The sequence below is a fragment of the uncultured Mesonia sp. genome (assembly GCA_947499595.1).
GTDB classification, from domain to species: Bacteria; Bacteroidota; Bacteroidia; order Flavobacteriales; family Flavobacteriaceae; genus Mesonia; species Mesonia sediminis.
In genome coordinates this window covers 1-57,671 of the sequence record CANMOY010000004.1, presented here as the reverse complement: position 1 = coordinate 57,671, position 57,671 = coordinate 1, and the positions used below count along the sequence as shown (strand labels likewise).

At 35.3% G+C, this 57,671-nt stretch carries 53 protein-coding genes (1 of these 53 running past the window's edge); 42 read left to right on the top strand and 11 right to left on the bottom strand.

What is annotated here, in order from left to right; translation table 11 throughout:
• From ACH2AZ_RS05955 to ACH2AZ_RS05930, 6 genes are all read left to right on the top strand, one after another.
• Nucleotides 1-806 carry the 3' portion of a S1C family serine protease gene (locus tag ACH2AZ_RS05955; protein WP_379046043.1) on the top strand. 598 nt of this gene lie to the left of the window's left edge, so the window shows 806 of its 1,404 coding nt (coding positions 599-1,404); its start codon lies off the left edge, out of view; it ends in the stop codon at nucleotides 804-806.
• A 132-nt stretch (nucleotides 807-938) separates the two neighbouring features.
• Nucleotides 939-2,387, top strand: a complete 1,449-nt coding sequence (locus ACH2AZ_RS05950; RefSeq protein WP_394907083.1) for a glyceraldehyde-3-phosphate dehydrogenase — start codon at nucleotides 939-941, stop codon at nucleotides 2,385-2,387.
• 129 nt (nucleotides 2,388-2,516) lie between these two features.
• Nucleotides 2,517-3,107: a hypothetical protein gene (locus ACH2AZ_RS05945; protein WP_394907082.1), complete on the top strand. Its 591-nt coding sequence runs from the start codon at nucleotides 2,517-2,519 to the stop codon at nucleotides 3,105-3,107.
• Between the two features lie 9 nt (nucleotides 3,108-3,116).
• The gene (gene trmD, locus ACH2AZ_RS05940) at nucleotides 3,117-3,797 is read left to right on the top strand and encodes a tRNA (guanosine(37)-N1)-methyltransferase TrmD (RefSeq protein ID WP_394907081.1); all 681 of its coding nucleotides are present in this window, start codon (nucleotides 3,117-3,119) and stop codon (nucleotides 3,795-3,797) included.
• Nucleotides 3,798-3,901: 104 nt separating this feature from the next.
• Nucleotides 3,902-4,261, top strand: coding sequence for a 50S ribosomal protein L19 (gene rplS / locus ACH2AZ_RS05935; RefSeq protein WP_147862801.1), 360 nt, complete (start codon nucleotides 3,902-3,904; stop codon nucleotides 4,259-4,261).
• Between the two features lie 178 nt (nucleotides 4,262-4,439).
• Nucleotides 4,440-6,662, top strand: coding sequence for an NADP-dependent isocitrate dehydrogenase (locus tag ACH2AZ_RS05930; RefSeq protein WP_379046055.1), 2,223 nt, complete (start codon nucleotides 4,440-4,442; stop codon nucleotides 6,660-6,662).
• 171 nt (nucleotides 6,663-6,833) lie between these two features.
• Here the strand turns inward: ACH2AZ_RS05930 and ACH2AZ_RS05925 are convergent, their stop codons facing one another.
• Nucleotides 6,834-7,088 carry a type B 50S ribosomal protein L31 gene (locus ACH2AZ_RS05925; protein WP_147862803.1) on the bottom strand — a complete coding sequence of 85 codons (255 nt, stop codon included), beginning with the start codon at nucleotides 7,086-7,088 and terminating at the stop codon, nucleotides 6,834-6,836.
• Nucleotides 7,089-7,257: 169 nt separating this feature from the next.
• On the opposite strand from ACH2AZ_RS05925, the gene ACH2AZ_RS05920 reads away from it, so the two are divergent.
• The 7 genes from ACH2AZ_RS05920 to ACH2AZ_RS05890 are packed head-to-tail and all read left to right on the top strand — an operon-like array spanning nucleotide 7,258 to nucleotide 13,898.
• A complete protein-coding gene (locus ACH2AZ_RS05920) occupies nucleotides 7,258-7,779 on the top strand; it encodes a DUF4199 domain-containing protein (RefSeq protein WP_394907080.1) in 522 nt (173 codons plus the stop codon).
• 18 nt (nucleotides 7,780-7,797) lie between these two features.
• A complete protein-coding gene (locus ACH2AZ_RS05915) occupies nucleotides 7,798-8,751 on the top strand; it encodes a glycosyltransferase family 2 protein (RefSeq protein ID WP_394907079.1) in 954 nt (317 codons plus the stop codon).
• A gap of 56 nt (nucleotides 8,752-8,807) precedes the next feature.
• Nucleotides 8,808-10,529, top strand: a complete 1,722-nt coding sequence (locus ACH2AZ_RS05910; RefSeq protein ID WP_394907078.1) for a phospho-sugar mutase — start codon at nucleotides 8,808-8,810, stop codon at nucleotides 10,527-10,529.
• Between the two features lie 8 nt (nucleotides 10,530-10,537).
• Nucleotides 10,538-12,364, top strand: a complete 1,827-nt coding sequence (locus tag ACH2AZ_RS05905; RefSeq protein WP_394907077.1) for an ABC transporter ATP-binding protein — start codon at nucleotides 10,538-10,540, stop codon at nucleotides 12,362-12,364.
• Between the two features lie 3 nt (nucleotides 12,365-12,367).
• A complete protein-coding gene (locus ACH2AZ_RS05900; protein WP_379046071.1) occupies nucleotides 12,368-12,937 on the top strand; it encodes an RNA polymerase sigma factor in 570 nt (189 codons plus the stop codon).
• A 14-nt stretch (nucleotides 12,938-12,951) separates the two neighbouring features.
• Nucleotides 12,952-13,470 (top strand): hypothetical protein, encoded by a 519-nt coding sequence (locus tag ACH2AZ_RS05895; RefSeq protein ID WP_379046074.1) that lies wholly within the window; start codon nucleotides 12,952-12,954, stop codon nucleotides 13,468-13,470.
• Nucleotides 13,467-13,898 carry a hypothetical protein gene (locus ACH2AZ_RS05890; protein WP_379046077.1) on the top strand — a complete coding sequence of 144 codons (432 nt, stop codon included), beginning with the start codon at nucleotides 13,467-13,469 and terminating at the stop codon, nucleotides 13,896-13,898. Before ACH2AZ_RS05895 ends, ACH2AZ_RS05890 begins: the two co-directional genes overlap by 4 nt.
• 4 nt (nucleotides 13,899-13,902) lie before the next feature.
• Here the strand turns inward: ACH2AZ_RS05890 and ACH2AZ_RS05885 are convergent, their stop codons facing one another.
• Nucleotides 13,903-14,967 carry a WD40/YVTN/BNR-like repeat-containing protein gene (locus ACH2AZ_RS05885; protein ID WP_394907076.1) on the bottom strand — a complete coding sequence of 355 codons (1,065 nt, stop codon included), beginning with the start codon at nucleotides 14,965-14,967 and terminating at the stop codon, nucleotides 13,903-13,905.
• 75 nt (nucleotides 14,968-15,042) lie between these two features.
• Between ACH2AZ_RS05885 and ACH2AZ_RS05880 the strand changes: the two genes are divergently transcribed.
• Both ACH2AZ_RS05880 and ACH2AZ_RS05875 read left to right on the top strand, forming a co-directional pair.
• Entirely contained in the window at nucleotides 15,043-16,254 is a 1,212-nt protein-coding gene (locus ACH2AZ_RS05880) for an RsmB/NOP family class I SAM-dependent RNA methyltransferase (protein WP_379046083.1), read from the top strand.
• A 2-nt stretch (nucleotides 16,255-16,256) separates the two neighbouring features.
• A complete protein-coding gene (locus ACH2AZ_RS05875; RefSeq protein ID WP_394907075.1) occupies nucleotides 16,257-18,137 on the top strand; it encodes an endonuclease in 1,881 nt (626 codons plus the stop codon).
• 60 nt (nucleotides 18,138-18,197) lie between these two features.
• Here the strand turns inward: ACH2AZ_RS05875 and ACH2AZ_RS05870 are convergent, their stop codons facing one another.
• Nucleotides 18,198-18,920, bottom strand: coding sequence for a hypothetical protein (locus ACH2AZ_RS05870; RefSeq protein WP_394907074.1), 723 nt, complete (start codon nucleotides 18,918-18,920; stop codon nucleotides 18,198-18,200).
• A 133-nt stretch (nucleotides 18,921-19,053) separates the two neighbouring features.
• On the opposite strand from ACH2AZ_RS05870, the gene purL reads away from it, so the two are divergent.
• The 9 genes from purL to ACH2AZ_RS05825 all read left to right on the top strand — a co-directional run bounded on the left by purL (nucleotide 19,054) and on the right by ACH2AZ_RS05825 (nucleotide 34,876).
• Nucleotides 19,054-22,713: a phosphoribosylformylglycinamidine synthase gene (purL, locus tag ACH2AZ_RS05865; RefSeq protein ID WP_394907073.1), complete on the top strand. Its 3,660-nt coding sequence runs from the start codon at nucleotides 19,054-19,056 to the stop codon at nucleotides 22,711-22,713.
• A 185-nt stretch (nucleotides 22,714-22,898) separates the two neighbouring features.
• Nucleotides 22,899-24,284 (top strand): glycosyltransferase, encoded by a 1,386-nt coding sequence (locus ACH2AZ_RS05860; RefSeq protein WP_394907072.1) that lies wholly within the window; start codon nucleotides 22,899-22,901, stop codon nucleotides 24,282-24,284.
• A 197-nt stretch (nucleotides 24,285-24,481) separates the two neighbouring features.
• Nucleotides 24,482-26,257 carry an AMP-dependent synthetase/ligase gene (locus ACH2AZ_RS05855; protein ID WP_394907071.1) on the top strand — a complete coding sequence of 592 codons (1,776 nt, stop codon included), beginning with the start codon at nucleotides 24,482-24,484 and terminating at the stop codon, nucleotides 26,255-26,257.
• Between the two features lie 389 nt (nucleotides 26,258-26,646).
• Entirely contained in the window at nucleotides 26,647-27,099 is a 453-nt protein-coding gene (locus tag ACH2AZ_RS05850) for a MarR family winged helix-turn-helix transcriptional regulator (RefSeq protein ID WP_394907070.1), read from the top strand.
• Between the two features lie 2 nt (nucleotides 27,100-27,101).
• Nucleotides 27,102-29,507 (top strand): 3-hydroxyacyl-CoA dehydrogenase NAD-binding domain-containing protein, encoded by a 2,406-nt coding sequence (locus ACH2AZ_RS05845; RefSeq protein WP_394907266.1) that lies wholly within the window; start codon nucleotides 27,102-27,104, stop codon nucleotides 29,505-29,507.
• A gap of 78 nt (nucleotides 29,508-29,585) precedes the next feature.
• Nucleotides 29,586-30,776, top strand: a complete 1,191-nt coding sequence (locus ACH2AZ_RS05840) for an acetyl-CoA C-acyltransferase (RefSeq protein ID WP_394907069.1) — start codon at nucleotides 29,586-29,588, stop codon at nucleotides 30,774-30,776.
• Between the two features lie 26 nt (nucleotides 30,777-30,802).
• Complete coding sequence (locus tag ACH2AZ_RS05835) at nucleotides 30,803-32,608, top strand: acyl-CoA dehydrogenase family protein (protein WP_394907068.1); 1,806 nt, start codon at nucleotides 30,803-30,805, stop codon at nucleotides 32,606-32,608.
• Nucleotides 32,609-32,734: 126 nt separating this feature from the next.
• A complete protein-coding gene (locus ACH2AZ_RS05830) occupies nucleotides 32,735-34,468 on the top strand; it encodes a mechanosensitive ion channel family protein (protein WP_394907067.1) in 1,734 nt (577 codons plus the stop codon).
• Nucleotides 34,469-34,585: 117 nt separating this feature from the next.
• Nucleotides 34,586-34,876 carry a YtxH domain-containing protein gene (locus ACH2AZ_RS05825; protein ID WP_394907066.1) on the top strand — a complete coding sequence of 97 codons (291 nt, stop codon included), beginning with the start codon at nucleotides 34,586-34,588 and terminating at the stop codon, nucleotides 34,874-34,876.
• Between the two features lie 45 nt (nucleotides 34,877-34,921).
• Here ACH2AZ_RS05825 and ACH2AZ_RS05820 read toward each other — a convergent pair whose 3' ends face one another.
• The gene (locus ACH2AZ_RS05820) at nucleotides 34,922-35,881 is read right to left on the bottom strand and encodes an App1 family protein (protein WP_394907065.1); all 960 of its coding nucleotides are present in this window, start codon (nucleotides 35,879-35,881) and stop codon (nucleotides 34,922-34,924) included.
• Between the two features lie 69 nt (nucleotides 35,882-35,950).
• Here ACH2AZ_RS05820 and ACH2AZ_RS05815 point away from each other — a divergent pair, with 69 nt between their 5' ends.
• From ACH2AZ_RS05815 to ACH2AZ_RS05795, 5 genes are all read left to right on the top strand, one after another.
• Entirely contained in the window at nucleotides 35,951-36,811 is an 861-nt protein-coding gene (locus ACH2AZ_RS05815) for a diacylglycerol/lipid kinase family protein (RefSeq protein ID WP_394907064.1), read from the top strand.
• 78 nt (nucleotides 36,812-36,889) lie between these two features.
• On the top strand, nucleotides 36,890-37,705 hold the full coding sequence (locus tag ACH2AZ_RS05810) for a hypothetical protein (protein ID WP_394907063.1): 816 nt from the start codon (nucleotides 36,890-36,892) through the stop codon (nucleotides 37,703-37,705).
• Between the two features lie 93 nt (nucleotides 37,706-37,798).
• A complete protein-coding gene (locus ACH2AZ_RS05805) occupies nucleotides 37,799-38,986 on the top strand; it encodes an LETM1-related biofilm-associated protein (RefSeq protein WP_394907062.1) in 1,188 nt (395 codons plus the stop codon).
• Between the two features lie 19 nt (nucleotides 38,987-39,005).
• Complete coding sequence (locus ACH2AZ_RS05800; protein WP_394907061.1) at nucleotides 39,006-39,596, top strand: hypothetical protein; 591 nt, start codon at nucleotides 39,006-39,008, stop codon at nucleotides 39,594-39,596.
• 3 nt (nucleotides 39,597-39,599) lie between these two features.
• A complete protein-coding gene (locus tag ACH2AZ_RS05795; protein WP_394907060.1) occupies nucleotides 39,600-40,007 on the top strand; it encodes a hypothetical protein in 408 nt (135 codons plus the stop codon).
• Nucleotides 40,008-40,016: 9 nt separating this feature from the next.
• On the opposite strand, the gene ACH2AZ_RS05790 is transcribed toward ACH2AZ_RS05795, so the two are convergent.
• The gene (locus tag ACH2AZ_RS05790) at nucleotides 40,017-41,297 is read right to left on the bottom strand and encodes an NAD(P)/FAD-dependent oxidoreductase (protein ID WP_394907059.1); all 1,281 of its coding nucleotides are present in this window, start codon (nucleotides 41,295-41,297) and stop codon (nucleotides 40,017-40,019) included.
• 122 nt (nucleotides 41,298-41,419) lie between these two features.
• Here ACH2AZ_RS05790 and ACH2AZ_RS05785 point away from each other — a divergent pair, with 122 nt between their 5' ends.
• Together ACH2AZ_RS05785 and ACH2AZ_RS05780 are read left to right on the top strand one after the other, a co-directional pair.
• Complete coding sequence (locus tag ACH2AZ_RS05785; RefSeq protein ID WP_394907058.1) at nucleotides 41,420-41,914, top strand: RNA polymerase sigma factor; 495 nt, start codon at nucleotides 41,420-41,422, stop codon at nucleotides 41,912-41,914.
• Between the two features lies 1 nt (nucleotide 41,915).
• Nucleotides 41,916-42,536, top strand: coding sequence for a hypothetical protein (locus ACH2AZ_RS05780; protein WP_394907057.1), 621 nt, complete (start codon nucleotides 41,916-41,918; stop codon nucleotides 42,534-42,536).
• A gap of 124 nt (nucleotides 42,537-42,660) precedes the next feature.
• On the opposite strand, the gene ACH2AZ_RS05775 is transcribed toward ACH2AZ_RS05780, so the two are convergent.
• A complete protein-coding gene (locus ACH2AZ_RS05775; RefSeq protein ID WP_394907056.1) occupies nucleotides 42,661-43,476 on the bottom strand; it encodes a lysophospholipid acyltransferase family protein in 816 nt (271 codons plus the stop codon).
• Between the two features lie 46 nt (nucleotides 43,477-43,522).
• Nucleotides 43,523-44,164: an NUDIX hydrolase gene (locus ACH2AZ_RS05770; protein WP_394907055.1), complete on the bottom strand. Its 642-nt coding sequence runs from the start codon at nucleotides 44,162-44,164 to the stop codon at nucleotides 43,523-43,525.
• Here ACH2AZ_RS05770 and ACH2AZ_RS05765 point away from each other — a divergent pair.
• Nucleotides 44,158-44,901: a peptidylprolyl isomerase gene (locus ACH2AZ_RS05765; RefSeq protein WP_394907054.1), complete on the top strand. Its 744-nt coding sequence runs from the start codon at nucleotides 44,158-44,160 to the stop codon at nucleotides 44,899-44,901. The genes ACH2AZ_RS05770 and ACH2AZ_RS05765 overlap by 7 nt on opposite strands.
• Here the strand turns inward: ACH2AZ_RS05765 and ACH2AZ_RS05760 are convergent.
• Together ACH2AZ_RS05760 and ACH2AZ_RS05755 are read right to left on the bottom strand one after the other, a co-directional pair.
• Complete coding sequence (locus ACH2AZ_RS05760) at nucleotides 44,898-45,518, bottom strand: trimeric intracellular cation channel family protein (protein ID WP_394907053.1); 621 nt, start codon at nucleotides 45,516-45,518, stop codon at nucleotides 44,898-44,900. The genes ACH2AZ_RS05765 and ACH2AZ_RS05760 overlap by 4 nt on opposite strands.
• A gap of 1 nt (nucleotide 45,519) precedes the next feature.
• The gene (locus ACH2AZ_RS05755) at nucleotides 45,520-46,233 is read right to left on the bottom strand and encodes an RDD family protein (RefSeq protein WP_394907052.1); all 714 of its coding nucleotides are present in this window, start codon (nucleotides 46,231-46,233) and stop codon (nucleotides 45,520-45,522) included.
• A 32-nt stretch (nucleotides 46,234-46,265) separates the two neighbouring features.
• Between ACH2AZ_RS05755 and ACH2AZ_RS05750 the strand changes: the two genes are divergently transcribed.
• The 7 genes from ACH2AZ_RS05750 (at nucleotide 46,266) to ACH2AZ_RS05720 (ending at nucleotide 53,487) form a co-directional block, all read left to right on the top strand.
• Nucleotides 46,266-47,252 carry a stage II sporulation protein M gene (locus ACH2AZ_RS05750; protein ID WP_394907051.1) on the top strand — a complete coding sequence of 329 codons (987 nt, stop codon included), beginning with the start codon at nucleotides 46,266-46,268 and terminating at the stop codon, nucleotides 47,250-47,252.
• Nucleotides 47,224-48,111: a hypothetical protein gene (locus ACH2AZ_RS05745; RefSeq protein WP_394907050.1), complete on the top strand. Its 888-nt coding sequence runs from the start codon at nucleotides 47,224-47,226 to the stop codon at nucleotides 48,109-48,111. Before ACH2AZ_RS05750 ends, ACH2AZ_RS05745 begins: the two co-directional genes overlap by 29 nt.
• A gap of 9 nt (nucleotides 48,112-48,120) precedes the next feature.
• On the top strand, nucleotides 48,121-48,924 hold the full coding sequence (locus tag ACH2AZ_RS05740; RefSeq protein ID WP_394907049.1) for a DUF4129 domain-containing protein: 804 nt from the start codon (nucleotides 48,121-48,123) through the stop codon (nucleotides 48,922-48,924).
• A complete protein-coding gene (locus tag ACH2AZ_RS05735; RefSeq protein ID WP_394907048.1) occupies nucleotides 48,914-50,140 on the top strand; it encodes a DUF4350 domain-containing protein in 1,227 nt (408 codons plus the stop codon). The genes ACH2AZ_RS05740 and ACH2AZ_RS05735 overlap by 11 nt, the downstream gene beginning before the upstream one ends.
• A complete protein-coding gene (locus ACH2AZ_RS05730) occupies nucleotides 50,112-51,113 on the top strand; it encodes an AAA family ATPase (protein WP_394907047.1) in 1,002 nt (333 codons plus the stop codon). The genes ACH2AZ_RS05735 and ACH2AZ_RS05730 overlap by 29 nt, the downstream gene beginning before the upstream one ends.
• A 135-nt stretch (nucleotides 51,114-51,248) precedes the next feature.
• Nucleotides 51,249-52,448, top strand: coding sequence for a DUF58 domain-containing protein (locus ACH2AZ_RS05725; protein WP_394907046.1), 1,200 nt, complete (start codon nucleotides 51,249-51,251; stop codon nucleotides 52,446-52,448).
• A 97-nt stretch (nucleotides 52,449-52,545) separates the two neighbouring features.
• On the top strand, nucleotides 52,546-53,487 hold the full coding sequence (locus ACH2AZ_RS05720) for a LysR substrate-binding domain-containing protein (protein WP_394907045.1): 942 nt from the start codon (nucleotides 52,546-52,548) through the stop codon (nucleotides 53,485-53,487).
• Nucleotides 53,488-53,538: 51 nt separating this feature from the next.
• Here ACH2AZ_RS05720 and ACH2AZ_RS05715 read toward each other — a convergent pair whose 3' ends face one another.
• The gene (locus tag ACH2AZ_RS05715) at nucleotides 53,539-53,733 is read right to left on the bottom strand and encodes a hypothetical protein (protein WP_147862844.1); all 195 of its coding nucleotides are present in this window, start codon (nucleotides 53,731-53,733) and stop codon (nucleotides 53,539-53,541) included.
• Between the two features lie 109 nt (nucleotides 53,734-53,842).
• Nucleotides 53,843-54,325: a DUF4442 domain-containing protein gene (locus tag ACH2AZ_RS05710; RefSeq protein WP_394907044.1), complete on the bottom strand. Its 483-nt coding sequence runs from the start codon at nucleotides 54,323-54,325 to the stop codon at nucleotides 53,843-53,845.
• 120 nt (nucleotides 54,326-54,445) lie between these two features.
• On the opposite strand from ACH2AZ_RS05710, the gene ACH2AZ_RS05705 reads away from it, so the two are divergent.
• From ACH2AZ_RS05705 to ACH2AZ_RS05695, 3 genes are read left to right on the top strand one after another with little or no spacing between them, the layout of a single operon-like run.
• Complete coding sequence (locus ACH2AZ_RS05705) at nucleotides 54,446-54,787, top strand: PadR family transcriptional regulator (RefSeq protein WP_379046183.1); 342 nt, start codon at nucleotides 54,446-54,448, stop codon at nucleotides 54,785-54,787.
• Nucleotides 54,780-56,408, top strand: coding sequence for a PspC domain-containing protein (locus ACH2AZ_RS05700; protein WP_394907043.1), 1,629 nt, complete (start codon nucleotides 54,780-54,782; stop codon nucleotides 56,406-56,408). The genes ACH2AZ_RS05705 and ACH2AZ_RS05700 overlap by 8 nt, the downstream gene beginning before the upstream one ends.
• The gene (locus ACH2AZ_RS05695; RefSeq protein ID WP_394907042.1) at nucleotides 56,405-57,127 is read left to right on the top strand and encodes a head GIN domain-containing protein; all 723 of its coding nucleotides are present in this window, start codon (nucleotides 56,405-56,407) and stop codon (nucleotides 57,125-57,127) included. The genes ACH2AZ_RS05700 and ACH2AZ_RS05695 overlap by 4 nt, the downstream gene beginning before the upstream one ends.
• The last annotated feature ends 544 nt before the right edge of the window (nucleotides 57,128-57,671 follow it).

Here is a 57,671-nt window from a genome sequence, read left to right as displayed (position 1 = left end):
GAATTATAAGTGCAAAAGGGAGAAATTTGGGTGCCGAAACAGCCGGTTTACCTTCTTTTATTCAAACTGATGCTGCCATAAATCCAGGTAACAGCGGTGGCGCTTTAGTTAATATTAATGGCGAGCTCATTGGCATAAATACGGCCATCACTTCACAAACAGGCAGTTATATAGGGTATGGGTTTGCTGTACCAAGTAATAACGCAAGGAAAATTGTAGAAGACCTAATTGAATATGGAAATGTAAAACACGCCGTACTAGGCATACAAGCAGCCACTATCAACCCCAATATGGTAGAAGAAAATGAGCTTAAAATTTCGCAAGGGGTTTATGTAGCTGGTGTTTCTGATGGTGCAAAAGAAGCCGGTTTAAAAAAAGACGACTTAATTACCAATATTGATGGTTTAAGAGTCCGTAAACTAGAAGATCTCACTTCGTATGTTCAAACTAAAAGACCCAATGATGTGGTAAGCATTACTTTTATTAGAAATGGTAATGAAAAAACAACCGAAGTAAAGCTAACCGAGTTTGAACGATTACGCATCATCAAAGCAGGTATTGAGATTGGTAACGCCTCTAGTGAGTACCTCCAGTATTTTAAAGCAAAATACGGTGTTAAAATATTAGGCACACTCAACGACCGCATTAATATTCCCGATGACCAATTTATCATAACCAGAATAGACGATCAAAAGATTTCGAGCGTGAAGGATGCTAAAAGAATAATTCAAAACAAAGCCGAAAACGAAAAAACCAAAATAACTTTTAAAGACCGTCTTGGCCGAGAAGAAAGCTATTATTTTTAATCGGTGTTTATATTAAAAACATAAAATCCTCTTTTAGCTTTAAAAGAGGATTTTTGTTTATTATACATGCCATTACATTTAAATGTATATTTTTGCACAGACTTTTAATTTTCATAACACAACAAAACAAAAATGAGTCAGCAAACAACTTACGAGAAAGAACTTGCTTTCCAGGCCGATAGACGCAAGGCTACAGTAGAGTTCATAAAAGTATTAAATGATTTATGGTACGATAAATCGATAGAACTTGTTCTTTTTAAAAATCAATTATTAGATCAAAACGTTAGCGAAATTCTTTATTTGCACGAATACGCTGGAGAATTTGTTCAAAAACCAATTTCAATTTTTGACAGTGTAGAGATTGCTAAAGCGATAAAAGACTTAGACCTTCCCGCCTCAAAATTAGACATAGGCAAACTCACTTACGAGTTTCAATTAGACAAAAATGAAGCCAACAGCGCTACATCATTTGTATCAAAAAAACTTGCTAAAGCAAAAGAATTTGCTGGCTTTGAACCTAAAGACGTGGTGCTTTACGGATTTGGGCGTATTGGTAGGCTATTAGCTCGCGAACTAATGATGAAAACCGGTAAAGGTAGCCAACTGCGCTTGAGAGCCATTGTGGTAAGAGGAAAAATTGATAAAACCGTTCTTGAGAAAAGAGCCTCACTTTTAAAAAGCGATTCGGTTCATGGTGATTTTTCTGGTACAGTAAAAGTAGATGAAGCCAACCAAAGTTTGATTATAAACGGAACAACCGTTCATATTATAAGTGCCAACCAACCAGAAGATATTGATTATACCCAATACGGAATCAACAATGCTTTGGTTATTGATAACACAGGAGCATTTAGAGATAAAGAAGCTTTACAAAGACACTTGGTACCAAAAGGTGCAGACAAGGTGCTATTAACAGCTCCCGGCAAAGGAGTTCCTAATATTGTACATGGTGTAAATGAGTTGGAGCACAATCCAGATGAAATTGACATTTTCTCGGCCGCATCTTGTACTACTAACGCCATTACCCCAGTACTTAAAGCAATTGAAGACACTTTTGGTGTAGAACACGGACATTTAGAAACTATTCATGCTTATACCAACGATCAAAACTTGGTAGACAACATGCACAAAAAATACCGAAGAGGTCGAGCAGCTGCCTTGAACATGGTTATAACCGAAACAGGAGCCGGAAAAGCAGTGTCAAAAGCTCTACCTGCCTTAGAAGGTAAACTAACTTCTAATGCTATTCGTGTGCCAGTTCCTAATGGTTCATTAGCTATTTTAAACTTAGAAATAAACAAGGCCACTAGCTTAACAGAACTTAATGATGTTTTAAAGCAATATGCTTTAGAAGGTAATTTGGTAGAGCAAATAAAATATTCTATAGATAATGAGCTGGTATCGTCTGATATTATAGGATCATCGGCCCCCTCTATTTACGACAGTAACGCCACAATCGTAAATAAAGATGGAAAAAACATCATTCTATACATTTGGTATGATAATGAATACGGTTATAGTCACCAGGTAATCAGATTAGCAAAATACATCGCCAAAGTAAGACGTTTTACCTATTATTAATGGCAGCAGACTAAAATTAAGCAAACCCGTACTTCAGTACTGGTTTGCTTTTTTTGTTTAAAATAAATACAAATACCACTTTAATTACAATAATGCCGATTATAAATCGTTTTGGCAAGAAAAATTTTTATGAATAATATTCTTAAACTCTCGGTAACCTTTTTGCTATGTTTTTTCGCTTTAAGCGGAATACGAGCTCAAGATAGTGTTCAAAAAGAACCCACTATTAATGAACAGTTCAGCGAACTTATTGAAAACGCCAATAACTACCAAGAATATAAAGTTGTTAAACACGCTTTACTACTTCAGCTTCAAAAGAAAACAAAAGTAAAGATCGATGGGTTGAATAAAAACATACAACAACTTGAAGACAGTTTAAGTGCTAAGCAAAATAGAATTGAGAAGCTAAATCATTCTTTATCTTCTACCCAAGAAGATTTAGACTTGGTAAATAGTGAGAAAAATAACATACAATTTTTAGGCATATCAACCGATAAATCAACTTATCAAAGCATTATGTGGGGGGTTGTATTCGTACTACTAATTATCTTATTGTTTTTTATCTATAAATTCAAGAGCAGTAACGCAGCGACGAGAGAAGCCAAGGAAAATCTACAAGAATGCGAGGCTGAGTTTGATGATTATAAAAAAAGAGCTCTAGAAAAACAGCAGCGTCTAGGCAGACAACTGCAAGATGAAATCAACAGAAATAAAGCATAAGAAACGGCCATGCGCATAGACATCATCACGGTTGTACCGGATTTACTCAAGAGTCCCTTTGAGGCTTCCATTTTAAAACGAGCCATAGAAAAAGGTTTAGTTGCTGTCCATTTACATAATCTGCGCGATTACGTTAGTGACAATTACAAACAGATAGATGATTACCAATATGGTGGCGGCGCAGGAATGGTGATGATGATAGAACCCATTGATAAATGCATTAGTCATTTAAAATCACAACGCGACTATGATGAAGTGATTTATATGACACCCGATGGCAAAACATTAAATCAAGGCACAGCCAATCAGCTTTCGCTAAAAAAAAATATAATCATTTTATGTGGGCACTATAAAGGCGTAGACGAGCGCGTTCGTGAACATTTCATCACACGCGAGATCTCTATTGGTGATTATGTTCTCTCTGGTGGCGAATTAGGAGCAGCGGTATTATGCGACGCTGTGATACGCTTGATACCTGGAGTATTAGGAAACGAGACCTCTGCCCTAACCGATTCTTTTCAAGACAACTTATTGGCTCCACCCATCTATACGCGCCCTGCTGAATACAAAGGCTGGAAAGTACCCGAAATATTGACAACTGGTAATTTTCCTAAAATAGAAGCCTGGAGAGAAAAAAAAGCCTACGAACGCACCCAAGAACGCAGACCCGACCTATTAAAAGACCAATAAAAATTGGTTATTTAAAAAAATAAAATTATTTTTGCACGCAATTCTAAAACAACCTCTGGCGAAATACGTGTATGTTGATTAGAAAAATTTTAAACCATAAAAACATGGAATCTTTAATTAAATTTGTTCAAGACGAATTTGTAACCAAGAAAGACTTCCCAGAATTTAAAGCGGGAGATACAATCACGGTTTACTACGAAATCAAAGAGGGACAGAAAACCCGTACACAGTTCTTTAGAGGTGTGGTAATTCAGAAAAAAGGAACTGGAGCTTCACAAACTTTTACCATTAGAAAAATGAGTGGTACAGTAGGTGTTGAAAGAATTTTCCCTATCAACCTTCCTGCACTTCAAAAAATTGAAGTAAACAAAAGAGGTAAGGTACGTAGAGCTAGAATTTTCTACTTTAGAGAACTTACTGGTAAAAAAGCACGTATTAAAGAGCGTATGCACAAAGCTAAATAAGCCTTTTTTACATTACAAAACAAAGCCTTTTTTCTTGCGAAAAAAGGCTTTGTTTTTTGTAATTTTTCTAAACTTTTATCCTTTAAATTAGGCGTATAATTAACTATATTTGCTCCGATTTTAGTGCTGACTTTAAAAGAGTAGCGCAAATGCATTTAATAATTAAAAATAAACAGTTATGGCAGACCAACCCAAGATAATGTACACCAAAACAGACGAAGCTCCTTTTTTAGCTACGCATTCACTATTACCTATTATCGAAGCTTTCACCGCTTCCTCTGGTATAGATGTAGAAACCAAAGACATTTCTTTGGCCGCTAGAATTCTAGCTGTTTTTCCTGAAGTTTTAAAACAAGACCAGCGTGTACCCAATGCCTTGGCTGAATTAGGTGAATTGGCAAAAAAGCCAGAAGCAAATATTATTAAATTACCCAACATTAGTGCTTCGGTTCCTCAATTAAAAGCTGCCATAAAAGAGTTACAGGCAAAGGGCTATAACCTACCAAATTATCCCGATGAGCCACAAAATGAAAAAGAAAAGCAAATCAAAGCTACCTATGATAAAGTAAAAGGTAGTGCGGTAAACCCTGTGTTGCGCGAAGGAAACTCAGATCGTAGAGCACCACAAGCCGTTAAAAATTATGCCAAAAAGAACCCACACCGCATGGGAGAATGGTCAAAAGATTCTAAAACACGCGTAGCAAGTATGAGCTCGGGTGATTTTAGGAACTCAGAAAAATCGACTACCCTAAAACAAGCCGGTGAGGTTAGCATAGAATTACATCAAGATAATAACGAAGTTCTGGTATTAAAACCTCAAACCAAACTTCTAAAAGGTGAGGTTATTGATGCTTCTGTACTAAGCAAAAAAGCTTTAATTCAGTTTTTAAAAGAACAGGTAAAAACTGCAAAGGAAGATGGCGTATTGTTCTCCTTACACATGAAAGCTACCATGATGAAGGTATCAGACCCTATCATTTTTGGACACGCGGTAAAAGTGTTTTTTAGCGATGTATTCGAAGAGTTTGGAGAAGAGCTGGAAAAAGCAGGTGCCGACACAACCAGTGGTTTTGGTGATGTGATTAGAGCAATCAATACACTACCTGAAGAATTACAAAAGAAAATAAATGCCAAAATTGAGGAAACCTATGCCGAAGGTCCCGCCTTAGCCATGGTAGATTCAGATAAGGGCATTACCAACTTACACGTACCTAGTGATGTGATTATTGACGCTTCAATGCCAGCTATGATAAGAACTTCAGGTCAAATGTGGAATGCCGAAGGCAAAACACAAGATACTTTAGCCGTGATTCCAGATAGCAGTTACGCCGATTTATATGAAGCAACCATTCAATTTTCTAAAGAAAACGGAGCTTTTGACCCGACTACTATGGGTACCGTACCCAATGTTGGCTTAATGGCCCAAAAAGCAGAAGAGTATGGTTCTCACGATAAAACCTTCGAAATCCCAGCGAATGGAACGGTTAAAGTCGTAATGAACGGTGAAACTCTTTTGGCTCACGAAGTAGAAGAAGGTGATATCTGGAGAATGTGTCAAACCAAAGATGCTCCTATTAAAGATTGGGTAAAGCTTGCCGTTTCGCGTGCAAAAGACACCCAATGGCCAGCTGTTTTCTGGTTAGATAAAAATAGAGCCCACGATGCCGAATTAATCAAAAAAGTAGAAACTTACTTAAAAGATTATGACACCTCAGATATAGACATCCGTATAATGAATGTCGCTGAAGCTACTCAATTTACTTTAGAGCGCGTTAAAAGAGGTGAAAATACTATTTCGGTAACAGGAAATGTTTTACGAGACTATCTAACCGATTTGTTCCCTATTTTAGAATTAGGAACAAGCGCAAAAATGCTTTCAATTGTACCCTTGATGAATGGAGGCGGCTTATTTGAAACCGGTGCCGGCGGATCTGCTCCAAAACACGTACAACAATTCTTAGAAGAAGGCCATTTAAGATGGGATTCTTTAGGAGAGTTTTTAGCATTGTCGGTTTCTCTTGAACACCTTAGCAAAACCTTTAACAACAAAAAAGCATTGGTGTTATCAAAGGCGCTAGACGAAGCTACCGATAAATTTTTAGACAATAAAAAATCCCCTTCTCGTAAGGTAAATGAATTAGACAACAGAGGCTCACACTTCTATTTGGCTATGTATTGGGCAGAAGCTTTGGCAAATCAAAAAGAAGACGAAGCTCTACAAAAAGAATTTGGAAGAATTGCCAAAGAGTTAAAAGCTAACGAAACAGTTATTCTGCAAGAGCTTAACCATGCCCAAGGTAAACCAGTTGATATCAATGGCTACTATTTCCCAGACGTAAAGAGAACTTACGAAGAAATGAGACCTAGCAGCACTTTAAACAAAATTATCAATAAAGCTTAAGCTTATATTCCTTTAAAAGAAAGCCATTAGTGTAAAAACTAATGGCTTTTTTTTATTTTTAAATATGAAGCATCTCCCTACCCTTAAAAAAATTTAATTGCTTATTCTTAGGCATAAAAAAAAGCCAAATTCTAGTAGAATATGGCTCTTTAAATATGTGTCAAACAAAGTTTAGTTTTTCTTAAACTTCGCGTATTTGTTTTTGAACTTATCTATACGTCCAGCGGTATCAATTAATTTCTTCTTACCAGTATAAAATGGATGAGAAGTTCTAGAAATCTCTAATTTCACTAGCGGATACTCTGTACCGTCTACTTCAATAGTTTCTCTGGTTTTTACCGTCGACTTAGTAATAAAGACTTCTTCGTTAGACATATCTTTAAAAGCTACAAGTCTATAATTTTCGGGATGTATTCCTTGTTTCATCTTCTTAAACTTTAAATCTTATGATTTTTTCGAGGTGCAAATTTAAACAATTATCAGAATAAAACAATATTTTTCCAATAATTATTTTACAAATATAAACTTTTTATTCTAACCCTGTAACCTTTTCCTATATTTGTACACCTATAAAGAAATCAATCCTTTTTTTCCTATGCAAAATTCTACTAATCTTAAATCAGTTGCCAGCAATTATGGGCTTTATTTAGCTTTAGCCGTAGTACTCATCTTTAGTTTAGCTTATGCCCTTTCGGTTGAAATGTTTACCAAATGGTATTTAAGTCTAATTCTCTTTTTTGTCCTTGTGGGATTTGGAGTAGCCTCCACAAAGGCTTGTAAATCGGCTGCGACCGAAATATTTTCATTCAGAAAAGCTTTTACTGCCTACTTTATTTGCGTAATCATCGGCTTGGTAGCACAAAGCCTTACACAGTTTAGTATTTTTAACCTTATTGATCCCGAGGCAGGGGCTTATATCGTAGAATTTAGCAAAGAACAAGTGGCCGATACCATGGCAAAATTTGGTTCAACTCAAGAACAAATTGATTTGACAATAGCCGGTATGGAGCAAGAAAATCAATTCTCTTTAAAAAATCAAGCCATCGGCTTGGCTACCAATATTGTATTTTACTCGATCATCGGATTAATTGTTGCTCTTGTTTTTAGACAAAAATAACCCGACAACTTATAATTTATGCAGCTTTCTATTGTTATTCCTTTATTAAACGAAGAAAAATCAATACCCGAGCTTTATCAATGGCTGGTTAAGGTGCTCGAAGCTAACCAATTTAGCTTTGAGGTTATCTTTATCAACGATGGCAGTCAAGATCAATCAGGTAAAATATTAGATGCTTTAGGAAGTCAAGATTCTCGAGTACGGGTTATACATTTTCAAAAAAATTACGGGAAATCTCAAGCATTGCATGCCGGATTTTTAAAGACTAAAGGAGAAGTAGTAATTACTATGGATGCAGACTTGCAAGATAGCCCCGAGGAAATTCCAGAACTGTATTCTTTAATTAACCAAGAAGGTTATGATTTGGTATCGGGATGGAAAAAAAGGCGATATGACAATGTGCTTACCAAAAACATTCCCTCTAAATTATTCAATGCCGCAGCCAGAAAAATTAGCGGTTTAAGCTTACACGATTTTAATTGCGGACTTAAAGCTTATAAAAGCGAAGTGGTTAAAAATATTGAGGTTTACGGCGAAATGCATCGCTACATTCCGCTACTGGCCAAAAACCAAGGTTTCTCTCATATTGGTGAAAAGGTAGTTAAACACCAGGCGAGAAAGTACGGCTCTACCAAATTTGGCGCAGAACGTTTTATTTTTGGTTTTTTAGACCTTATAACCATTTGGTTTTTTTCAAAATTTGGTAAACGTCCTATGCATTTATTTGGCTCAATGGGTGTGCTTATGTTCCTTATCGGATTTATAACGGCCTTCATTATTGGAGCCGCTAAAATTTATAAACTATGGCATAATATTCCAGACATTTTGGTTACCCAAAACCCTTGGTTTTATATTGCTTTAAGCGTTATGATAATAGGTAGTTTGTTTTTCCTTGCCGGATTTTTAGGCGAACTCATTTTACGCACGCAAAAAAATCAAAAACGCTATAAAATCAGTAAAACTGTAAATTAAGGCCCTAGCCTATTTAATAATATTTACTTTTGTAAACACACTTAACAACAAGTTGAATGGATGCAATTAAACAAAAAGCACAAGTGTGGCTAAATAGCCCATTTGATCAAAATACAAAGCAACAAGTACAAGCTTTAATAAATGAAAACCCAGAAGAACTTAAAGACGCATTTTATAAAGATTTAGCCTTTGGTACAGGAGGTATGCGCGGTATTATGGGGCCAGGTACCAATCGGATAAATCGGTATACGCTGGGAAAAAACACCCAAGGAATAGCAGCCTATTTAAAAAAAACCTTCCCTAATGAGGCCTTAAAAGTTGCGATTGCCTATGACTGTCGGCACAACAGCCAAAGTCTAGCACAAACAGTTGCCGATGTTTTTTCGGGTAATGGTATTGAGGTTTATTTATTTGAAGATTTAAGACCTACACCCGAACTTTCTTTTACCGTAAAGCATTTAAAGTGCCATTGTGGTATTGTATTAACTGCAAGTCATAATCCGCCTGAATACAATGGCTATAAGGTATATTGGCAAGATGGCGGTCAACTGGTTCCCCCGCAGGATCAAGAAATTATCGCCGAAATTAATCAACTTACCTACGACCAGATTGTTTTTGAACCAAAGCCCGAATTGATTCAAAATATAGGTAAAAACCTTGATGAAGCCTACATCAATACGGTGCTAGAAAAAGTAACTTTTAATACCCCAACTAAAGCTAAAAAAGAATTAAGTATTGTTTTCACTAGTTTACACGGTACTTCAATTACCCTTATACCAGAAGTTTTAAAACGCGCAGGCTATGAAAATTTACATATTGTAGAGGCTCAAGCAACTCCCAATGGCGATTTCCCTACTGTAAAATCTCCCAATCCAGAGGAACCAGAGGCACTAGAGATGGCACTAGAATTGGCCGAGGAAGTTAATGCAGATATCGTAATTGGTACAGATCCAGATAGTGACCGCCTAGGAGTTGGAATTCGAGATAAGACAGGAAAAATGATCTTGTTAAACGGTAACCAAAGCATGGTGCTAATGACCAATTTTCTTTTAAAACAATACACTCAGCAACACGAGTTAATTGGAAATGAATTTATTGCCTCTACCATTGTTTCTACTCCGCTTATGCAGAAACTAGCTGAACATTACCAAGTGGAATGTAAAGTAGGTTTAACCGGATTCAAGTGGATTGCCAAAATGATTAAAGATTTCCCTGAACAGAAATTTATTGGTGGTGGCGAAGAGAGTTTTGGCTATATGGTAGGCGACTTTGTTCGAGATAAAGACGCGGTGAGCGCCACATTATTAATGTGTGAAATGGCTGCTCTGGCCAAGCATGAAAACAAAAGTATTTACGAGCAATTGATAAGTATCTATACAACGCACGGTTTGTATCAAGAACACTTGGTTTCGCTTGTTAAAAAAGGAATTACAGGTGCTCAAGAAATCAAACAAATGATGGAGGATTTGCGCGCCAATCCTCCAAAAGAAATTAACGGAGTCAATGTAATTCGCCTCGAAGACTATTCTACCTCATCAGCACTAGACCTAAGTCAAAATAAAAAGAGTATTTTAGACATTCCTAAAAGTAACGTTTTGATTTTCTATTTAGAAGACGGAACAAAAATTGCGGCTAGACCTAGCGGAACAGAACCAAAAATAAAGTTCTACATTAGCGTACAAACTCCTTTGGCCGATGCAGATAAATATAATCAGCAAAAAGAAATTTTGACGCAGAAAATAGCCCAAGCCCTAACCTATTTTAGACTTAACGATTAAGTATTGTAATGAATTATATTAAAAAGATTTTTCCCTTTGTGCTCCCCTATAAAAAATATGCTTTTTTAAATGTTATAAGCAATATTTTTTATGCGCTGTTTAGCACTCTTTCTATGATATCACTTATCCCTATGTTAAAAGTGATGTTCTCTAATGCAGAGCGGGTAACCAATGAGCCAGAGTATAAAGGTTTAATGCATATTTCAGATTATTTCGAGAATTATTCCAACTACTTCATAACCACCTACACTGCACAAAATGGTGGGGTGGCTACGTTAACGGTATTGGTTATTCTCATTATTAGCCTGTTTTTACTTAAAAATCTTTTTAATTATGCCGGTTTATATTTCATCGCCTTTTTGCGCAACGGCGTTTTACGGGATTTACAAAACAAACTTTACCATAAAATTGTAGCTATGCCCGTAGCTTTTTATAGCGAAAAAAGAAAAGGAGATACCATTGCAAGAATGACCTCAGATGTTGAAGAAGTGCAACGTAGCTTTTTATCTATGCTTGAATTGGTGGTAAAAGAGCCGTTAACCATTTTATTTACAATTATCGGTATGTTAGCGCTTAGCCCACAACTTACGCTATTTGTTTTTATCTTTATTCCTCTTTCAGGCTATATTATTTCGTTAATCGGAAAGCAATTAAAGAAAAAATCAGATGATGTACAACGTGAGCGTGGGCAAGTTTTATCTAATTTAGAAGAAACCCTTTCTGGACTAAAAATCATAAAAGCCTTTAATGCTGAGGAGCGATTTGGTAGCAAATTTGAAAATACCACCAACAGGCTATACAATTTTTCAAATAGTCTCATGCACAGACAAAATCTAGCCTCACCAACCAGTGAGTTTTTAGGTATTATTGTTATTGCCATTTTACTTTGGTATGGCGGAAAAATGGTGATTATAGATGGTAATTTAGACGGGGCAACCTTTATAACCTATATGGGGCTGGCATACAATATTTTAACTCCCGCCAAAGCCATTAGCAAAGCATCGTATGCGGTTAAAAGAGGTAATGCTGCTGCAGATCGGGTTTTGGAAATTATTGAAAATGATACAATTTTAAAAGATCAACCCAATAGTCTTAAAAAAGACAGTTTTGATCAAGGTATTCAAATCAACAACCTATCTTTTGGTTATGATAAAAAACAAGTACTCAAAAATTTTAATCTCGAGGTACAGAAAGGTAAAACAGTAGCCTTAGTGGGTCAATCTGGAAGTGGCAAAAGCACCATAGCCAATTTAATCACTCGTTTTTATGATATTGATCAAGGTGAAATTCTAGTTGATGGAGTGAATATTAAAAATATTCAAAAGAAGAGCTTACGCGGATTAATGGGAATGGTAACCCAAGACTCCATTTTATTTAATGATAGTATTTACAACAATATTACATTAGGCAAACCTGATGCCAGTGAAGAGGAAGTAATTGCCGCTTTAAAAATTGCCAATGCTTGGGAATTTGTTTCTGATCTACCAGAAGGCATTCATACCAATATTGGTGACGCTGGAGGTAAACTAAGCGGAGGCCAAAAACAACGACTTTCTATTGCTAGGGCAGTACTTAAAAATCCGCCAATAATGATTTTAGACGAAGCCACATCTGCCCTAGACACCGAGAGCGAACAGTTGGTACAAAAAGCCCTAGAAAATATGATGCTAAATCGCACCTCAATTGTAATTGCACACCGTCTTTCTACCATTCAAAATGCCGATTTAATTGTGGTTATGAAACAAGGCGAGATTGTAGAGCAAGGTAAACACCAAGATTTATTAGCTGCTCAAGGAGTTTATAAAAATTTAGTCGAAATGCAATCTTTTGAATAAGCCATGCTAACACCAGAGGAAAGCCATATTGTTAAAGCACTCAAAGCTTCTCGTGCAGAGGCTGAGCAAGCTTTTAAACAGTTGGTAGACCTTTATAAAGAACCGCTTTACTGGCACGTCCGGCATATGGTTAAGAATCATGATGATGCGCACGATGTCTTGCAGAATACTTTTGTAAAAGTATATCGATACATTCATAATTTTAAAGGTGATAGCAAACTTTATAGTTGGATGTATCGTATTGCCACTAATGAGGCCATTACTTTTTTAAACAAAAAAGCAAAACGCCTAAATATCTCCAGTCAAGAACTACAAGAAGAGCTTATAGAGAACTTAAAAGCTGATATTTACTTCGATGGTGATGAAATTCAATTGGAATTGCAAAAAGCGGTTAACAATTTACCTGAAAAGCAACAACAAGTATTTATTATGCATTACTTCGAAGGTTTAAAATACAAAGAAATCGCAGAAATATTAGAGGTAAGTGAAGGGGCTCTAAAGTCAAATTATCACCATGCCGTTCAAAAAATAAAAGAATTTTTAGCGCGCAATCAAACCTTTAATACACATTAAAGTCTAAAAACTAAATGGATACCTCAAAAAATAAACATAAGGCTGCTGGTTTCAAAGTTCCTAAAAATTACTTTGAAGATTTTCATGTTGCTTTTCCTGATAAATCTTTTACAGAGGAGCAAGAATTGCATGCATCCCTAAACTCAGGTGAAGCATATAAAACGCCAGGATACAAAACACCAGCCTTGTATTTTGAAAACCTCACTATAGATTTACCAGATACTCATAAGAAATCGGTAATTCTTCTTAGTGTGCGAAAGACTTTACCTTATGTTGCTGTGGCAGCTGCATTAGCTATAGTCTTTCTAGTCAATTCAAATTGGTTTTCAAGAGGAGATTATAGGTCGCAAATAGATCCGTTAGCCCTTGAATCCTATTTAGAAAAATCTTTATTTGAATCTGATTTTAATGAAGATTTAGAAACTATATATCCCGATGTAAATCGGTCAATAGAAAATATCAGTATTTCTGAACAAACAATTCTCAACTACGTTGATGAAAACCAAGAATTTTTAAGCTATTTAGAACCATGAAAAAACTCATTTTCTGTATTGTTTTCGTTATGTTTTCTGCCTCCTTGGTCTGGAGTCAAGATAATTCTGAAGAGAAAAAAATAGAATCGCTTAAAGTAGCCTTTATCACAGAAGAATTAAATTTAAACAGTCAAGAAGCTGAAAAGTTTTGGCCGATTTATCGTAAATATGAAGCCAAAAACGATAAACTTTATGACGAAAAATGGTGCGCCGTTAAAAATGGACTTGATTTAATCGATGAGATAGACGAAGCCACCGCTAGCGCTTTATTAGACGAATATATTGATTTAAAAATGCAAAGTGCACAATTAAAGGAAGATTTTGTCAATGAATTGAAAGGCGTAATACCATCCAAAAAGATTTTACATTTAAAAAAAGCCGAGCGAGATTTTCACCGTGATTTATTGAAAAAGTTAAAAAACAAATAATTCATTAATCCATCGATTCTTCTAGAAAAACAATTTTCTTTATTCCACCTTTTCCGGCGGCGTATGCGGTATACTCATTCAAAAATGATAGCGTGTAAAAGCCTTCATCGCTTAGTTGTTTCCACGTTTTACCGAAATCACTAGAATAAGCAATTCCTGTAAAACCTACCGCCACCATTTCTTGTCCGCCAGAGTTTGGAATAAACTTAATGCAACTTTTATATCCCGGTAAAGCCTGATTACTTATAACCTGCCAACTTTTACCTCCATCAAAAGTAATTGCTTTGTTATTATGCATTTGATTTGGTTGCGTATAATCCCCACCAACGATTACGCCTAAATCTTCATTGTAAAAATCTACGCTATAAATTCCCTGGGTGGCTTTTCCCGAGACTATAGGTGTGTCATAAGCCTTCCACGTTGCTCCCTTATCGTTGGTAAAATAAACCCTCGCCGCAGCCCCTCCGGTAACTACCCAAGCTTTATTTCCTTTAATATGAATATTGGTGTTGCTTGCTGCAAAACCAGCTTCGCCCGGTATATAAAAAGGCAATTCACTGCATTGAACAGGATTCCAAAAGTCACCCCCGTCTCGGGTAATTAAAAGCCGTAAGCAATTATCAACAGGATCTCCAAGGGCAAGCCCCTCTTGATCATTCCAAAAAGCTAATGCATTATAAAAAATTCCTGCTGTACTATCTTGGTGTACTAACCTACGCTTACCAAAAAAATTTACTTTATATAATAGAGCTGGGTTACCAGCACTTAAAATAAAATCGGCTTGACCGGTATGGGCAATGGCTCTAAATTCTGGCGGGTTACCATTAAATTCTACTCCTCCAATATATGCAATCGAATGGTCTGCCGTGTTTAAATATCCAAATTCTCCCTTATCACAACCATAAAAAATATGTTGATCATTCACATTCAATGCGCGAATACTAATATCGCGATCTAAAACCGATTCAATTTTCACCTTCGTATAAACATGTGGTCTCTGTTGATTTTGAGAAACTTTCACGCATGAAAAACATAATAATGCCATTAAACAGAGGGAGATATACTTCATAACTTGGTATTTATATTCAAATATAAGATTATTCCCTTATAAAATTATGTAACTTTGCAAGCTAAATTTCAATCTATGAGATTACACAGAAATCTTGTTTTTGCCGTAGTAGACACCCTGAATTTGGTATTTAATGAAGGCAAATATGCAGATAAAGAACTGGCTAACACATTAAAAAGAGATAAGCGTTGGGGATCAAGAGACCGCAGTTTTATAGCCGAAACCGTTTACGACATTGTACGCTGGAAAAGACTTTATGCCGCAATTGCAGAAGTTAAAGAACCTTACAGCAGGCCTAATTTATTTAGGTTATTCGCGGTATGGGCAACCTTAAAAGGAATCGCTTTACCTGACTGGAAGCAACTAGAAGACACCCCTACAAGACGAATCAAAGGTAAGTTCGACGAGCTCTCTCAAATTCGTGTTTATAGAGAGTCTATACCAGACTGGTTAGATCAAGTTGCGGTTCAAGAAATGGGCGAAGAAAAATGGTCTAAAGAAATTGCCTCGCTCAATAAAACTGCTCCAGTAGTTTTACGTACCAACAAGCTTAAGATAGATTCAAAAAACCTTCGCGACCTTCTATTTCAAGAAGAAATTGAAGCTCGAAGCATTCAAAATTACCCCGATGCCTTGGTGCTTGAAGAAAGAACCAATGTCTTCAAAACCCAAGCTTTTAAAAATGGTTTCTTTGAGGTGCAAGATGCTTCTTCGCAATTGGTGGCTCCATTTTTGCAAGTTGAACCTGGTATGCGCGTAGTTGACACTTGTGCGGGAGCTGGCGGAAAATCTCTACATTTAGCAGCACTAATGGAAAATAAAGGCCAGATTATTGCGCTAGATATTTACGGTAATAAATTAAAAGAATTAAAACGAAGAGCTAAACGAGCCGGTGCTCACAACATTGAGACCAGAACTATTGAAAACAATAAGGTTATCAAAAAACTGCACCAAAAAGCCGATCGTGTTTTGATTGATGCTCCTTGTAGTGGCTTAGGTGTACTAAGCCGGAATCCTGACACAAAATGGAAATTACAACCAGAGTTCCTAGATGAAATTAAATCCGTTCAACGCGAAATATTAAATAATTATTCAAAAATAGTGAAGTCAGGAGGAAAATTGGTCTATGCAACCTGCTCTATACTCCCTTCCGAAAATCAGCAACAAGTCGAATTTTTCTTGAATTCTGAGGCAGGAAAAGACTTTACTCTAGAGGACCAAAAAATAATTTTAAGTTACGAATCCGGTTATGACGGATTTTATATGGCACGTTTAATTAAAAAATAGAAATGAAAAAACTTTTACTTCTTAGCTTTTTAGCAATCGGATTTTTGGTAAACGCACAAGCGCCTGCAGGATATTACAGCAGTACCCAAGGCAAAACAGGCTTTGCACTAAAAACCGAATTAAGTCAAATTATTAGTAGCGGTCACAATACGCTAAGTTATGGTGCACTTTGGACGGCTTACCAAACTTCGGATGTAGACACTTACTATGAAAACGATGGCAGTGTTTTAGATATCTACTCAGAAAACCCAAGCAGCACAGACCCCTATAATTTCGTATTTGGGTCAGACCAATGCGGGAATTACAGCGGTGAAAGTTCTTGTTATAACAGAGAGCATTTATTCCCGAAGAGTTGGTTTAATGACCAATCGCCAATGTATACAGACATTCACCATATCTACCCTACTGATGGTTACGTAAACGGGCAACGAGGAAATTTCTCTTTCGGGGAAGTAAATAACGCGAGTTGGACGTCGCAAAACGGATCAAAAAAAGGAAATAATACCTACAACCATCCCAATGCATACAACGGCACTGTTTTTGAACCTATTGACGAGTTTAAGGGTGATGTTGCAAGAGTTTGGTTTTATATGGCTACCCGTTATGAGAGTCAAATTGCAGGATGGGAAAACAACACCTCCCAAAGTGATGTAGCTTTAAATGGAACCTCAACTCAAGTTTTTGAAGATTGGGTATTGGCTATGCTTTTAGAATGGCACAATAACGATCCTGTTTCTCAAAAAGAAATAGATCGCAACAATGCCGCTTTCAACTTTCAGGGAAACCGAAATCCGTATATCGATAACCCCGCCTGGGTAAATCAAATCTGGAATCCGAATCCAGACAATCAAGCCCCTACCGCACCAACAAATTTAGCGGCAAGCAATATTACTTCAAATAGTGTAATACTAAACTGGACCGCTGCTACAGATAATGTTGGGGTAACCAGTTACCAAATTGAAGAAAACAATCAAATTGTTCAAACTACAGCTAACACACAAGCTACCGTTACCAATTTGAATCCGCAAAGCACTTATAGTTTTATAGTTAAAGCATTAGATGCATACGGCAACGTTTCTGCCGCAAGTAATACTGTAAACGTTACCACACTAGATGCACCCGTAATCATCTTTAGCGAAGACTTTGAAGACTGCAACAATCTTAATTTTATAAGCGTTTCAGAACAGAGCGCTCAAGATTGGGAGTGCCTTTCTCAATACGGCGAAAATAATTCAGGAGCTTACCAAATGAATGCCTATGCAAATGGTCAGCAATACCCAAGTCTTGATTGGTTGATCACAAATAGTCCTATAGACTTTAGTAATTTAAGTCAGGCTCAACTTAGCTTTTTTACTGCAGCAACTTTTGGAAATACGCCTTTAAATTTAGTATATAGTACAGATTACACACCAGGAAGTACACCGAGTAATGCCACCTGGACGCCAGTACCTAACGTAAATATTCCTATGTTTAGTGGAAGCGGTAGTACGATTGAAGAGAATACTTTTAGTAATATCGATATACAAGGAATCGCAGGTAACGCTTACTTAGCTTTTAAATATGACACTACCAATGGTGAAGATGCTACGCGTTGGACGGTAGATAGTTTTACTATTACCGCTAAGGCAACCGCTGGTTTGTCTGCTACAAGTTTACAAGCCCAAATTTATCCCAACCCCAATTATAATGGAGTGCTGTTTGTTGAGCTTAGCAATGCTCAAAGCTATGATTATGCTCTTTACGATTTAAATGGAAGGTTAATTCTAAATAAACAAAACGCAAATACCAGAAACATTAAGCTTCCTCAACTAGAAGCTGGTATCTATTTGTTTGAAATTAAAAGTCAGCAGCAACGTGTAATTAAGAAGCTAATTTTAAATTAATCCTTAATTTAATTGCATTAAAAAGCCATTAGTTAGAATGCAACTAATGGCTTTTTTATTTTATGCATTGAAATACGTACTGTCCCAAACGGCCGTGTTAAAATTCTTACCCATTTTAAATCCGTAAAACAAAGCAAGACCAACTATCCATTTAAAAATAAATAAGCTTAAAATTCCGGTTTTGAAAAAATCTATTCCTGTATCAAATATGACCAATGAAATTAGATTACCCATAAGCAGACTAACAGCAGCCAATAAAAGTAAAAAATTTTCTAAGCTCTTCAACGGCCACATCAACAGCTTTCGAAATGCATTCAAATCATTTCCCCATTTATGCACCAAATAATAGTATCCGTTTCCTAACGGAACAAAAAGTAGAGGGTCGTCGGCATTTCTCAATTTAAACCAGGAAGCAGGAGCCATAATTTTAAAACCGTTCAGTTCAATTTGATGCTGCTGCTCTAAAGCTTTAATCCTAATTAAAACTTCTTGAGGAAGCCTTTTTTTAAAATAAAAACTAGGCAAAAAACGCAACCTATAAGTGGTACATATAGATTTTATATGTTCTTGATGAAAAATTCTGTCTAAATCCAACTCATCAAAATTTAAGCGATTTATTTTTTCTTGTGAGTGATTTGTAAGGAGGCGCTTTCTAATTTGTTCATCTTTTGAAATTTCTAATTCCAAATGTTTCTTAATGGCTTCTAGATGTTGATTAAAAGGAGGATTTTTTTCTCTGTTCTTCCTTAATTCAATCTCTAAATTTACCGATTTCCATCCCATCTGCATTCAACTTAAATTGATCATACTTTTAAAATTAAAAAAACCTCATTTAATATTTAAATTTTTAACTACAAATATTTTTAAAAAAGTAAATTTGCAAGACATTACACAACACATTATTTAACTTTTTACTATGATAACTTTTTTTGGGCAAGCATCAGACAAAATTTATGCGGTACACACCAAACAAAACTTGCCTCCCCAAGATTTAGAAAAATTAAGCTGGCTATTTGGCGAACAACCTATGCTTGAAAATAAGCAAATTGAAGCAAGCTTTATAGGCCCTCGTGCGGCAATGATTACCCCTTGGAGCACCAATGCCGTTGAAATAACTCAAAATATGGGGATTACGGGAATACTCCGTATCGAAGAATTTATAGCCGAAGAATTGGCAAGCCAGGTAGATCCCATGCTTTCTCAAAAATATGAAACTTTAAATCAGTCTATTTTTGACATTGATGTAAAGCCACAAGGCATCATTGAGATTAAAGATATTCAAAAGTTTAACGAAGAAGAGGGTTTAGCGCTAAATGCAGAAGAAGTAACTTATTTAGAAAAACTTTCCGAAAAATTAGAAAGACCTTTAACCGATTCTGAGGTATTTGGCTTTTCGCAAGTCAATTCAGAACACTGCAGGCATAAAATTTTTAACGGCACATTTATTATTGATGGTAAAGAAAAAGCGGAGTCGCTGTTTAAATTAATTAGAAAAACATCTGAGAAAAATCCAAATGATATTGTTTCTGCCTACAAAGACAATGTTGCTTTTATTTCTGGGCCACGTGTAGAACAGTTTGCACCTAAAACCGCTCACCAACCCGATTTTTACACCCAAAAAAAATTTGATTCTGTAATTTCTTTAAAAGCAGAAACCCACAACTTTCCTACCACAGTAGAACCATTTAATGGAGCGGCAACTGGAAGTGGTGGAGAAATTAGAGACAGACTAGCCGGAGGTAAAGGCTCTTTACCGCTGGCAGGAACCGCTGTTTATATGACTAGCTACAGTCGATTGAATGATCAAAAAAGTTGGGAAAATGAAATCCCCCAGAGAGATTGGTTATACCAAACCCCAAAAGATATTCTTATCAAAGCCTCTAATGGCGCATCAGATTTTGGAAATAAATTTGGTCAGCCGCTTATCGCTGGCTCGCTTCTTACTTTTGAGCACGAAGAAAACGAGCAAACCCTGGGTTATGATAAGGTTATAATGTTAGCCGGAGGTATTGGTTATGGTAAGAAAGAACAGGCTTTAAAAGACACCCCAAAAAATGAAGACAAAATTGTTATTCTTGGGGGTGAGAACTACCGCATTGGTATGGGAGGGGCTGCTGTTTCATCGGCCAATACCGGAGATTTTAGCAGTGGTATCGAGTTAAATGCCATACAACGCTCTAATCCAGAAATGCAAAAAAGAGCTGCTAACGCCATTCGTGGAATGGTTGAAGCCGATTTTAATCCTATTGTTTCTATTCACGATCACGGAGCTGGCGGACATTTAAATTGCCTAAGTGAATTAGTAGAGGAAACAGGAGGTAAAATAGATTTAGACAAACTTCCTGTTGGAGACCCTACCCTTTCGGCCAAAGAAATAATTGGTAACGAGTCACAAGAAAGAATGGGATTAGTAATTGGTCAAGAACATATTAAAATCTTAGAAGAAGTAGCTTTGCGAGAGCGTTCTCCTATGTATACGGTTGGTGAGGTTACCAATGACCACCAATTTACCTTTGAGGGGAGCAAATCAAAACAAAAACCCATGGATCTCGCATTAGACGATATGTTTGGAAGCTCTCCAAAGACCATTATGCAAGATAATAGCGTAAAAGCTAATTATCAAGATGTAGATTATCAAGCCGATAAGGTTTATGAGTATACCAAGCAGGTATTGCAGTTAGAAGCTGTGGCTTGTAAAGATTGGTTAACCAATAAAGCTGACCGTTGTGTTACCGGGAAGGTAGCCAAACAACAAACGGTAGGCGCATTGCAATTACCCCTAAATAACCTTGGAGTTATGGCACTTGATTATAAGGGTAAACACGGTGTAGCCACAAGCATTGGGCACTCTCCTATCTCAGGTTTAATCGACCCCGTAGCCGGAGCTAAAAACTCAGTTGCCGAAGCTTTAACCAATATGGTATGGGCACCTTTAGAAAAAGATTTAAAATCGGTTTCGCTATCAGCCAACTGGATGTGGCCCTGTAATAACCCCGGTGAAGATGCTCGACTGTATGAAGCTGTTGAGGCCCTTTCTGAATTTGCAATCGATTTAGGTATAAATGTACCTACGGGTAAAGACTCTTTATCGATGAAGCAAAATTATAAAGATAAATCGGTTCTATCTCCAGGTACAGTTATTGTTTCGGCTGCCGCACATTGCAACGCCATTCAACAAATAGTTGAACCCGTACTACAAAAAAACGCTGGTAGTATTTACTACATGAATATGAGTCAAGACTCCTTTAAATTGGGCGGGTCTTCGTTTGCTCAAATATTAAATAAAGTGGGACAAAATGCTCCAAGTATTCAAGATAGTAGCCAGTTTAAAAGCATGTTTAATGCACTGCAAGATTTAATCAAACAAAATTTAATCGTTGCAGGACACGATGTAGCCTCAGGTGGACTACTCACCACATTACTCGAAATGTGTTTTGCAGATCAAGATTTAGGAGCACAAATCGACCTTAGCAATTTAAAAGAAAGTGATTTAATCAAAACCCTTTTCAATGAAAATTCGGGTGTTGTTTTTCAGACTAAAAATGCTTCCGCGGAAGCGATTCTAGAAAAGCATAATGTTGAGTTCTTTAAAATAGGAGAAGCTAACTCATCAGCCGAGCTCGCAATCAAACACTTCAACACACAGTTAAATTTTGATATAGGTACTTATAGAGATATCTGGTATAAAACCAGTTATTTATTAGATCAAGAACAAAGTGGTAAACAAAAAGCTCAAGAACGCTTTGAAAATTATAAAAATCAAGCTTTAAATTTTAGGTTTCCCGAGCATTTTACCGGTAAAAAACCCCACATAGTTAACGACAAACCTCGTATTAAAGCCGCCATTATACGCGAAAAAGGCTCTAATTCTGAGCGCGAAATGGCGCAAGCTATGCATTTGGCTGGTTTTGATGTTAAAGATGTGCATATGACCGATTTGATTTCAGGTAGAGAAAATTTAGAGGATATTCAATTTATAGCCGCAGTAGGAGGGTTCTCTAATTCGGATGTACTGGGTAGTGCAAAAGGATGGGCCGGTGCCTTTTTATACAACGAAAAAGCTAATACTGCTTTGAAAAAGTTCTTTGACAGAGAAGATACTTTATCTTTAGGAGTATGTAACGGTTGCCAGTTATTTATAGAATTAGGACTAATAAACCCAGATCACGAGCAAAAGCCAAAAATGCTGCATAACGACTCGCATAAATTTGAATGCAATTTTACTTCGGTAACTATTCAAGAAAACCAATCGGTTATGCTGTCGAGTCTAAGCGGAAGCACTTTAGGAATTTGGGCTGCTCACGGTGAAGGTAAATTTAATTTCCCGTATGCAGAAGAACGTTATAATATAGTAGGTAAATATGCTTATGATGCTTATCCTGCAAATCCTAACGGATCTGATTTTAATACTGCTATGTTAACCGATGATACCGGGCGCCATTTGGTAATGATGCCCCACTTAGAACGCTCAACCTTTAGCTGGAACTGGGCACATTATCCTAAAGACCGCCAAGATGAAGTAAGTCCGTGGTTAGAAGCTTTTGTAAATGCGCGTAAATGGTTAGAAAAAAAATAAATTTATTTCATAATTTTTTGTAACAAAACGCAGGGTAAAAACCCTGCGTTTTTGGTATACAATCCACACAATTGTAGAAAAAAACCACAACTTACATTACTGCAATTAAAACTAACTTACTGATAAACAATTAAAAACAACTACGGCAAGCCTATTGAATATTCTCTTTTCAAAAAAGAAACAAAATGAAAGAGAAAAGAAAACAAGATTCGGCTTATCAATCCAAACCAAAAGAATCTTCATCAAAAAAATCATTTAAAGCGGCAATGGTAATTGGCATTACCTCTTTATTGCTTTTGCTTGCATTATTTTCAAACATTTATTTTAACGATTACTTTGAAGCAATACACCTGAGTCGAATTCAAAATCTATTTGGAAAAAGCATCTGGATAATTGGATTATTTTTATTAGGCGTAAACATCAGTTTTTTAATATATTTATTGGTATTATACCTCAAATATGAGTCGGTACCCTCTGGCTCAAATCAAGAACTACCAAAATGTACGGTTATTGTGCCTGCTTATAATGAAGGAAGTTTAGTTTATAAAACGCTACATAGTTTGGTAAACAGTGATTATCCCGCCGAAAAACTTCAAATAATAGCCATAGATGATGGCAGCCAAGACGATACTTATGATTGGATGATCAAAGCCAAGCAATCTTTAGGCGAACGCATTCAGTTATTGAGACAAGGAACCAATCAAGGAAAGCGGCAAGCGCTTTACCGTGGATTTAATTTGGCAACTGGCGAAATATTTATAACAGTAGATAGCGATTCGGTAGTAAAAGAAGATACTTTACGACAAATGGTGAGTCCGTTTATTGATAATCCCACCTGCGGTGCCGTGGCAGGAAATGTAAAAGTACTCAATAAAGATCAAGCACTTATACCTAAGATGTTACACGTGAGTTTTGCTTTTAGTTTTGAATTTGTGCGTTCTGCACAAAGTGTATTAGGTAGTGTATTATGTACGCCAGGAGCTCTGTCTGCTTACCGAAAAGAGGCAGTTATGAATTGTTTAGAAAGCTGGATCAACCAGACTTTTATGGGAAAACCATCTACCATAGGAGAAGATAGAGCCATGACAAATATGATTTTAAAGCAAGGCTATACGGTTAAATTTCAGAAAGATGCTTGGGTATTTACCAATATTCCCGAACGCTATAAAAATTTATATAAAATGTTCATTCGCTGGGAACGTAGCAACGTACGTGAAAACATCGCTATGAGTAAATTTGCATTCACTCATTTTAGAAATTCAGGAAAACTAGGACCTCGTCTGCTTTTGCTCCATCAATGGCTAAAAATAATAATGGCTTACCCAATGATTTTATTAATGCTTTTTTTAGTAATTAGTTACCCTTTGGTATTTTTAACCTCAACTCTATTGGGTGTACTTATTTTTTCAAGCATACAAGCTTTGTTTTTTGCTAAAAAGCATAATTTTAAGGAGTCGGTTTGGGCTTACCCTTATAGTTTATTTTATGCCTTCACATTATTTTGGATTACCCCATATGCCATTGTCACTGCAAGTAAAAGCGGTTGGTTAACACGAGAACTTAACAAATAAATGAAAATTATTATACCCTGGTTAAAAAAATAACCAGGGTATTTTAAGAAATGTCCATTTTAAATATTGTTTTTATCATCTGATTATTATCATAAAATCTGGCCAATTTTATAAAAACATAATTTTTTTTAGACACAGAAAATAAAATTACCGAGTTAATTTACTATTTTGCAATAGACAATTTTATCTTATAGACTATGACATCGGTAAAAAGACTTTTTGATTTTCCTGCTTATCAACTGGAAAAATACAACTTGAAAGCAGCGTTAATCACCAAGAAAAATGGAAAATGGATTGAAACTTCTACCAAAGAATACTTAGACAAGGCAAATCAAATCAGTAGGGCCTTGCTCAAAATGGGTGTAAAGCCAAACGATAAAATTGCTATTATCTCTACCAATAATCGTACAGAATGGAATATTGTAGATATTGGTGTTTTACAAATAGGAGCGCAAGATGTGCCCATTTATCCAACCATCTCTGAAGAGGAATATGCGTATGTTCTTAATCATAGTGAAAGCATATATTGTTTTGCATCAGATAAAGAAGTACTTGATAAAATTGAAAAGATTCGAGACAAAGTACCACATTTAAAAGCTGTTTATACCTTTGACAAAATTGCGGGCGCCCAGAATTGGCAAGAGGTCTTAGATTTAGGTTCAGATGAAAGCAATCAGCAGCAAGTAGAAGAAATAAAGCAGAAGATAGATGAGAATGATTTAGCTACAATTATTTATACTTCGGGCACAACAGGAAAACCTAAAGGAGTTATGCTTTCGCATAAAAATATTGTAAGTAATGCTTTAAATAGTTCAACAAGGCTCCCTATGGATGAGGGAATTCAAAAAGCAATTAGTTTTTTACCCGTATGTCATATTTATGAGCGTATGCTTTTATATATGTATCAATACAATGGGGTAAGTATATATTATGCCGAGTCTATTGATAAAATCAGTGACAACCTAAAAGAAGTACAACCTCATGTAATGTCGGCAGTACCTCGTTTACTTGAAAAAGTATATGACAAAATCATTGCCAAGGGGTCTGAACTGAGTGGTATTAAAAAGAAATTATTTTATTGGGCCGTAGATTTAGGTTTAGCTTTTGAACCATATGAAGAAAATGGCTGGTGGTATGAATTTAGACTCAACATTGCACGTAAGTTGATTTTTAGTAAATGGCAAGAAGCTCTAGGTGGCCAACTAAAAGTTATTGCTTCTGGAAGTGCAGCACTTCAACCACGACTAGCTCGTGTATTTAATGCTGCAAATATCAAAGTGATGGAAGGCTATGGTCTAACAGAAACTTCACCGGTGATTGCGGTGAATGATACCCGTGACCGCGGATTTAAAATTGGTACCGTAGGAAAACCAATTCCAGAAACAGAAGTAAAAATTGCCGAAGATGGAGAAATTCTTATCAAAGGTCCGCAGGTAATGCTTGGGTATTATAAAGATACCGAAAAGACAAAAGAAGTTATGCAAGGTGATTATTTTTGTACGGGAGATATAGGAGAAATTGATGCAGAAGGCTTTTTAAAGATTACAGATCGTAAAAAAGAGATGTTTAAAACTTCGGGTGGAAAATATGTGGCTCCCCAAATCATTGAGAACACTATGAAACAATCTCGATTCATAGAGCAAATCATGGTAATTGGTGACGGCGAAAAAATGCCCGCGGCTTTAATACAACCAAATTTTGAATTTATAACTGATTGGGCTAAAAGAAAATCTATTGATTTAGGTAATGATCAAGCATCTATTGCGCAATCTACAATGGTACAAGAACGCATACAACAAGAAATTGATTTCTATAATAAGAAATTTGGAAAATGGGAACAGGTAAAAGCGTTTCGCCTTACACCAGATACATGGACGGTTGAAGACGGTCACCTTACTCCTACCATGAAAATGAAACGAAAACAAATCAAAGAAAAGTATCAAAACTTATACAACCAAATTTACCAATTTTAATCCTGCTACTTAAAGCCATATTAAGCGATTAAAAAATAAAAATTCAGCAAAAACAGCATTATAAACCCGTTTAATTAAACGGGTTTATATTTTACTAAAAATGCTGTTACCCCTAAATTTGTAGAAAAATAAAAGCTAAAAAATTACTTATTTTTACATTCCTTTCCATTATCATTCACCCATCATCTGGCCCGCTAACCTATAATCGCTCTTTAACATAGGGAAATCTCTATTTATTCTTTTTCAATCCTCGAGCTAATAAAATAGTTTTACCTCTGTTTTAAATGAAATTAATTTCCTAAATTTCTCAGACCAAGAGCGTAATAATTTATCCATATACTATGCGTGCATAATATTTTTTTATTATCTTTGAGAGAATCAATTACCCTATGAAAGAAAAAACAATCGATTACCTCTTAAGAGCCACTTGGATTGCAGTGGCTAAGATGTACAATGAGGAAGCTAGTAAAAAGGGAAGTACCATGGCTACCGGATTCGCCCTTTTAAATATTGACCCTGAAGAAGGGACGCCTTCTACCTCCCTGGGACCTAAAATGGGAATGGAGGCAACCAGTCTTTCTCGTACTTTAAGAAGTATGGAGGATAAAGGGTTAATTGTACGCAAAAAAAATCCGGAAGACGGAAGAAGTGTTTTAATTCAACTAACCGATTTTGGTAAAGAAATGCGGGCATTTTCGAAACAAGTGGTACTCAAGTTTGATGAAGCGGTGCACCGCGAAATAAATCAAGAAGATTTGGATACTTTTAGTAAGGTTGCCCAAACAATTATGGACTTGATAAACAATAAAAAAATTTATAAAAAACAAATTCCTTCAAAATGATGATGAAAAGAACAATTAAAAAAATAGCAGTAATAGGTTCTGGAATTATGGGAAGCGCAATTGCTTGTCATTTTGCCAATATAGGAGTCGAGGTTTTACTGCTCGACATTGTACCTAAAGAACCCAATGAACAGGAAAAAAACAAAGGCCTAAGTCTAAAAGATAAAAGTGTTAGAAATCGTATTGTGAATGATGCGCTTAAAAACGCTTTGAAATCTAAGCCTTCACCAATTTATCATCAAGATTTCGCTAAACGTATACAAACGGGAAATTTAGAGGACGATATAAAGCTTGTAAACCAAGTAGATTGGATAATAGAGGTTGTTGTTGAACGACTAGACATAAAAAAACAAGTTTTCGATAACCTAGAAAAGCACAGAAAACCCGGTACTTTAATTACTTCAAATACTTCTGGAATCCCTATAAAATTCATGAATGAAGGCAGAAGTGAAGATTTCCAGAAACATTTTTGTGGTACGCACTTCTTTAATCCACCTCGATATTTACGTCTTTTCGAAATTATTCCTGGCCCCGATACTAAGCCAGAGGTAATTTCCTTTTTAAACGAATACGGTAAAAAATTCCTTGGTAAGAAATCGGTTATTGCCAAAGACACACCGGCATTTATCGGTAATCGTATTGGCATCTTTAGCATAATGAGCCTATTTCATACGGTGAAAGAGATGAGTATGACCATTGAGGAGGTTGATAAACTAACTGGACCGGTTATAGGTCGGCAAAAATCGGCTACTTTTAGAACAGTAGACGTGGTAGGTCTAGACACTTTGGTTCACGTAGCTAACGGACTTTATGAAAATGTACCTCACGATGAACAACACGAACTCTTTAAACTTCCTGACTTTATAAAAACAATGATGGAAAACAACTGGCTAGGAAGTAAAACTGGGCAAGGGTTCTATAAAAAAGAAAAAAAGAAAGATGGCTCTAGCGAAATAAAATCACTCGACCTTAATACACTCGAATACCGCGATCGTAAACGAGCCTCTTTTGCTACTTTAGAGCTTACCAAAACTATCGACCGCGTAGCCAATCGTTTTGAAGTTTTGATAAAAGGAAAAGACAAGGCTGGAGAATTTTACCGTAAAAATTTTGCAGCTCTTTTTGCTTATGTATCCAATCGTATTCCTGAAATTACCGATGAGCTTTATAAAATTGATGATGCGATGCAAGCCGGGTTTGGTTGGGAACACGGGCCATTTCAAATCTGGGACGCCATTGGTGTTGAAAAAGGAATAAAAATGATGGCTGAACAAGGCATACAACCTGCAAATTGGGTAAATGAAATGCTTGAAGCTGGATACGATTCATTTTATACGGTAAAAGACGGGAATACCTACTTCTACGATATTCCTAATAAAAAAATGCAGCAGGTACCTGGTCAAGATGCGTTTATTATTTTAGACAATATAAGAGATGCCAAAGCTGTATTTAAAAATAGCGGAGTAGTAGTCGAAGATTTAGGCGATGGTATTTTAAATGTAGAGTTTAGAAGTAAAATGAATGCTATTGGAGGCGATGTTCTTGACGGATTAAATAAAGCAATCGATTTGGCTGAGAAAGAATACCAAGGACTTGTTGTAGCCAATAACGGTCAAAATTTTTCTGTAGGTGCTAATATCGGAATGATTTTCATGATGGCGGTAGAGCAAGAATATGACGAACTGAATATGGCTATCAAGTATTTTCAAGACACCATGATGCGTATGCGTTATTCTTCTATCCCCACCGTTGCAGCTCCACATAATATGACCTTAGGTGGAGGCTGTGAACTTTCGCTTCACGCAGACAAGGTAGTAGCCCACGCAGAAACCTATATTGGTTTGGTTGAGTTTGGCGTTGGTGTAATTCCTGGTGGAGGCGGTTCTAAGGAGATGACTTTGAGAGCAGCAGATACCTATCAAAAAGATGATGTAGAATTAAATCGTTTACGGGAACACTTTTTAACCATTGGTATGGCAAAGGTTTCTACATCTGCTTATGAAGCATACGATTTAAACATATTACAACCCAGAAAAGACATTGTGGTGGTGAATAAAGACCTACAATTGGCTATTGCTAAAAAACAAGCTTTATTAATGGCAGAAAATGCTTATACGCAACCTATAAAGCGCCAAGATATTAAAGTTTTAGGTAAACAAGCGCTAGGAGCCTTTTATGTTGGTACAGATCAAATGCATGCAGGAAACTACATAAGTGAGCACGATAAAAAAATTGCCAATAAATTAGCTTATGTAATGGCTGGTGGTGATTTATCGGCTGCTTCACAAGTTAGTGAGCAATATTTGTTAGACCTAGAGCGTGAAGCATTCTTATCGCTTACTGGAGAAAGAAAGACGCTTGAGCGATTACAACACATGCTTAAAAAAGGAAAACCGCTAAGAAACTAATTATAGAATTCCCTATAAAATCAATTAGTGAGAACTTTTAAAGCATATCAAAAATCAATCGATTAAAAATAGAAAGAAATGAACAAAACAGCATACATAGTAAAAGCGTATAGAACCGCAGTAGGAAAATCTTCTCGAGGTGTTTTCAGATTTAAAAGACCCGATGAATTGGCAGCCGAAACCATCGATTATATGATGAAAGAATTACCCAACCTAGATAAAAAAAGAATAGATGATGTTATCGTAGGAAACGCAATGCCCGAAGCCGAACAAGGATTAAATATGGGTAGATTAGTTTCTTTAATGGGACTAAAAATTGAAGATGTGGCGGGCGTAACGGTTAATCGCTATTGCGCATCAGGATTGGAAACTATCGCAATGGCCACCGCAAAGATTCAAAGTGGCCACGCAGATTGTATAATTGCGGGAGGAGTAGAAAGCATGAGCTATATTCCTATGGGAGGATATAAACCTGTACCTGATTATCAAGTGGCAAAAGAAGGAAATGAAGATTATTATTGGGGAATGGGCCTAACGGCAGAAGCTGTGGCTAATCAATATAAAGTCTCGCGTGAAGATCAAGATGAGTTCGCCTTTAATTCACACCAAAAAGCATTAAAAGCACAGGCAGAAGATAGGTTTCAAGAGCAAATTGTGCCTATACAAATAGATGAAACCTATGTTGAAGACGGCAAAAAGAAAACAAGAACCTATACCGTAAATAAAGATGAAGGTCCGCGGGCAGATACTTCCAAAGAAGCTTTGGCTAGATTGCGCCCTGTTTTTGCTCAAGGCGGAAGTGTTACTGCTGGAAACTCCTCACAAACTAGTGATGGAGCGGCATTTACTATTGTAATGAGCGAAGCAATGGTCAAAGAGCTTAATCTAGAACCAATAGCACGATTAGTAAGCTACACTGCCGTTGGTGTAGAACCAAGAATTATGGGAATAGGCCCTGTAAAGGCTATCCCCAAAGCTTTAAAGCAAGCAGGATTAAGCCTTCAAGACATGGAGCTTATTGAGTTAAACGAAGCTTTTGCCTCACAGTCTTTAGCGGTTAGCCGCGAATTAAATTTAAATACAGAAATTTTAAACGTGAATGGTGGCGCAATTGCGCTAGGACATCCCTTAGGCTGTACCGGAGCTAAGCTAAGTGTGCAACTATTTGATGAAATGCGTAAAAGAAACCTGCAAAACAAATATGGTATGGTGACCATGTGCGTAGGAACGGGACAAGGAGCAGCTGGCGTATACGAATTTATAAATTAAACCAACACCCTATAAAAAGAAAAATCATGAGTACAGAAAAAAATAAAGAAATACTTCGCGGCGGTCAATTTTTAGTAAAAGAAACTCCGTGTGAAGCGGTCTTTACCCCCGAAGATTTTACCGAAGAACAAAAAATGATGCGAGACTCGGTTAAAGAGTTTGTCGATAGAGAAATTTGGCCTAAAAAAGAGGAGTTTGAAAAGAAAAACTACCAACTAACCGAAGACATCATGAAAAAATTAGGTGAGTTAGGTTTCCTAGGAGTAGCCGTGCCCGAAGAATACGACGGTTTGGGTATGGGCTTTGTATCTACCATGCTGGTTTGCGATTATATATCTGGAGCAACAGGGTCTATTGCTACTGCTTTTGGAGCCCATACAGGTATTGGCACCATGCCCATAACCTTGTATGGTACCGAAGAGCAAAAAAAGAAATATGTTCCTAAACTTGCAACAGGAGAGTGGTTTGGCGCATATTGCTTAACTGAGCCTGGAGCAGGAAGTGATGCTAATTCGGGTAAAACAAAGGCTGTTTTAACAGAAGACGAAAAACATTACCTCATCAGTGGCCAAAAAATGTGGATATCAAATGCAGGATTCGCCAATCTTTTTATCGTATTTGCCCGTATCGAAGATGACAAAAACATTACCGGGTTTATTGTAGAAAACGACCCAGAAAATGGCATTAGCTTTGGCGAAGAAGAAAAAAAGTTAGGAATTCACTCCTCTTCTACCCGACAAGTATTTTTTAACGAAACCAAAGTACCGGTAGAAAACATGCTTTCAGAACGTGGTAATGGATTCAAAATAGCTATGAATGCCTTGAATGTAGGCCGAATAAAATTAGCTGCCGCATGTTTAGACGCTCAAAGAAGAGTCACCGAAGGAGCGGTAAAATATGCCAATGAGCGTGTACAATTCGACACCCCAATTGCCAATTTTGGAGCCATTAAATATAAGCTCGCCGAAATGGCCACCTCTACCTACGTAGGCGAATCGGCTTCTTATCGTGCAGCAAAAAATATAGAAGACCGCATCGCAATCCGTCAAGCCGATGGAAATTCTCACGCCGAAGCCGAACTGAAAGGAGTTGAAGAATATGCTATTGAATGCTCTATTTTAAAGGTAGCCTGCTCAGAAGATATTCAAAACTGTAGTGATGAAGGTATTCAGGTGTTTGGTGGTATGGGCTTTTCTGCAGATACCCCAATGGAATCTGCTTGGCGCGATGCCCGTATTTCTCGAATTTATGAGGGTACCAATGAAATTAACCGAATGCTTGCTGTGGGTATGCTGGTAAAAAAGGCAATGAAAGGGCACGTTGATTTGTTGGGACCTGCTATGGCTGTCGCCGATGAACTTACCGGTATTCCTTCTTTCGACAAACCTGATTATAGCGAACTATTTGCAGAGGAAAAAGAAATGATTGCCAAACTTAAAAAGGTGTTTTTAATGGTGGCGGGTAGTGCTGTACAAAAGTTTGGTCCGCAATTGGAAGAACACCAACAATTGCTTCTAGCTGCCGCGGATATACTTATTGAAATTTACATGGCTGAGTCTGCCATTTTAAGAACCGAGAAAAATGTGAAACGTTATGGTGAAGAAAAACAAACTGAGCAAATTGCTATGAGTAAGCTATACCTTTATAACGCTGTTGATATTATTGGTCAAAAAGCAAAAGAAGGTATCGTTTCATTCGCCGAAGGTGATGAACAACGCATGATGCTTATGGGCTTAAAGAGATTTACAAAGTATCAAAATATGCCTAATGTAGTAGCCCTTCGAAATGAAATTGCAGATAAGTTAATTGAAGAAAATAAATATTGTTTTTAACTATTAAAGTTTGTTATTCATCCAAGCCGCTTTAAAAAGCGGCTTTTTTTATTAAAAAAAGATTAAAAATATCTTTTTAACAATTCTATAATAAATTGCCTGCGCTTAAAATGATAATTTGAAACTATGAAAAATAATTTCTATTTAAGCATTATATCCGTTCTACTATATTCCATTTTTTCCTTCGCCCAAAGCAATGAAAAAAATGAAGACACTATTTACAATATGCCTGGAGCAAAATCTGTAGTAGACACGGCAAAGAGTAAGTTTTTAGCCAACCCTATAAGTGAATACAATGAGGCTTACTTCATTTTAGACAGGCTTAACACCAGCATAGGGCTTCCTCCAAATCAAATCAATTTAGAGACCCCGCAAGCAGCATTAGAACATTTTCTAACCAAAGCCGAAGCAGGGAAATACCAAGAAGCCGCATATACCTTTAATTTAAACCTATTACCAAAAACTACGACTATAGAAGAGGCTGCAATATTAGCCGAAAAATTTCATTTTGTACTCAAGCAAAGAGTGAAGATTGACTGGGATAACCTGGCCGATCGACCCGACGGACAATTGGATTTTTCAACCACAACTAATAAAGCAGTAGCGGGTAAACCTAGACGCAGTGTAGCCTTTGGCGCGGTAAAACTGAATAATAGAAACATAGTGTTACGCGTGCAACGAGTTAAGTACAAACATTATGGAGCCTTTTGGCTAATTTCTTCTAATACGGTTGAAAATATAGAACCATTATACGCCGAATATGGCCCCAGAAAATTAGACCGAATGATGCCCAATTGGGCACGAGTACAATTGTGGGATACCCCGATCTGGAAACCAATTGGCACGCTTTGCATTCTTTTTATTTCTTATTTTTTGGGTAGGCTACTCATTTTTGTAATCCGAAAAGGATTAATCAAGTCAAATAAAATTTGGGTACAAAGCATTGCGAAAAAATTAAGTAAACCTGCTGGCATCACCATGGGTATTCTATTTTTTTATATTCTTTTAAATGAATTGATTTCTTTTACAGGAAGGTATGCCAGTACTCTTTATACGATATTATTGATTGTTGTGATAGGCTCAATCACGTGGTTAATTATGAAATTAATAGACTACATTATGGTGCATATTGCAGAAAACCGAATAGGCGATACTAATCCAGAAGAAAATTCTGAGGCACGAATGATGTTAACCTACATTTCGGTAGCTAGAAGAGTTATTACCTTTGTTGTAATTATTGTGGGAGTTGCCGTTATAATATCTCAATTTAGAACATTAGAGCGATTAGGCATTTCTTTAATAGCTTCTGCGGGAGTGGCAACCGTAATCATTGGTGTGGCAGCCCAAAGTACCTTAGGAAATATTATTGCAGGTATACAAATAGCCATTACCAAACCTGCAAGAATTGGTGATACTGTTATAATAAAAGATGATTGGGGCTATGTTGAAGACATTCAATTTACCTATATGGTTGTACGTACTTGGGACCTGAGACGTTTGGTAGTCCCTTTAAAATATGTAGTTTCAAATGTATTTGAAAATTGGTCCATGACCAATGCGCATCAAATTAGACCTATTATAATTCATGCAGATTATACGGTGAACGTAAATAAAATTAGAGCAAAATTTAGAGAACTTGTTGAAGCAGATGATGATTGGGATGGCGAACATCCTCCCAAGGTACAGGTAGTTGAGGCAAATGAAAAAACCATTGAAATAAGAGCACTATGCAGTGCCAAAGATGCGAGTCATACCTGGGATTTTCATTGCCGACTGAGAGAAAAGCTTATTACCTATCTCGTAAATCTAGATGCGGGTGCTCATTTACCTACTTCTCGTTACCAACATACTCAAGAATAATCGATTTGTTAATTTTTTAATGATTTTGAACTAAATTTTAAATATAGATTAACGACAAAAACAAATTAATCACAAAGCCTTGTTGTATATTTGGATAAATAAAAAACACAAACAATTATGAGTAAAGGAAAAGGAAATGTAGTATTAGGAGTTTTAGCGGGTGCTCTAGCTGGAGCCACAGCAGGTTTATTATTTGCCCCAAAAAAAGGAAAAGACACTAGAAAGCAGATTGCAAGTTCTACTCAAGGTTATGTAGAAGGTGCTAAAGAGAAAGTTGATGGCGTAAAAAATTCTATCGAGCATAAAATAGAAGCATTAAAAGCAAAAAAGAATGCTGCTTTAACAAATAATAAAGGTGAAGAACTGACTGAAGAGGCAAAAGCTAAAATACATAATGTAGCGAGCTAGATTAAGGATTAAATTTAAAAACACCCCAAATTTTGGGGTGTTTTTTTATAATTTATTCTGACTGTGTTCAATAGCTTCTTTACTTGATTTAAAATATAGAGCTTGCACCCCTAGTGTACTTATATTTTCAATTATTTTTTTAATATTTCCTTTTTTACTTTGATTGGTTTGCCTGATGTAAACAGCATATATATTGGCCGGAAAAATCTTTATTATATCTTGGTAAATTTGCGCATCTTTTTGAGAATCATCACCTAATAATATAAATTGTAATTCGGGATAAAACTCAACTATATGTCTAATTTTATAAAACTTGTGTTGATGATCACCTCTGCCTGTTTTAATAAAATCCCGTAAACCATTTTTAATCGCTTTTAGTTGAAATACACCTTTTGGCAGCCTATGCAAATCCGTAAAGGAACTTATAAAATTATATAAATTCCACTCACTGCTACTCACATAAAAAAAAGCATTGTGTTTATTTTGATCCTCTCTACCTAGTTTTTCGAGTTCTCTATAATGATTAACCACCCCAGTAAAAACTTTTCGCTTGTATAAGTTTTTAGTAAGCATAACATAAAGTTTTTTAAAAAAACTATTCGAATGGGAAATCAAAAAAGTATCATCAATGTCTGAAATAACACCATATTCGCCTGGATAAGGCTTAATAAATTCTCCTTTTTTACTTAGTGTCTGTTTTTCATCATTCACTGTGACCTTAAAAGTATGCCACCCAGAGCTTAAACTTTTCTCATAGGGTATCATCACTCGAAAATGCCCGTCGTCTAGCGTCTTAGTCGTTTGCCTAATATTTCCAAAACTTATGGTAATTGAGATATTAGCCAATGTCTTTACTCTAAACATTTGAAAAACTTGTCTAGCATGTTTCCAACCCTTTCGATCTAATTTAAATATATCTGGCGTACTTTTTTCAAACACATGGCCCATTATCAAAATCTTTCTTTGGTTGGCGTAACCTCTATAAATTTTTAAATCTTTTGGCATTCCGTAAAGATATTATTAAGATGATGTATCAAATTTTATAACTAACTTTAAAATTAAAATTAGGCACGTATGGCTATACTACTCATTTTAAATCCAATAAGTGGTGATATTGATAAAAGTAACTTTTTAAAAGTATTAAAAAATAAATTAGGTAAAAAAGTCAATACGTTAAACATTTTTAAAACCACTGGAAAAAATGACTTAGAGCGTCTTAAACAACATTTACAAGAGCATACATATAATAAAGTGCTGGTCGCAGGAGGTGACGGCACTGTAAAATTAGCGGCAGAATGCCTATTGAATACTTCAATTCCTATAGGAGTTATCCCGCTAGGATCGGCCAATGGCTTAGCTACAGATTTAGAGCTACCTACTACTATAGACGCTAGTATTAACGTTGCGTTAGGACAAAATACAAGAAAGATTGATGCCTTGTTTATAAATGGCAATCTATGCCTGCACATGAGCGATTTAGGTATTAATGCAGCACTTATAAAGGCCTATGAGCGGTCCAGCGTTCGCGGTAAACTAGGTTACCTATTTGCGGGTATCCCTACCCTATTAAATAATAAAAATCCACAAAGTTTTAGCATTAAAATCAATGAGCAGAAATTAATTAGGCGAGGTATTATGCTTGGAATTGCTAATAGTAGAAGGTACGGAACCGGAGCTTTAGTAAATCCGGAAGGGATTATTGATGATGGTTATTTTGAATTGTTAATTTTTAAAGAGTTGAATATAAAAGAGATTATTAAGACCTTAAGAGATGAAAAAAGTTATAATTCTTCATTTTTAGAAATTATCTCTTGTCAGCAAGCTAAAATTTGCTGTGAGACTCCTACAGACTTTCAAATTGATGGTGAGTATTTAGGCAAAGCAAGCTCAGTTGAAATAAAAATAGAACAAAAAGCTTTAAATATTATGATATAGCCCTAAACTTTTGTTAACTGCAAACCAATATCTTGAGTGTTTGCGACATACTTTTTAAATTTATAAAAAAGTACTATTATGAAAAATACAATTTTAATTTTCAATTTTATTTTACTGATTTTATTTACCTCATGTAAAGACAATCAAACGACAAAAAACGAGGAATTAAAGGATACTCAGGAGGAAGAGCAAGTTACCGTTGTCACGGATGCTATTAAATTAACTAAGCTTCAAAATTCACCCAAATTTGAAAATGCTAAATTACAAATGAAAATTCCTGAAACTAACATCCTTGAAGCTGGAGATAATATTTTTTCTTTTAAAGTCGAAAATTATGAATTAGGCGTACCTACCGCAACCGCTCAGGATCTAGGACTTGCAAACTCTAAAAAAGGACAGCACGTACATTTTATTTTAAATAACAATCCGTACTCGGCCCATTATGAAGAGCAGTTTTCAAAAAATCTAGAAGCGGGTGAACATACAGTATTAGCCTTTTTATCACGTTCTTATCACGAATCTGTTAAAAACAAGGATGCGTTTATACTAAAGAAAATTAGGGTAGGAGAAATTACATCAGATAACCAGTTAGATATCAACTTAGATGAACCGCATTTGTTTTATAGCCGACCTAAAGGAACTTATTCGGGTAAAGACACTGAGCGTATACTGCTTGATTTTTATTTAGTTAATGCCAATTTAAGTAAAGAAGGGTATAAAATAAAAGCTAAAATTAACGGTCAAGAATTTATGATTACTGAATGGGTACCTTATGTTATTGAAGGTTTAAAAATGGGTGAAAATACAATCGAACTAAACTTTTTAGATGAAGAAAATAATATGATTAATAGCCCCTACAACCCTGTTAAGAGGACAATTATGCTTGAGGAGTAAAATTAACCTCTAAGTAATTAAAAAGAGGGTTACTTTTTGGAGTAGCCTTTTTTTTTATTTTATTTTTACCCCATATCACATTAATACACAAGTATGAATCCTTCTGCGTCTGGGTGGGTTAATAAACACCTCCACAACCTCCAAAACAAAGATTTCTTTTTTAAGCAATCCCCAGAGCGCTTTTATATCCAATTGCGTAGCACCGGATTTATATATGCGAATAACCTAAAAACCCTATCGGGCTTTATAAGCAGTAAACTTAGCTTTAGCAGTGAAGAATTAACAAAAATCAATTTATTAGAGTCGTTAGCTTACGTTTATGTTTATCAAAAGAAGTGTTTAAATCAACAAGCGTTTTATGAAGATGTACTTGGCTTTTATGCTGGTATCAACGAAGCTCCAAAAAGTTATTTTCATTTTTTAAAACTTAAGACCAACCCAGCATCGCAACTCGAAGGAATTATACAAGAGCGCATTCAAATTAACAATTCTGTATTCAAAAAAAACCTAAGTAGATTAATTACCAATGCCCTTTTATTTATTGATATTCTTGCTTTTCAAGAATACCTCACCAATCCGCAAAACACCAATAACTATTATAAAAATTTCGAAAAATTAATCGCTCAGGTAGTATATAAATCGTTTAAAGCCAAAACCAACCCAAACAAATATGACCATTTAATTCTAGAAACTTTAAAGAATTCATTTCGCTTTTTAGCACTAGACCTCAACCAGAAACAAAATTTCACGGGTCACCTCACAGATGATTTTATAGAAAAGCTTTACTTAATGGATATAGCTTGTGTAACGGTTTTTAATGATGAAGAAATTGATAACGACGAAAGAAGCTACATATTTAAATTGGGTCGACAATTAAATTTAAGTGAGCAACACGTAAACGAAGCTTTAAGGGCTATGCATGACTTTTTTAATTTATTTAGTGACAAAATAAGTTATTTTCAAGAGTCTAATGCCTTAAACAATTTGTATCAAAATACAAACAGAATGGTAAAGCTGTTGGTGTTAAGAAACAAATCTAGAATTTTACAAGAGCTTACAGAAAGTAAAGAGCTAGTTGGCCTGCTAGGTAAATCTACTTATTCTGAATTAAGTTTAGCAGAACGCAAAAAAGTTAAAACCCAATTACTAGATATTTGTAAAACGGTACCCTCATTAGCTATTTTTATTTTACCGGGTGGAAGCGTTTTATTACCAATATTAATAAAGTTTATTCCACAATTACTACCTTCGGCATTTAACGAAAATCGGTTAGATAATTAATACAATAAAAACCATCACCTTGCGCCATCAACAGCAATTCAATATTTTTTTTAAAACTCTGCTTAAAAACCTGAGTTTAATTGCTTTATTAAGTGTTTTTTTAATCCAGTACCTATTTCTCTATCATATAATAATCGATGAGAACAACAATTGGTTTACAGCAGTTTTTTGTTTGGCTCTTTGTCTATTAATAGGCTTAGCCTACGCCTACTTTTTTCTAAGAAAATTAACCTTTATCCTAATAGGATTTACCAATATTTTCGGATTAATGGGAGCCGCATTATTAACCAGTTTTCTAAATCTAGAAATGGGTTTGGGAGCCGTAGTAAGCTCGGCTGGTTTAGGTAGTTTAGTTAGTTTTATACCCAATAAATCTTCAAAATATATAGATATAAACAATTTGAAATTAGCCGTGTACTGTGGTTCATTTATAGGTATGGATAGTAATACTTTATCGCAAGATTACTCTTTTATTGCCCTAGCCTCTTTTATAAGCGGATTATATTTTTGCTTCTCTAGCAATTGGCTAAATGGTTTTGGGGGAAAGCTCGGCACACTTGCTTTTACAGGGGTAGCCTACGCTCTTTTCATTAATTTTTTAACCACCTAAAAAATGCTAATACTTTATTCTATTGCAGGTATTTTTGGCGCTTTACTGCCTTATTATTTAAGTCGAAAGCACCAACTAGACGCTATAAAAGCTTCGGCCCTACCCAGTTTGGCCGTAGGTGTTATTGCTCTTATAGTCGAAAAAAGTTGTAATGCCCCTATTGCTTATGAGCTTGCCTTAGTTTTTTATGGAGCAAGTTTTGTTGGCATGGTAAATTATCGTGTTTTGCCTCAATATTTTCAAGTCGCTATATGCGGATTCATTTTTAGCATTTTATATCTAAATGCCAGTTCCTTTTTTAATGGTTTTGGCGGCGGGTTAGGTACAGCTGCTGGAATTACAACTATTGCCCTTTACGGATTAATTAAAATACCTGTTTTAAAACGGCTAGTTTTAAAAAAAGATAAATAAAACTACCCTTTATTTTTTTACTGATTTAAATGGTCTAATAATAAGACGGGCTGCTTTATCAAAAGAAATATAGGCGTAAACCCAATTAAAGAAAGTGACAATTCGGTTCCTAAAACCTACTAAAAACCATAGATGCACAAACATCCAAACCAACCAAGCAAAGAAGCCACTAAAACTACCTTTCTTTAAATCTACTACCGCTTTATTTCTTCCTATGGTAGCCATGGTACCTTTATCTCTATATTTAAACGGAATAAGTGTTTTGGCTTTAACCAGATTCACTAAGTTTTTTGCCAAGTGCTCGCCCTGCTGTATGGCTGGTTGTGCTACCATAGGGTGTCCATTTTCATACCCCTCTGCACTCATTTGAGCAATATCTCCTATAGCGAAAATGGACTCATGGCCGTCAATTTGATTAAAATGATTTACCCTATAACGATTCCCTTTTACCAATACCTCTTCACCTAAACCCTCTATTGGGTTACCCGTAACCCCTGCACTCCAAATTAAAGTATCTGTTTCTAAGCGCAACGAATTATTAGTGATAACTTGTTCGCCATCATAATCTTTAACTAAAGTCTCAAGGTGAATTTGAACCCCTAAATTTTCTAAAAAAGTTTGAGCATCTTTAGAAGCCTTTTTACTCATAGGAGGTAAAACACGATCTGCCCCTTCGAGCAAATGAATTTGCATCTCATCCATATTCATATCGGGGTAATCTTTAGGAATGACACTGCGTTTTAATTCTGCCAAAGCACCGCATAATTCTACACCCGTAGGACCGCCTCCAACAATAACAAAATTGAGCAAACTTTTTCTTTTCTCTAAGTTTGAGGTAATGATAGCTTGCTCAAGATTCTCTAAAATCAAACTACGAATGTTAAGGGCCTGCGGAACCGTTTTCATAAACATAGCGTGTTTTGCTATGTTCTCATTTCCAAAGTAATTGGTCTTAGAGCCCGTTGCAATAACCAAATAATCATAATCTATACTACCAATGCTCGTTTTTAAAGTTTTATGTTGTGCATCTATAGTTTCTACTTGCGCCATTCTAAAATAAGTATTAGGTGCATTTATTATGGTTTTTCGTAGGGGATAGGCAATACTGTCTGGTTCTAGCCCAGAGGTTGAAACTTGGTATAGTAGGGGCTGAAAAGTATGGTAATTGTGCTTATCAAGCATTACTATTTGAAAATTCTTGGTTTTACTTAGCTTTTTTACCAAATGTAAACCGCCGAAACCACCGCCAACAACAACCACTCGAGGTAAATTAGTTTGAGGTACAATCATATTCTACAATTTACACAAATTTAAAGCATCCTAAAAATTAGAATGTTAGCGAATTTATAAATTAGTATATTTATCTGTAACTTTTAGCCCATTAAACCGACTAATCAAAATAAAAAGCACCTGTGACCAAGGCTCAAGAAAAAGAATTTCTAAAGCAACTAGAAAAGCATCAAAATATAGTACATAAAGTATGTAAGATGTATACAAACGATGAAGCCTCACACAAAGATTTATTTCAAGAGATAAGCATACAGTTATGGAAGGCATACCCAAAATTTAGAGGAGATTCAAAGTTTACCACTTGGATGTATCGTGTGTCACTTAACACGGCCATCACCCTCTATAGGAAGTCTAAAAAAAGAATCGCAACCCAAGATATAGCCGAGATTAGTTTTAAAGTTAAGGCTGAGGAATATGACGCTACAACCGAAGAGAATATCAAGTTTATGTATGCCGCGATTAAGGAATTAAATGATATCGATAAAGCTTTAGTGCTGCTATACCTTGAAGGAAAAGATTATAAAGAGATCGCCGAAACCTTAGGGGTGAGTCAAGTCAATGCTCGTGTAAAAATGACACGTATTAAACGTAAATTAAAAAGTTTGCTAAGCAGCTAGAATGAAAGAATTAGAATTATTAAAAAAAGATTGGAAAAAGCAAGAAAAGGCTTTACCACAATATAAAATTGAGGAGCTTAGGCAAATGGTCTATAAAAGATCCAATAGCCTCATACGCACCATATTTATCATTAGTATTGTAGAGTTTTTATTGAGTTGCGCCCTTAGTATTTGGTTCATTGATGATGAATACTGGCAATTGGTAACCCATCTGCATCTAAAAACGGTTACGCAAATTCTGCTAGTAGCAAGTTATGCGATAACCCTATTTTTTATCTATTTATTTTACCATAACTATAAAAAAATCACTCCACAGGATAGTACCCGAGTTTTAATGAAGAAAATTTTGCGTACCAGAATGACAGTACGTTATTATATTATATACATACTTATCTCAACCGGACTTAGTAGTATATTGTATTTTATCTTCAGCCTAAAATATCCCATGCCAGAAACAGATTTAAACCTTTCAGGAATTAACGGGCTTATTGTAATTGGAGTAGGAATTTTATTTATTGGGGTGGCATTATTACTGGTGTGGCTTGTATATACCTTACTTTACGGAATTCTTTTACGTAAGCTAAAACGTAATTATGAGAATCTAAAGAAAATAGACTTATAAAAGCATTCGCTAAAAAAATAAAATTGTAGCGCTTTAATAGCTAATCATATATAGCTTAATGCTCAAATTAGAAACTCTAATCTTTATTGGTTGCCGTGCCTAAACCCTATAAAACAGCTATTATTTATTCTTTTTCTTTATAACTCCAACGCCTTTTTTCATTCAATTCTTCCTGTGCTTTGAGTTCTTCTTCTGGAATAACTTTAAGAAAAGAAGGATCTTGCTCTATCGCCATTTGAATTTTACGAATAATCTCTTCTACAGAATCGTTTTCATAATCAAATGCTAATGGTTGTTTTATTACCATAGATTGCAAGATATTACGTTTTTTTATACGAATACCTTTTTTATCAAAAGACCGCCTAAACCCATCTATCACAATAGGCACTACAATGGGTTGGTATTTTCTAATAATATGAGCGGTACCTTTACGAATAGGTTTCCAAGGTTTTGTGGTACCCTGCGGAAAGGTGATTACCCACCCGTCATCAAGCGCTTTTCCGATATTGGTAATATCGCTCATTTTCACTTGCCGATTAACCTCTTTTCCTTTTGCACGCCACGTACGTTCTACAGATATCGATCCGGCGTAAGCCAAAACTCTAGCCAAGAGTCCAGATTTCATTGTCTCTTTGGCAGCAATGTAATAAAGGTTGAGTTTCGGGTTCCATAAGTAGCCTATGTTTTTAATGTTGTCCTCTCTCCCGCTTAAGCTAGCATTAAAAACATGAAACATGGCGACAACATCTGCAAAATAGGTTTGGTGGTTCGAAACAAAAAGCACCTTAGTGTCGGGCAACTGCCTTATAATTTCTGAGCCTTCAATCTGTAATTCATTGAAACCGCGATAACGGCTATGCGTTAAGGCACCCATTATACGGATAAGCCATTTTTTTAAAAATAATATATGTCCAAAAGGATTTTTCTTGAATAATCCCATAATGATTTCTCAATTTTACAAGGGGCAAATATACAAAAAGAAGTGTTTATAGACTCGCTTTTATTAACATCTTAAGCTCACTCAGCATCATTGCCGTAGCTCCCCAAATTATGTGGTTGTTTAAATTATAAGCAGGAACCTGTTTATTTTTGGCATAACTGGTATGAATGGAAGCGTTTATTTGATTGTCTTCATTTAAGAAATCACTCAGTTTAACCTCGATAACATCTTCAACTTCGGTTTCTTGCTTTACAAATTGGGGTGTTTTATTTGTTATCCCTAAAAATGGGTACACCCAAAAATTAGAAGGCGGGATGTACAAATGACTTAAACGACTAATCACTTCAACATCTTTAGGAGAAACACCCAATTCTTCGTGGGTTTCGCGCAAGGCTGTCTCTTGTAGAGAAGAGTCTTGAGGTTCTACCTGCCCACCAGGAAAGCCTACTTGTGCCGAGTGTACGCCCTTGTACGTTTTGCGTAAGATAAGTACCAGCTTGGTCTGGTTTTTTTGATCAGGATAAAACAAAATTAACACAGCAGCTTCACGGTGGTTTTCTTTTTTTACGGGGTATCTTTTCAATTCTTTTTCTCTAAAGTCTGGAATCATTTTAACGTGTGCCTCCCAACCCAATAATTCAATTTTATTTACTTTTGAAATTGAATCTTTAAAAATAGAAAATGTCATTACGCCTTATTTTTAGTTTTTTGATTTTATCTCTTTGTGCTTGTCAAAAAAATAAATCTACTTCGGTTGAACAAGATACGGAACAAATCCGTAAAGAAAAACGCGAACAGAAGAAAAGAGATAGCTTACTTAAAGCCGTCAAAATACCTAAAGGTGGAAATAATATCAGTACAGATCTAGATCAAATTAAAACCTTATCACAAGAAGAGCTGAAACCATTTTTAAGAAAATACGGCTCAAATAACCCTGAAACACTGGTGAAAATTACTACAGAATTTGGTGATATTAAGGTAAATCTGTATGCCGACACCCCATTGCACCGGGCTAACTTTATTCGTCTGGTTAAATTAGGATATTTTGATTCTAGTTTTTTTCATAGAGTGGCCCAAGGTTTTGTGGTACAGGGAGGAAATAGCGATCTTCAAGAAACGCATAAGTTTAGGGCTAAAATTGGAAGTTATTTAATCCCTAACGAAATCAAAAAGAAGTATACCCACAAACGAGGTGCTTTTTCTGCTGCCAAATATAGTGAACAAAATGTAAGTAAAGCTTCCTCTCCTTTTGAATTTTTTATAGTACAAAGCCAACGTGGCGCACATCATTTAGATAAAGATCATACGGTTTTCGGAGAGGTGGTGGAAGGAATGCAGGTAGTCGATAAAATTGCTGCAGTACCAGTTGACCAAAGCGAATGGCCTATCAAAAACATTTTCATTAAGGCAGAGGTAATCCGTTAATCGCTGGCTTCATCTGCTTGATATATAGAAGGTAATTGCAGTTTAAAAATCACAGCTAGTAGACGAACCACAATCACAACACTACCTGCGATTATAGCATTAAAACTTACCAACACCCCTATATAATTTAATGCAAAGTACACAAGACCTCCCGCTATACACGCGGTTGCATAAATTTCTTTTCTAAAAATTATAGGAATTTCATTACATAAAATATCGCGTAGCACTCCACCAAAACAAGCACTTATAGTGCCCACCGCTATACAAATAGGAGCCGGCAACTCTAGCATAATTGCCTTTTGCATACCTATTACGGTATAAAGACCTATACCAATAGTATCAAAGAGAAATAATGAACGTCTAAAATATATCAGTTTAGACCTAAATACAGCGGCAAAAAGCGTACTGGCTATAATTACGTACAAATAAGTAAGGTTATGCATCCAGGCAATAGGCGCTTTAATTAAAATATCGCGCAGAGTCCCCCCTCCTACGGCCGTAATAAAGGCAATTATAAATATGCCAAACGCATCCATACGTTTTCTCATAGCTGTAAGCACCCCCGAAATTGCAAAAGCAATAGTACCTAAAATATCTAAATAAAGTTGAAAATCCATACTAACCTTGTGTAAAATATTGATAATCTTTAAGTACTTGGGCTAGAAAAATACTAGGACTTTCATTAGGAGTCACCCCCATTAATTGTGCAGTTTTTTTGCTTAAAGCCTCTAAAACTTGATCTTGCATATTTACTTCGGCCGTTCGAAAGATTCGGCCAATTTCTTGCATCTGCTTATCGTTTAATAAACTCACCTCTGGATATTTCACTTCGTGAGTGTCTGGCACTTTGCTGTAAATTAATTGTTGTGCGCTTACTCGCTTTCGTTCTGAAATAACTGTAGTTTTTGCCGCCATATCTCCTAACCGTTGCCCTTTTTTATTTAACAAAAAACAAAAAATGGCAAGGCCACCACTGGTCAATGAAAAATCGATTATTCGCAAAAGCCAACGAATTAGAAAATCTGAAAACCTTGGTGCACTCCCATCTAATTTTACTACTTTTATGTTGGCAGCCATTTTACCTAAAGATTGACCGTTATTGAAAGTTTCAAGTAGAAGGTGATACAGAAAAACAGGCAAGCCGATAACGGCCATATAGGCCCACATATAATCGAAGCCTATACCAATATAGCTCAGTAACAAGTAAGTAAGAATACCATAGGCTACAAGAATCAAGTAATCTATAAAATAGGCTAAGCACCGCTCTCCCAGATTGGCGAGATTTTGATTGATGGTTACATTTTGAGCGGTTTGAATTTGATAATTATCCATTAAATATGTTACTTTGAGACCTAAAACAAATTATGCGAGAAGCGGCCTTCATAAAACAAAATAAAGACAAATGGTTAACATTTGAAAATGTTATTGATAATAAAGAGGTTATTTCTCCAAATGAACTTTCCTCCTTGTATATGGAGGTAACCGATCATCTGAGTTATGCGCAAACTTTTTACCCAAATAGTAACACACTGACCTATCTGAATGAGCTATCAGTAAAAGCGCATCAAAAAATATACAGGACAAAAAAAGAATCTCGTGGTCGTATTTTTTCTTTTTATTTAAAAGAATTCCCTTTATCTTTTAAAAAGCACCATAGTAGTTTGCTTTTTACATTTTTATTTTTTCTTATGTTTTGTCTTATTGGTGCATATTCAGCTGCTGAAGATGGTGCATTTGTACGCGCAGTTTTAGGAGATGCTTATGTGAATATGACTTTAGAAAATATAGAGAATGAAGACCCTATGGCAGTCTACAAAAAAATGAATGAAGTAGATATGTTTGTAGGCATTACCCTAAATAATATACGAGTGGGTTTAATGGCTTTTTCTTTAGGCATATTATTAGGAATAGGCACTTTGTTTGTTTTGGCTCAGAATGCCCTAATGCTCGGTTCATTTCAATATTTCTTTTACGACAAGGGCCTGTTATGGGAGTCGGCCAGGACCATTTGGATTCATGGCACCATAGAAATAGCTGTAATTATAATTGCTGGTTGTGCAGGTTTGGTGGTAGGAAAAAGCATTTTATTTCCCAAAACTTACACCCGGCTACAATCGTTTATATTTGGAATTAAAGAAGGAGTTAAAATTGTTATCAGTACAATACCCTTTTTTATCATTGCCGGATTTTTAGAAGGCTTTATAACCAGGCAAACCCAAATGCCAGATGCTTTGGCGCTATTCATTATTTTAGGCTCGCTTGCGCTTATTTTCTACTACTATATTATTTATCCCATTCAATTAAATAAAAAACAAAATAAAAATGCAAACAAAACCCGTTACCCAATTTAAAAAAAGCCGAGAAATTGGTGAAATACTAAGCGACACTTTCTCATTTGTGCGTAACAACTTTAAATCACTTTTTCAGGCAATTTGGCAAATCTGTGGTCCATATTTCATTTTACTCCTAGCTGTAACGGGTTATTATGTATATGAAGCAGGCGATTTTAGTCTAGGAGATTTTGCGAATAATAGTACTACTGGAATGAGCCTTATAAACGCCAATGGATTAACTGGGGGGCTTATTTTATCTGGACTTTTATTGCTGGTGAGTAGCTTGGTTTTCTATGCTTTCTTTACCGCCACTATCAACTATTATATCAAATCGTATATAGCACACAATGGTCAAGTAGATCTAGACAAAATTAAACAAAATGTGCAGCAAAATTGGCTTAGCTTCTTGGGTATGCAGATTATTATCGGATTAACAATATTTGTTGGTTTTATAGCTTGTATTATTCCAGGAATTTATTTAGCCGTACCACTATCGCTTATATTTTCTGTATATACTTTTCAAGAAAAAGAAATAGGAGAAGCTTTTAGTAGTTGTTTCTCTTTGATAAAAAACAATTGGTGGAATTCTTTCTTAGCTCTTTTTGTTATGGCTATTTTAGTCTATTTTATGAATTTTGTTTTCCAATTACCGCTTATCATTTATACCGTTGTAAAAACACTATTGATTAGCAAAACGGCAAGTATTAGTGATCCTTCAACTTTGGTTGATACCGTTTATATCGCACTGAATTTAATAAGTAGTACAGCTCAATATCTTTTTTATGCTTTACAATTGATATGTGTGGTCTTTGTTTATTTTAATTTGCACGAGCGCAAGCATCAAACTGGGACGTTAGAAAAAATCAATCAACTTTAAAATTTTTAAATGCCCTATAAAATAAAGCATTTATACGTCATAACAAGTCTAATTATACTTACTACTATAGAGATCCGGGCAAACATAAGATTTCTAACTAGTGATTCGTATAATAAATCTCTAATTGTTTTAGCTCAAGGCGGAATTAATCAACAAGAGAAAAAGTATGCAGTAATAGATAGTCTAAGCCTAGAAAAATATAAAAAAGATAAATCATTTGACTATAGCGAAAGTCAAGAAAGTCTGGATGTTTGGGGTAAGATTAAACGTTGGTTTAACGGCCTTTTAATTCGTTTTTTTAAATGGTTATTTGGTGAAGAAAGTGCCCAAGGTATAATGGCTGTTTTAATTAGAATATATCCGTTCTTAATAGGCGCAGGGTTATTGGGACTTATAATTTGGTTGTTTTATAAATTAAATCCAGGGCTATATTGGTTTAAAGCCAAAAATCAATCAGAAGTAATTTTTGAAAGTGAAGAGGAAATAATTAAAAGCAACACCATATTAAACCGAATAAAAGAGGCTATTCGACAAAAAAAATACAGGCTAGCTACTCGCTACTATTATTTAAAAACTTTAAAAGAATTACAAGAAAATAAATTAATAACCTACAGCCCAGAAAAAACCAACGAAGACTATTTAATTTCTTTAGAACACAACAATAATTTACATCTTCTATTTAAAGAAGCTACTCGGTTATATGATTATATCTGGTATGGAAACTTTGAAATAAACCTAGAGCAATTCCGTAAAGCTGAAGATACATTTATAGACATTTTAGAATATTTAAAACCACTAGAAGATGAAAAATAGAGAGAAAACACTTCTGGTTAGTTTACTAATTATACTTAGCGCTTTAATTCTTTTAGAAAGCACAAAAAAGCCACCTGTAAATTGGACTTCAACGCTATCTAAATTAGATAAAATTCCTTTTGGTACTTTTATTACTTACCAAGAATTAAAAAAACAAGCTGATTCGTTTGAAGAGATAAACACTTCGGTATTTGAATTTTTACAAGATAAAGAATCGAAAAAAGAACAGTCGATTTATATTGCTAATAACTTGCCATTTGAAAAAGCTGAAACCAAAAAATTATTAAATTGGGTAGCCAAGGGCAACACTGCTTTTTTAAGCGCTTATAATTTTGGCCAGGGCTTTTTAGACACTCTAAATTTAAAAATAAAAAGTGAAATTAAATCAGATGCTCTATTACACTTTCCGCGCTATGAAACAACCAAACCAGAAGATAGGGCAAGTTTTGCCCAATTTAATCGGGATACACCTATTCGGTATTTTTCAAAACCCGATTCGTTAACCTATACAACTTTAGGAAAAGCTTTTTATGAGTCTAAGGAATCCAAGCGGTTTGTAAACTTTATAGTTATTAAGCATGAAAAAGGTAGGTTACTACTACACTTGGCACCCCATGTTTTTACCAATTATTTTTTATTAGATAAAAAAGAAAATCAGTACTATACCAATTCAGTATTAACCCAATTGAATTTAAAAAATAAGCTGTATTGGGATAATCACTATTCTACAAATAAAACCATTGCCAACACCTCTTTACTTTATGTATTTTTAGAAAACAAACATTTAAAGTGGAGCTATTATTTTATACTATTAGGCCTAATCTTATTTGTTATTTTTAAAGGCAAACGCACACAAAGAAGTATACCTATTTTACCGGTTTTAACCAATCAAACCTATAATTACACAAAAACCATTGCGGGTATATATCTAGAAAAGCAAGAACACCAAGAAATAGTAAAAAAACAAATCAATTATTTCTACTCTTGGCTACGAGAAGAATTGCACATTATATTTACAGCTGTAGATTGCCCTAATCTAAAACAAATAGCAGCCAAAAAAGGAACTAGCATTGAGGAATGTGAGCACCTAATTAATCGATTGAACGCCTATAAAAATCAAAGTATTTGCAGTGCAGAAGAACTGGAGAAAGTATACAAACTAATCTATTATTTTAAATTGAATTACCATGGAAGAGAACAAAAGCATAGAGAATAAAGCATTAGACTTCAATTCGCGTATACCGCTCGAAGATTTAAATGAATCGGTAAAAGCTATTAAAACTCAACTTAATCAAGTAATCGTTGGTCAAGAAGATTTTATTGAGTTATTAATTGTGGGTCTATTAGCCAATGGGCATATTTTAATTGAAGGTGTACCCGGTATTGCAAAAACTATTACCGCTAAATTATTCGCCAAAACCATAAACACTAATTTTAGTCGAATTCAGTTTACACCAGATTTGATGCCTAGTGATGTTTTGGGTACCTCAATTTTAAATGTCAAACGTGATGCTTTTGAATTTAAAAAAGGACCTATTTTCTCTAATATTGTTTTGATTGATGAAATCAATAGAGCACCTGCTAAAACTCAGGCCGCCCTTTTTGAGGTTATGGAAGAGAGGCAAGTAAGTATGGATGGTGAGGTTTATGAATTAACGCATCCGTTTATGGTCTTAGCTACTCAAAATCCTGTAGAGCAAGAAGGAACCTATGCTTTACCTGAGGCCCAATTAGATCGATTTTTATTTAAAATAAAAGTAGATTATCCAAGTTTAGAAGACGAAATCAAAATTATTGAAAGCCATCATAACCGTAAAGAAAAACAACCAGAAACGCTAATAAATTCAGTTCTTAACCCGCAGATTTTAAGCAATTTAAAAACACAATTACAGGAAATAAAACTTGAGGAAAAAATTATTAAATATATCGCTGAAATTGTCCACAAAACGCGCAGTCACAGTCATTTGTTTTTAGGAGCATCACCTAGGGCATCTCTAGCCATTATGCAAGCCTCAAAGGCTTTAGCGGCCATTCAAAACCGAGATTTTGTTATGCCCGAAGACGTAAAACGTGTTTTAGAGCCTGTGCTTGGACATCGTATAATTTTAATGCCAGAACGAGAAATGGAAGGGCTTTCTCCCAAGCATGTAATAGATATGATTGTACAATCAACCGAAATACCCAGGTAGATGCGTGAGTTCTTTGGCACTTTGTATTTAAGCAAACGCTTTTTTTATATCATTATTTGTTTGGCCTTTTGCTTTTTTATAAGCTATTGGATTACCATTCTGTATCCAATAACCTGGTTATTCACTTTAGCTTTTTTGCTAGTTGTTTTAACAGATGGATTACTGCACTATAAAGGCAACAATACTATTGAGGCTAAGAGACTGCTTAACGATAAATTGTCAAATGGAGATGTAAATAAAATTCAAATAAAAATTAAAAGTCTATACAATTTTAAAATTAAAATATCGGTTATAGATGAGATACCCTTTCAGTTTCAGAAAAGAGACTTTTATGAACAAGTAGAAATCGCCCCCAAGGAACACATTTTTTTAAATTATAGTTTATTACCAACGCAAAGAGGTGTGTATAAATTTGGAGCTATAAATATTTTTGTAGTTAGTCCTATTGGCTTAATCAAAAAAAGATTTCGGTTTGCTCATAATCAAACGGTTAAGGTCTACCCCTCTATTCAACAGTTGAAAAAATATGATTTTATTGCGTTACAAAGTAAGTACGCCCATTTAGGACTTAAAAAAATTAGGCGTATTGGTCATACCCTTGAATTTGAACAAATAAAGGAATATGTAATAGGTGACGATATTCGAAGCATTAATTGGAAAGCTACTGCCAAGCAAGACCAAATAATGGTAAACCAATACCAGGATGAAAAATCACAGCCTGTTTATTGTGTCATAGATACCAGCCGAGTGATGAAAATGCCTTTTAGTGGTTTAAAATTGCTTGACTATGCCATAAACAGCAGCTTAGCTTTAAGCAATATTGCACTTAAGAAAAAAGATAAGGTTGGTTTAATTACGTATGAAGATAAGGTTAAGATTAGCTTGCCTGCAAAAAACACTAAACAGCAGTTACAGCAAATTTTAGAACGATTATATGGAATAAACACCAATTTTCGTGATAGTGATTTTAGTGCACTTTACGCACACGTGTCTAAAAAGATAAGTCAGCGTAGTTTATTGCTATTGTATACTAATTTTGAACATATTTCTGCATTAGAACGGCAACTGCCCTATTTAAAAGCGTTAAACAAAAAACACGTTTTGGTGGTTATCTTCTTTAATAATACAGAACTTGAGAAGTTTAAAGAATACAGAGCTTTAAACTTAGGTGAAATTTATGAACAAACTATTGCTGCTCAATTTATTCAAGAGAAAAAGCAAATGCAAATCGAATTAAGCAAGCACGGAATTCAATGTGTTTTAACCAATCCACAAAACTTAAGCATAAATACCATTAACAAGTATTTAGAAATCAAAGCCAAACATTTGTTATAAAAATAACAGAAACTACATCTATAAGAGTTAAAAATATTAAATTTGTTATTTATAGATTTTTTTTATAGATTTTGACTAGTAATCTAATATACTTGCAATGACAATTACCCAACTTCATTATGTATTGGCAGTAGCCGAACATAAAAATTTTACTAAAGCGGCACAAAAAGTTTTTGTGACGCAGCCTACTTTAAGTATGCAGATTCAAAAATTAGAAGAAGAACTCGAAGTCCAGATTTTTGACCGTAGCAAGAAACCTATTGAGTTAACAGAGGTGGGGCAAAAAATTGTTCAACAAGCTAGAAATATAGTCAATGAAAGTGATCGCATACAAGATATTGTAGATCAACAAAAAGGATTTATTGGCGGTGAATTTAGGCTCGGGGTGATACCAACGGTCACTCCTACCCTATTGCCTATGTTTTTAAAATCTTTTACACAAAAATACAGTAAACTAAAATTAAAAATTGAAGAATTACACACATCGGCTATAATAAAGAAATTAAAAGATGGCCATTTAGATGCAGCAATTGCAGCCACCCCCCTAGAGCAAGAAAATATAATCGAACGTGTTTTATATTACGAACCGTTTGTGGCTTATGCACCCAAAGATCATAAAATACATGAACACGAAAATATTTTAGCCAATCAATTAGATATAGATGACGTTTTATTACTCGAAGACGGTCATTGTTTTAAAGAAAGTGTTTTAAATCTGTGCAAAACTTCACAACGAAATGATCTGAAAAACTACCAACTACAAAGCGGGAGTTTCGAAACTTTAATCAGTCTAGCCAATGAAGGCTTAGGAATGACGCTAATTCCCTACCTGCATAGTTTAAAACTTCGTGAATCTGAAAAAGATAATCTAAAAATGTTTAAAGAACCCGTTCCCGTAAGAGCCATTAGCTTAATTTACTATAAAAGTGAATTAAAAATGCAAATAATTGATGCTTTACAACAAGTAATAAGTGGTATCATTAAAGGAGCAATACAATTTCAAGATGTTAAGATTATTAGTCCCATACATAAAAAATAAACTGTAATAAATTGCTTTTCTAGGCAATCTATTACAGTTTATTCCAACCTACTAATCTAAGTAGATTAAAGATTGTTTTAATTCTGGTTTTTGCAAGGCGATGCGCAAAATAAAATTTCTTAGCTCCTCTATTTCATGAGGTAATAATCTAGAAACAGCTTTTTGTACTTCTTTACAAAAAAGCACCGGATCAAAGCTAACCTTATTCAAGATCATTTTTGTATAATCAAACATGGATTTAGACATGATATAACTTTTTAAAGACAAGTAAAAATATCATCAATAGGCTTGATTGTTTAGAGATTTAAATTAAAGATAAACAAATTATCCCAAAACCACTAGCCAATGCAAGAATTTATTTTAATTTAAAAGTCCACTCAAATTCAAAACTAGCCACCAAATCTCCACTTTCATTATAGGCATTGGATTCTAAGATGCACGTGCACTTAGATTTTTTTTCTTCTAAACCCAACAAGCTATGGTTTATTTTATCGCCATCTAAGCAAATAAATTTTATTTTACCTATCGCCTTCTTATAGTATTTTGATTTCATACCTAAAACCAACATACTAACCTTTAAGTCATTTTCCTCTAGATGTTTCAATATTAAGGCTCCAGTACTCAATTCGGCTGCCATCGCTTGAACTGCAAAATACATCGACCTAAATGGATTCTGATTTCGCCAACCATAACGTACATAAGTTGTGCAAGTCTTAGAGGTTAAGATAGCTACTCGCACCCCAGACCACCAAGCGGCTGGCAACTTAAAAAAAGTATAGAAATTTATCTTGTTAGGGGTGAGCATTATTTCCTTTTCTCGAAAATAATAAAAATTCATCGAATTAAAGTTTCTGCAAAATGTTAATTCTACTACTATGTATTGCAAACTACTATCTTTTATATATATATTTGCATAACAAGAAAAGTAAAATTCTAATGAAAGTAACAGATTTAAATTATGAAAATTGAAAACACCAAAGCCCAAATGCGCAAAGGTGTTCTTGAATACTGCATTTTATCTATATTGAAAGAAAGGGATTCTTATGTTGCAGAAATTCTTGAAAATCTAAAAACGGCGCAACTAATTGTAGTGGAAGGTACAATTTATCCATTACTCAATCGGTTAAAAAATGCTGACTTGTTAACCTATCGCTGGGAAGAGTCAACTGGTGGCCCTCCAAGAAAATATTACATACTTACAACAAAAGGGGCTGTCTTTCTAGAAGAATTAGCCTCTACTTGGGATAACTTACAAAAAGCAGTAAATACAATTACAAACAAAAACAATAGCTATGAATAAAACCATCAACATAAACCTAGGCGGAATCCTATTTCATATCGACGAGCCTGCTTACTTAATATTAAAAAAATATCTTGATAGCATAAAGAACACTTTTAAAAACACCCCTGGATGTGAAGAAATAATTAGTGATATTGAAAACCGAATCGCCGAACTACTTATTGAAAATCAAAAAACAACCGGTCGAATTATTAGCGTTGATGATATTGAGCAAATTATAAAGGTAATGGGACAACCCGAAGATTACCAAATTGAATCTGAAGAACACCAACAACAAAATCAATCTTTCGAAAAACCTATAAAGAAATTGTATAGAGACACCATAAATGGATACGTAGGAGGTATTTGTTCAGGACTTGAGCATTACTTTAAAATAGATGCTATTTGGTTCAGATTACTATTCATCGCATTGGCCATAGCTTCTTTTGGTACTGTGGTCTTGGTTTATATTGCATTTTGGATTTTTATTCCTGAGGCTAAATCGGCTACACAACGTTTACACATGATTGGTGAACAGGTAAACATAAGCAACATTGAAAAACAAGTAAAAGAAAAATTTCATCAGGTCTCCGATAAACTTAAAGAAGTTGATTACAAGAATTTAAGTACTAAAGCACGAAGAAAAAGCAGTCTTTTTTTTGAAAAGTTTAGTCTAGGTATAAAAAATACTTTTAGAATTTTAGTCCAAATACTAGGGTACATTTTAATAACCCTTACTAGTTTAGGATTAATTGCATTAACGTTTACCCTTATTAGTTTTTTGGCCTTTGGGTTTCAAGATGCACAATGGTTCTCCTATGTTGAAATGGTTGATATTGGACTCCCCATCTGGATTGCCGGCCTAACCCTTTATATGATAATAGCAATCCCTTTAATTGTTCTACTCATATTAGGAATAAAAATATGCCGAAAACAAGATACAAATGTTGGCAAAACAACAAAATATGGGCTATTGATACTTTGGATAATAGCGATTTTCACGGCAGTATTTTTAGGGCTTAGACAGGTAAGCAAGCAAGTAATTAGTCAAGAGTACATAACAACTAAAAACTTAAACCTTAAACCTTCAGACACTTTGTATCTCACCATGAAAGGTCATCCCTTTTTAAATGAAAGCATCCAACGTGAGCGCGGTTTAGGAATAAAAACAAATAATGAAGGGGATCGCTTTATCTTTTCTAAAGACATTAACCTAATCGTTAAGAAGTCCCACGACAGCGTAGCGAAAGTAAAAATTCTAAAAAAAGCAAATGCGACCAATCACTTAAAAGCAATTGAAAAAGCAAAAGCCATACACTACAATTTAAGCCTAAGCGAAAAACAGTTGTACCTAGACAGCTTTTTCACAACAGAACTAGCCGAAAAACACGCACAACAAAAAATAGAAGTCCATCTTTTAATACCAGAAAATATGGTCTTGTTTGCAGATAAATCCACTCAAAGCTTTCATTTAAATCCTACTTGGAAAAATGATTTATTGCATTCAGGAGAAGAAGAAAAATTTTTAAGATTAATTAATAATGAATTAATTTGCATAAATTGTAACAAGAATAACAAAAATTTAAATAACAAATTAAAAGATTCTATAGCCAATCCAAACCAAAAAAACCAAAAATTATGAAAAATATTACTTACATAGCCCTCATCCTTGGTCTCTCATTTTGCATTTCATGTGATTTCAAAACCGGAGTGACTGGAGAGGGTACAGTGGATGAAAAAACAATTGAATTAGGAAAAGATTTTAAAAGCTTAAGCCTGGCCAATGGCTGGAAGGTTATTTTAAAAAAAGCGGATAAAAACGCTATCAAAATTGTCGCAAACCAAAATTTAATTGACCTGCTCACTTACAAATTAGAAGAAAGTAGTCTAAAAATAGCTGCCAAAAATAATATTGGTAATGCCGACAGCAAAGAGATCACCATCTTCCACAGTAAAAAATTAGGGAAAATTGAAACAGGTAGCGGAATAAAATTATCCTTTGATCCTAGTTCCATAAATGATACTAAATTAACCCTTTCCTTAGCTAGCGGATCTTTAACAAAAGCCCAAATTAAAACAGATAGTTTAAACCTGGGATTAAGTAGTGGTGCAAATGCCAACCTGAATGGAAGCGCAACTTTCATAAATTGCATTGCGAGTAGCGGTTCAAATGTCAACGCCAAGAAATTAAATACCAAAACAGCTATAATAGAAGCAAGCTCAGGAGCAAATATCCGTATACAAGTAAATAACAGTTTAGAAGCTAAAGCTTCAAGTGGGGGAAATATAACTTATACCGGCACTCCGAAAAAGTTAAATAAAGATACCAGTAGTGGGGGAAATATAACTGCCGCCAATTAAAATACATCACTAACATTATATAAATTAAAAATCTGCTTCGGCAGATTTTTTTATAGAATAAAATTTATAAAATGTAATAATCAGCCAGCTTATATCTAATTAAAGTAAAAATGCTTTATGGCGTTACCTTTTTATAGAAAAAAGGTCGGGCTTTCGCTACTCGCTTTGCGGGCATATGGCCCGCAAGAGCTTAAACAAGCCGCTCTATCCCTAACGCAAAAATTACAAACGCATCATTCAACCTAGTCGGTTTTTATAAGCCATACCCAACAGCTGAGTTGTTGTTATAGGTTTATTAAGTATTAAGCCTTAGCTGGGCTAAAGCTAATGATCCTTTAGCACTTAAAAAAAGCTGATCATTTATTCTATAACCTCCTTTAAGCACAAGCCGCTAAGACGTAGTATGAAAAACCAGTGGATATCAACCCAGAGAGCTTACAGCCATTCGCGGGGCTACCCAACTAGTGTAAACAAAAAAAAAGCACCTATCTTTCGATAAGTGCTTTAAAAAAAGGCGGCGACATACTCTCCCACAAAATAGCAG

Excerpts from the sequence above, each read along its gene's own strand:
- ACH2AZ_RS05855 (WP_394907071.1), top strand. The coding sequence starts at position 24,482 with ATGACATCGGTAAAAAGACTTTTTGATTTTCCTGCTTATCAACTGGAA.
- ACH2AZ_RS05820 (WP_394907065.1), bottom strand. The coding sequence starts at position 35,881 with ATGCCAAAAGATTTAAAAATTTATAGAGGTTACGCCAACCAAAGAAAG.
- trmD (WP_394907081.1), top strand. The coding sequence starts at position 3,117 with ATGCGCATAGACATCATCACGGTTGTACCGGATTTACTCAAGAGTCCC.
- ACH2AZ_RS05830 (WP_394907067.1), top strand. The coding sequence starts at position 32,735 with ATGAAAAATAATTTCTATTTAAGCATTATATCCGTTCTACTATATTCC.
- ACH2AZ_RS05805 (WP_394907062.1), top strand. The coding sequence starts at position 37,799 with ATGAATCCTTCTGCGTCTGGGTGGGTTAATAAACACCTCCACAACCTC.
- ACH2AZ_RS05815 (WP_394907064.1), top strand. The coding sequence starts at position 35,951 with ATGGCTATACTACTCATTTTAAATCCAATAAGTGGTGATATTGATAAA.
- ACH2AZ_RS05905 (WP_394907077.1), top strand. The coding sequence starts at position 10,538 with ATGAATTATATTAAAAAGATTTTTCCCTTTGTGCTCCCCTATAAAAAA.
- ACH2AZ_RS05695 (WP_394907042.1), top strand. The coding sequence starts at position 56,405 with ATGAAAAATATTACTTACATAGCCCTCATCCTTGGTCTCTCATTTTGC.
- ACH2AZ_RS05875 (WP_394907075.1), top strand. The coding sequence starts at position 16,257 with ATGAAAAAACTTTTACTTCTTAGCTTTTTAGCAATCGGATTTTTGGTA.
- ACH2AZ_RS05765 (WP_394907054.1), top strand. The coding sequence starts at position 44,158 with ATGTCATTACGCCTTATTTTTAGTTTTTTGATTTTATCTCTTTGTGCT.
- ACH2AZ_RS05705 (WP_379046183.1), top strand. The coding sequence starts at position 54,446 with ATGAAAATTGAAAACACCAAAGCCCAAATGCGCAAAGGTGTTCTTGAA.
- ACH2AZ_RS05780 (WP_394907057.1), top strand. The coding sequence starts at position 41,916 with ATGAAAGAATTAGAATTATTAAAAAAAGATTGGAAAAAGCAAGAAAAG.
- ACH2AZ_RS05840 (WP_394907069.1), top strand. The coding sequence starts at position 29,586 with ATGAACAAAACAGCATACATAGTAAAAGCGTATAGAACCGCAGTAGGA.
- ACH2AZ_RS05900 (WP_379046071.1), top strand. The coding sequence starts at position 12,368 with ATGCTAACACCAGAGGAAAGCCATATTGTTAAAGCACTCAAAGCTTCT.
- ACH2AZ_RS05920 (WP_394907080.1), top strand. The coding sequence starts at position 7,258 with ATGCAAAATTCTACTAATCTTAAATCAGTTGCCAGCAATTATGGGCTT.
- ACH2AZ_RS05860 (WP_394907072.1), top strand. The coding sequence starts at position 22,899 with ATGAAAGAGAAAAGAAAACAAGATTCGGCTTATCAATCCAAACCAAAA.
- ACH2AZ_RS05850 (WP_394907070.1), top strand. The coding sequence starts at position 26,647 with ATGAAAGAAAAAACAATCGATTACCTCTTAAGAGCCACTTGGATTGCA.
- ACH2AZ_RS05715 (WP_147862844.1), bottom strand. The coding sequence starts at position 53,733 with ATGTCTAAATCCATGTTTGATTATACAAAAATGATCTTGAATAAGGTT.
- ACH2AZ_RS05790 (WP_394907059.1), bottom strand. The coding sequence starts at position 41,297 with ATGATTGTACCTCAAACTAATTTACCTCGAGTGGTTGTTGTTGGCGGT.
- ACH2AZ_RS05825 (WP_394907066.1), top strand. The coding sequence starts at position 34,586 with ATGAGTAAAGGAAAAGGAAATGTAGTATTAGGAGTTTTAGCGGGTGCT.
- ACH2AZ_RS05925 (WP_147862803.1), bottom strand. The coding sequence starts at position 7,088 with ATGAAACAAGGAATACATCCCGAAAATTATAGACTTGTAGCTTTTAAA.
- ACH2AZ_RS05835 (WP_394907068.1), top strand. The coding sequence starts at position 30,803 with ATGAGTACAGAAAAAAATAAAGAAATACTTCGCGGCGGTCAATTTTTA.
- ACH2AZ_RS05950 (WP_394907083.1), top strand. The coding sequence starts at position 939 with ATGAGTCAGCAAACAACTTACGAGAAAGAACTTGCTTTCCAGGCCGAT.
- purL (WP_394907073.1), top strand. The coding sequence starts at position 19,054 with ATGATAACTTTTTTTGGGCAAGCATCAGACAAAATTTATGCGGTACAC.
- rplS (WP_147862801.1), top strand. The coding sequence starts at position 3,902 with ATGGAATCTTTAATTAAATTTGTTCAAGACGAATTTGTAACCAAGAAA.
- ACH2AZ_RS05915 (WP_394907079.1), top strand. The coding sequence starts at position 7,798 with ATGCAGCTTTCTATTGTTATTCCTTTATTAAACGAAGAAAAATCAATA.
- ACH2AZ_RS05710 (WP_394907044.1), bottom strand. The coding sequence starts at position 54,325 with ATGAATTTTTATTATTTTCGAGAAAAGGAAATAATGCTCACCCCTAAC.
- ACH2AZ_RS05720 (WP_394907045.1), top strand. The coding sequence starts at position 52,546 with ATGACAATTACCCAACTTCATTATGTATTGGCAGTAGCCGAACATAAA.
- ACH2AZ_RS05910 (WP_394907078.1), top strand. The coding sequence starts at position 8,808 with ATGGATGCAATTAAACAAAAAGCACAAGTGTGGCTAAATAGCCCATTT.
- ACH2AZ_RS05845 (WP_394907266.1), top strand. The coding sequence starts at position 27,102 with ATGAAAAGAACAATTAAAAAAATAGCAGTAATAGGTTCTGGAATTATG.
- ACH2AZ_RS05880 (WP_379046083.1), top strand. The coding sequence starts at position 15,043 with ATGAGATTACACAGAAATCTTGTTTTTGCCGTAGTAGACACCCTGAAT.
- ACH2AZ_RS05730 (WP_394907047.1), top strand. The coding sequence starts at position 50,112 with ATGGAAGAGAACAAAAGCATAGAGAATAAAGCATTAGACTTCAATTCG.
- ACH2AZ_RS05885 (WP_394907076.1), bottom strand. The coding sequence starts at position 14,967 with ATGAAGTATATCTCCCTCTGTTTAATGGCATTATTATGTTTTTCATGC.
- ACH2AZ_RS05870 (WP_394907074.1), bottom strand. The coding sequence starts at position 18,920 with ATGGGATGGAAATCGGTAAATTTAGAGATTGAATTAAGGAAGAACAGA.
- ACH2AZ_RS05740 (WP_394907049.1), top strand. The coding sequence starts at position 48,121 with ATGCCCTATAAAATAAAGCATTTATACGTCATAACAAGTCTAATTATA.
- ACH2AZ_RS05700 (WP_394907043.1), top strand. The coding sequence starts at position 54,780 with ATGAATAAAACCATCAACATAAACCTAGGCGGAATCCTATTTCATATC.
- ACH2AZ_RS05930 (WP_379046055.1), top strand. The coding sequence starts at position 4,440 with ATGGCAGACCAACCCAAGATAATGTACACCAAAACAGACGAAGCTCCT.
- ACH2AZ_RS05750 (WP_394907051.1), top strand. The coding sequence starts at position 46,266 with ATGCGAGAAGCGGCCTTCATAAAACAAAATAAAGACAAATGGTTAACA.
- ACH2AZ_RS05770 (WP_394907055.1), bottom strand. The coding sequence starts at position 44,164 with ATGACATTTTCTATTTTTAAAGATTCAATTTCAAAAGTAAATAAAATT.
- ACH2AZ_RS05745 (WP_394907050.1), top strand. The coding sequence starts at position 47,224 with ATGCAAACAAAACCCGTTACCCAATTTAAAAAAAGCCGAGAAATTGGT.
- ACH2AZ_RS05760 (WP_394907053.1), bottom strand. The coding sequence starts at position 45,518 with ATGGATTTTCAACTTTATTTAGATATTTTAGGTACTATTGCTTTTGCA.
- ACH2AZ_RS05795 (WP_394907060.1), top strand. The coding sequence starts at position 39,600 with ATGCTAATACTTTATTCTATTGCAGGTATTTTTGGCGCTTTACTGCCT.
- ACH2AZ_RS05755 (WP_394907052.1), bottom strand. The coding sequence starts at position 46,233 with ATGGATAATTATCAAATTCAAACCGCTCAAAATGTAACCATCAATCAA.
- ACH2AZ_RS05895 (WP_379046074.1), top strand. The coding sequence starts at position 12,952 with ATGGATACCTCAAAAAATAAACATAAGGCTGCTGGTTTCAAAGTTCCT.
- ACH2AZ_RS05775 (WP_394907056.1), bottom strand. The coding sequence starts at position 43,476 with ATGGGATTATTCAAGAAAAATCCTTTTGGACATATATTATTTTTAAAA.
- ACH2AZ_RS05735 (WP_394907048.1), top strand. The coding sequence starts at position 48,914 with ATGAAAAATAGAGAGAAAACACTTCTGGTTAGTTTACTAATTATACTT.
- ACH2AZ_RS05810 (WP_394907063.1), top strand. The coding sequence starts at position 36,890 with ATGAAAAATACAATTTTAATTTTCAATTTTATTTTACTGATTTTATTT.
- ACH2AZ_RS05945 (WP_394907082.1), top strand. The coding sequence starts at position 2,517 with ATGAATAATATTCTTAAACTCTCGGTAACCTTTTTGCTATGTTTTTTC.
- ACH2AZ_RS05890 (WP_379046077.1), top strand. The coding sequence starts at position 13,467 with ATGAAAAAACTCATTTTCTGTATTGTTTTCGTTATGTTTTCTGCCTCC.